Annotated in this window: 58 protein-coding genes and 1 pseudogene (1 of these 59 cut by a window edge); 25 read left to right on the top strand and 34 right to left on the bottom strand. The window is 36.7% G+C overall.

Annotation, left to right across the window (positions count from 1 at the left end; all coding sequences use genetic code 11):
• Nucleotides 1–357: transposase (locus WAK64_RS14475; protein WP_336587699.1), on the bottom strand; the 357-nt coding region annotated here is incomplete at its 3' end.
• Nucleotides 358–746: 389 nt separating this feature from the next.
• Between WAK64_RS14475 and WAK64_RS14470 the strand changes: the two genes are divergently transcribed.
• The gene (locus WAK64_RS14470) at nt 747–2,051 is read left to right on the top strand and encodes a NarK family nitrate/nitrite MFS transporter (protein WP_336587698.1); all 1,305 of its coding nucleotides are present in this window, start codon (nt 747–749) and stop codon (nt 2,049–2,051) included.
• Nucleotides 2,052–2,245: 194 nt separating this feature from the next.
• Here WAK64_RS14470 and mobB read toward each other — a convergent pair whose 3' ends face one another.
• Nucleotides 2,246–2,746, bottom strand: coding sequence for a molybdopterin-guanine dinucleotide biosynthesis protein B (gene mobB, locus WAK64_RS14465; protein WP_336587697.1), 501 nt, complete (start codon nt 2,744–2,746; stop codon nt 2,246–2,248).
• 163 nt (nt 2,747–2,909) lie between these two features.
• Between mobB and moaC the strand changes: the two genes are divergently transcribed.
• Entirely contained in the window at nt 2,910–3,395 is a 486-nt protein-coding gene (moaC, locus tag WAK64_RS14460) for a cyclic pyranopterin monophosphate synthase MoaC (protein WP_336587696.1), read from the top strand.
• A 159-nt stretch (nt 3,396–3,554) separates the two neighbouring features.
• On the opposite strand, the gene WAK64_RS14455 is transcribed toward moaC, so the two are convergent.
• The 11 genes from WAK64_RS14455 to WAK64_RS14405 form a co-directional block, all read right to left on the bottom strand.
• Nucleotides 3,555–4,004 (bottom strand): carboxymuconolactone decarboxylase family protein, encoded by a 450-nt coding sequence (locus WAK64_RS14455; protein WP_336587695.1) that lies wholly within the window; start codon nt 4,002–4,004, stop codon nt 3,555–3,557.
• A gap of 661 nt (nt 4,005–4,665) precedes the next feature.
• Nucleotides 4,666–5,169: an Rrf2 family transcriptional regulator gene (locus WAK64_RS14450; RefSeq protein ID WP_336587694.1), complete on the bottom strand. Its 504-nt coding sequence runs from the start codon at nt 5,167–5,169 to the stop codon at nt 4,666–4,668.
• A 160-nt stretch (nt 5,170–5,329) separates the two neighbouring features.
• A complete protein-coding gene (locus tag WAK64_RS14445; protein ID WP_336587693.1) occupies nt 5,330–5,608 on the bottom strand; it encodes a hypothetical protein in 279 nt (92 codons plus the stop codon).
• Between the two features lie 149 nt (nt 5,609–5,757).
• Nucleotides 5,758–6,465: a DUF4176 domain-containing protein gene (locus tag WAK64_RS14440; RefSeq protein ID WP_336587692.1), complete on the bottom strand. Its 708-nt coding sequence runs from the start codon at nt 6,463–6,465 to the stop codon at nt 5,758–5,760.
• 395 nt (nt 6,466–6,860) lie between these two features.
• Entirely contained in the window at nt 6,861–7,523 is a 663-nt protein-coding gene (gene modB, locus WAK64_RS14435; RefSeq protein ID WP_336587691.1) for a molybdate ABC transporter permease subunit, read from the bottom strand.
• 8 nt (nt 7,524–7,531) lie between these two features.
• A complete protein-coding gene (gene modA / locus WAK64_RS14430) occupies nt 7,532–8,299 on the bottom strand; it encodes a molybdate ABC transporter substrate-binding protein (protein ID WP_336587690.1) in 768 nt (255 codons plus the stop codon).
• Nucleotides 8,296–8,817, bottom strand: a complete 522-nt coding sequence (locus WAK64_RS14425) for a MogA/MoaB family molybdenum cofactor biosynthesis protein (RefSeq protein ID WP_336587689.1) — start codon at nt 8,815–8,817, stop codon at nt 8,296–8,298. Before WAK64_RS14425 ends, modA begins: the two co-directional genes overlap by 4 nt.
• A gap of 282 nt (nt 8,818–9,099) precedes the next feature.
• Nucleotides 9,100–9,333 carry a MoaD/ThiS family protein gene (locus WAK64_RS14420; protein WP_336587688.1) on the bottom strand — a complete coding sequence of 78 codons (234 nt, stop codon included), beginning with the start codon at nt 9,331–9,333 and terminating at the stop codon, nt 9,100–9,102.
• A complete protein-coding gene (locus WAK64_RS14415; protein ID WP_336587687.1) occupies nt 9,330–9,797 on the bottom strand; it encodes a molybdenum cofactor biosynthesis protein MoaE in 468 nt (155 codons plus the stop codon). Before WAK64_RS14415 ends, WAK64_RS14420 begins: the two co-directional genes overlap by 4 nt.
• Before the next feature lie 5 nt (nt 9,798–9,802).
• Entirely contained in the window at nt 9,803–11,077 is a 1,275-nt protein-coding gene (locus WAK64_RS14410; RefSeq protein WP_336587686.1) for a molybdopterin molybdotransferase MoeA, read from the bottom strand.
• 19 nt (nt 11,078–11,096) lie between these two features.
• Nucleotides 11,097–12,110, bottom strand: coding sequence for a MoeB/ThiF family adenylyltransferase (locus tag WAK64_RS14405; RefSeq protein WP_336587685.1), 1,014 nt, complete (start codon nt 12,108–12,110; stop codon nt 11,097–11,099).
• Nucleotides 12,111–12,246: 136 nt separating this feature from the next.
• On the opposite strand from WAK64_RS14405, the gene WAK64_RS14400 reads away from it, so the two are divergent.
• Nucleotides 12,247–12,786: a hypothetical protein gene (locus WAK64_RS14400; protein WP_336587684.1), complete on the top strand. Its 540-nt coding sequence runs from the start codon at nt 12,247–12,249 to the stop codon at nt 12,784–12,786.
• A gap of 250 nt (nt 12,787–13,036) precedes the next feature.
• On the opposite strand, the gene WAK64_RS14395 is transcribed toward WAK64_RS14400, so the two are convergent.
• Together WAK64_RS14395 and WAK64_RS14390 are read right to left on the bottom strand one after the other, a co-directional pair.
• Nucleotides 13,037–13,420, bottom strand: a complete 384-nt coding sequence (locus WAK64_RS14395) for a hypothetical protein (protein WP_336587683.1) — start codon at nt 13,418–13,420, stop codon at nt 13,037–13,039.
• Between the two features lie 226 nt (nt 13,421–13,646).
• Entirely contained in the window at nt 13,647–14,624 is a 978-nt protein-coding gene (locus tag WAK64_RS14390) for a vanadium-dependent haloperoxidase (protein WP_336587682.1), read from the bottom strand.
• A 368-nt stretch (nt 14,625–14,992) separates the two neighbouring features.
• On the opposite strand from WAK64_RS14390, the gene WAK64_RS14385 reads away from it, so the two are divergent.
• Nucleotides 14,993–15,715 carry an endonuclease/exonuclease/phosphatase family protein gene (locus tag WAK64_RS14385; RefSeq protein WP_336587681.1) on the top strand — a complete coding sequence of 241 codons (723 nt, stop codon included), beginning with the start codon at nt 14,993–14,995 and terminating at the stop codon, nt 15,713–15,715.
• A 549-nt stretch (nt 15,716–16,264) separates the two neighbouring features.
• Here the strand turns inward: WAK64_RS14385 and WAK64_RS14380 are convergent.
• The 6 genes from WAK64_RS14380 to WAK64_RS14355 form a co-directional block, all read right to left on the bottom strand.
• On the bottom strand, nt 16,265–17,374 hold the full coding sequence (locus tag WAK64_RS14380) for an acyltransferase family protein (RefSeq protein ID WP_336587680.1): 1,110 nt from the start codon (nt 17,372–17,374) through the stop codon (nt 16,265–16,267).
• A 370-nt stretch (nt 17,375–17,744) separates the two neighbouring features.
• Nucleotides 17,745–17,936: a hypothetical protein gene (locus WAK64_RS14375; protein ID WP_336587679.1), complete on the bottom strand. Its 192-nt coding sequence runs from the start codon at nt 17,934–17,936 to the stop codon at nt 17,745–17,747.
• The gene (locus tag WAK64_RS14370; RefSeq protein WP_336587678.1) at nt 17,929–18,459 is read right to left on the bottom strand and encodes a QcrA and Rieske domain-containing protein; all 531 of its coding nucleotides are present in this window, start codon (nt 18,457–18,459) and stop codon (nt 17,929–17,931) included. Before WAK64_RS14370 ends, WAK64_RS14375 begins: the two co-directional genes overlap by 8 nt.
• Nucleotides 18,460–18,478: 19 nt before the next feature.
• Complete coding sequence (locus tag WAK64_RS14365) at nt 18,479–19,021, bottom strand: 4Fe-4S dicluster domain-containing protein (RefSeq protein WP_336587677.1); 543 nt, start codon at nt 19,019–19,021, stop codon at nt 18,479–18,481.
• A 32-nt stretch (nt 19,022–19,053) separates the two neighbouring features.
• Entirely contained in the window at nt 19,054–21,177 is a 2,124-nt protein-coding gene (fdhF, locus tag WAK64_RS14360) for a formate dehydrogenase subunit alpha (RefSeq protein WP_336587676.1), read from the bottom strand.
• Nucleotides 21,174–22,358, bottom strand: coding sequence for an MFS transporter (locus WAK64_RS14355; RefSeq protein WP_336587675.1), 1,185 nt, complete (start codon nt 22,356–22,358; stop codon nt 21,174–21,176). The genes fdhF and WAK64_RS14355 overlap by 4 nt, the downstream gene beginning before the upstream one ends.
• 177 nt (nt 22,359–22,535) lie before the next feature.
• Here WAK64_RS14355 and WAK64_RS14350 point away from each other — a divergent pair, with 177 nt between their 5' ends.
• The 4 genes from WAK64_RS14350 to WAK64_RS14335 all read left to right on the top strand — a co-directional run bounded on the left by WAK64_RS14350 (nt 22,536) and on the right by WAK64_RS14335 (nt 25,115).
• Nucleotides 22,536–23,288 carry an Mrp/NBP35 family ATP-binding protein gene (locus WAK64_RS14350; protein ID WP_336587674.1) on the top strand — a complete coding sequence of 251 codons (753 nt, stop codon included), beginning with the start codon at nt 22,536–22,538 and terminating at the stop codon, nt 23,286–23,288.
• Nucleotides 23,289–23,768: 480 nt separating this feature from the next.
• Nucleotides 23,769–24,113, top strand: a complete 345-nt coding sequence (locus tag WAK64_RS14345) for a PadR family transcriptional regulator (protein WP_336587673.1) — start codon at nt 23,769–23,771, stop codon at nt 24,111–24,113.
• Nucleotides 24,106–24,588, top strand: a complete 483-nt coding sequence (locus tag WAK64_RS14340) for a hypothetical protein (protein WP_336587672.1) — start codon at nt 24,106–24,108, stop codon at nt 24,586–24,588. Before WAK64_RS14345 ends, WAK64_RS14340 begins: the two co-directional genes overlap by 8 nt.
• Nucleotides 24,585–25,115, top strand: a complete 531-nt coding sequence (locus WAK64_RS14335; RefSeq protein ID WP_336587671.1) for a permease — start codon at nt 24,585–24,587, stop codon at nt 25,113–25,115. The genes WAK64_RS14340 and WAK64_RS14335 overlap by 4 nt, the downstream gene beginning before the upstream one ends.
• 402 nt (nt 25,116–25,517) lie before the next feature.
• Here the strand turns inward: WAK64_RS14335 and WAK64_RS14330 are convergent, their stop codons facing one another.
• On the bottom strand, nt 25,518–25,937 hold the full coding sequence (locus WAK64_RS14330; protein WP_336587670.1) for a hypothetical protein: 420 nt from the start codon (nt 25,935–25,937) through the stop codon (nt 25,518–25,520).
• A gap of 812 nt (nt 25,938–26,749) precedes the next feature.
• On the opposite strand from WAK64_RS14330, the gene WAK64_RS14325 reads away from it, so the two are divergent.
• The 5 genes from WAK64_RS14325 to WAK64_RS14305 all read left to right on the top strand — a co-directional run bounded on the left by WAK64_RS14325 (nt 26,750) and on the right by WAK64_RS14305 (nt 29,812).
• Nucleotides 26,750–27,520, top strand: coding sequence for a GNAT family N-acetyltransferase (locus WAK64_RS14325; protein ID WP_336587669.1), 771 nt, complete (start codon nt 26,750–26,752; stop codon nt 27,518–27,520).
• A 97-nt stretch (nt 27,521–27,617) separates the two neighbouring features.
• Nucleotides 27,618–28,217, top strand: a complete 600-nt coding sequence (locus WAK64_RS14320; protein WP_336587668.1) for a GNAT family N-acetyltransferase — start codon at nt 27,618–27,620, stop codon at nt 28,215–28,217.
• Between the two features lie 16 nt (nt 28,218–28,233).
• Nucleotides 28,234–28,785 carry a 5' nucleotidase, NT5C type gene (locus WAK64_RS14315; RefSeq protein ID WP_336587667.1) on the top strand — a complete coding sequence of 184 codons (552 nt, stop codon included), beginning with the start codon at nt 28,234–28,236 and terminating at the stop codon, nt 28,783–28,785.
• Between the two features lie 61 nt (nt 28,786–28,846).
• Nucleotides 28,847–29,188 (top strand): YunG family protein, encoded by a 342-nt coding sequence (locus WAK64_RS14310; RefSeq protein WP_336587666.1) that lies wholly within the window; start codon nt 28,847–28,849, stop codon nt 29,186–29,188.
• Nucleotides 29,189–29,299: 111 nt separating this feature from the next.
• Complete coding sequence (locus WAK64_RS14305; RefSeq protein WP_336587665.1) at nt 29,300–29,812, top strand: nucleoside deaminase; 513 nt, start codon at nt 29,300–29,302, stop codon at nt 29,810–29,812.
• 157 nt (nt 29,813–29,969) lie between these two features.
• Here the strand turns inward: WAK64_RS14305 and WAK64_RS14300 are convergent, their stop codons facing one another.
• Nucleotides 29,970–30,356 carry a DoxX family protein gene (locus tag WAK64_RS14300; RefSeq protein ID WP_336587664.1) on the bottom strand — a complete coding sequence of 129 codons (387 nt, stop codon included), beginning with the start codon at nt 30,354–30,356 and terminating at the stop codon, nt 29,970–29,972.
• A 381-nt stretch (nt 30,357–30,737) separates the two neighbouring features.
• Between WAK64_RS14300 and WAK64_RS14295 the strand changes: the two genes are divergently transcribed.
• The 3 genes from WAK64_RS14295 (at nt 30,738) to ric (ending at nt 34,273) form a co-directional block, all read left to right on the top strand.
• Entirely contained in the window at nt 30,738–31,586 is an 849-nt protein-coding gene (locus tag WAK64_RS14295; protein ID WP_336587663.1) for an enoyl-CoA hydratase/isomerase family protein, read from the top strand.
• Nucleotides 31,587–32,198: 612 nt separating this feature from the next.
• The gene (gene dnaN / locus WAK64_RS14290) at nt 32,199–33,335 is read left to right on the top strand and encodes a DNA polymerase III subunit beta (protein WP_336587662.1); all 1,137 of its coding nucleotides are present in this window, start codon (nt 32,199–32,201) and stop codon (nt 33,333–33,335) included.
• A gap of 236 nt (nt 33,336–33,571) precedes the next feature.
• On the top strand, nt 33,572–34,273 hold the full coding sequence (ric, locus tag WAK64_RS14285) for an iron-sulfur cluster repair di-iron protein (RefSeq protein WP_336587661.1): 702 nt from the start codon (nt 33,572–33,574) through the stop codon (nt 34,271–34,273).
• A gap of 28 nt (nt 34,274–34,301) precedes the next feature.
• Here the strand turns inward: ric and WAK64_RS14280 are convergent, their stop codons facing one another.
• On the bottom strand, nt 34,302–34,652 hold the full coding sequence (locus tag WAK64_RS14280) for a YolD-like family protein (protein WP_336587660.1): 351 nt from the start codon (nt 34,650–34,652) through the stop codon (nt 34,302–34,304).
• A gap of 14 nt (nt 34,653–34,666) precedes the next feature.
• Entirely contained in the window at nt 34,667–35,929 is a 1,263-nt protein-coding gene (locus WAK64_RS14275) for a Y-family DNA polymerase (RefSeq protein ID WP_336587659.1), read from the bottom strand.
• A gap of 147 nt (nt 35,930–36,076) precedes the next feature.
• Here WAK64_RS14275 and WAK64_RS14270 point away from each other — a divergent pair, with 147 nt between their 5' ends.
• The 3 genes from WAK64_RS14270 (at nt 36,077) to WAK64_RS14260 (ending at nt 37,664) form a co-directional block, all read left to right on the top strand.
• Nucleotides 36,077–36,268, top strand: a complete 192-nt coding sequence (locus WAK64_RS14270; RefSeq protein WP_336587658.1) for a YqzH family protein — start codon at nt 36,077–36,079, stop codon at nt 36,266–36,268.
• A 347-nt stretch (nt 36,269–36,615) separates the two neighbouring features.
• The gene (locus WAK64_RS14265) at nt 36,616–36,882 is read left to right on the top strand and encodes a CD3324 family protein (RefSeq protein ID WP_336587657.1); all 267 of its coding nucleotides are present in this window, start codon (nt 36,616–36,618) and stop codon (nt 36,880–36,882) included.
• A 140-nt stretch (nt 36,883–37,022) separates the two neighbouring features.
• Nucleotides 37,023–37,664: a FusB/FusC family EF-G-binding protein gene (locus WAK64_RS14260; RefSeq protein ID WP_336587656.1), complete on the top strand. Its 642-nt coding sequence runs from the start codon at nt 37,023–37,025 to the stop codon at nt 37,662–37,664.
• A gap of 46 nt (nt 37,665–37,710) precedes the next feature.
• Here the strand turns inward: WAK64_RS14260 and nagA are convergent, their stop codons facing one another.
• From nagA to WAK64_RS14235, 5 genes and pseudogenes are all read right to left on the bottom strand, one after another.
• A complete protein-coding gene (gene nagA, locus WAK64_RS14255; RefSeq protein ID WP_336587655.1) occupies nt 37,711–38,904 on the bottom strand; it encodes an N-acetylglucosamine-6-phosphate deacetylase in 1,194 nt (397 codons plus the stop codon).
• Nucleotides 38,905–39,269: 365 nt separating this feature from the next.
• Nucleotides 39,270–39,650, bottom strand: a complete 381-nt coding sequence (locus tag WAK64_RS14250) for an SH3 domain-containing protein (protein WP_336587654.1) — start codon at nt 39,648–39,650, stop codon at nt 39,270–39,272.
• A 111-nt stretch (nt 39,651–39,761) separates the two neighbouring features.
• A pseudogene (locus WAK64_RS14245) lies at nt 39,762–39,907 on the bottom strand (IS1595 family transposase); the annotation flags it as partial.
• Nucleotides 39,897–40,664: a 2-phosphosulfolactate phosphatase gene (locus WAK64_RS14240; RefSeq protein ID WP_336587653.1), complete on the bottom strand. Its 768-nt coding sequence runs from the start codon at nt 40,662–40,664 to the stop codon at nt 39,897–39,899. The pseudogene WAK64_RS14245 and the gene WAK64_RS14240, both read right to left, overlap by 11 nt.
• Nucleotides 40,665–40,787: 123 nt before the next feature.
• On the bottom strand, nt 40,788–40,961 hold the full coding sequence (locus WAK64_RS14235) for a hypothetical protein (protein ID WP_336587652.1): 174 nt from the start codon (nt 40,959–40,961) through the stop codon (nt 40,788–40,790).
• A 579-nt stretch (nt 40,962–41,540) separates the two neighbouring features.
• Between WAK64_RS14235 and WAK64_RS14230 the strand changes: the two genes are divergently transcribed.
• Together WAK64_RS14230 and WAK64_RS14225 are read left to right on the top strand one after the other, a co-directional pair.
• On the top strand, nt 41,541–42,212 hold the full coding sequence (locus WAK64_RS14230; RefSeq protein WP_336587651.1) for a M12 family metallopeptidase: 672 nt from the start codon (nt 41,541–41,543) through the stop codon (nt 42,210–42,212).
• A gap of 60 nt (nt 42,213–42,272) precedes the next feature.
• Nucleotides 42,273–44,072 (top strand): DNA/RNA non-specific endonuclease, encoded by a 1,800-nt coding sequence (locus tag WAK64_RS14225; RefSeq protein WP_336587650.1) that lies wholly within the window; start codon nt 42,273–42,275, stop codon nt 44,070–44,072.
• Between the two features lie 219 nt (nt 44,073–44,291).
• Here the strand turns inward: WAK64_RS14225 and WAK64_RS14220 are convergent, their stop codons facing one another.
• Together WAK64_RS14220 and WAK64_RS14215 are read right to left on the bottom strand one after the other, a co-directional pair.
• Nucleotides 44,292–44,381: a putative holin-like toxin gene (locus tag WAK64_RS14220; RefSeq protein ID WP_336587649.1), complete on the bottom strand. Its 90-nt coding sequence runs from the start codon at nt 44,379–44,381 to the stop codon at nt 44,292–44,294.
• 1,369 nt (nt 44,382–45,750) lie between these two features.
• The gene (locus WAK64_RS14215; protein WP_336587648.1) at nt 45,751–47,073 is read right to left on the bottom strand and encodes an FAD-binding oxidoreductase; all 1,323 of its coding nucleotides are present in this window, start codon (nt 47,071–47,073) and stop codon (nt 45,751–45,753) included.
• A 510-nt stretch (nt 47,074–47,583) separates the two neighbouring features.
• Here WAK64_RS14215 and WAK64_RS14210 point away from each other — a divergent pair.
• Nucleotides 47,584–47,904 carry a 2Fe-2S iron-sulfur cluster-binding protein gene (locus WAK64_RS14210; protein ID WP_336587647.1) on the top strand — a complete coding sequence of 107 codons (321 nt, stop codon included), beginning with the start codon at nt 47,584–47,586 and terminating at the stop codon, nt 47,902–47,904.
• A 343-nt stretch (nt 47,905–48,247) separates the two neighbouring features.
• Nucleotides 48,248–50,566 carry a glycoside hydrolase domain-containing protein gene (locus tag WAK64_RS14205; protein ID WP_336587646.1) on the top strand — a complete coding sequence of 773 codons (2,319 nt, stop codon included), beginning with the start codon at nt 48,248–48,250 and terminating at the stop codon, nt 50,564–50,566.
• A 1,311-nt stretch (nt 50,567–51,877) separates the two neighbouring features.
• Here WAK64_RS14205 and WAK64_RS14200 read toward each other — a convergent pair.
• Both WAK64_RS14200 and WAK64_RS14195 read right to left on the bottom strand, forming a co-directional pair.
• Nucleotides 51,878–52,660 (bottom strand): SDR family NAD(P)-dependent oxidoreductase, encoded by a 783-nt coding sequence (locus tag WAK64_RS14200; RefSeq protein WP_336587645.1) that lies wholly within the window; start codon nt 52,658–52,660, stop codon nt 51,878–51,880.
• A 13-nt stretch (nt 52,661–52,673) separates the two neighbouring features.
• Nucleotides 52,674–53,642, bottom strand: a complete 969-nt coding sequence (locus tag WAK64_RS14195) for an MBL fold metallo-hydrolase (RefSeq protein WP_336587644.1) — start codon at nt 53,640–53,642, stop codon at nt 52,674–52,676.
• 186 nt (nt 53,643–53,828) lie between these two features.
• Between WAK64_RS14195 and proC the strand changes: the two genes are divergently transcribed.
• Together proC and namA are read left to right on the top strand one after the other, a co-directional pair.
• Entirely contained in the window at nt 53,829–54,671 is an 843-nt protein-coding gene (gene proC / locus WAK64_RS14190; protein WP_336587643.1) for a pyrroline-5-carboxylate reductase, read from the top strand.
• A 153-nt stretch (nt 54,672–54,824) separates the two neighbouring features.
• Nucleotides 54,825–55,142, top strand: the start of a protein-coding gene (gene namA, locus WAK64_RS14185; RefSeq protein ID WP_336587642.1) for an NADPH dehydrogenase NamA. The gene runs 699 nt beyond the window's last position; only the first 318 of its 1,017 coding nucleotides appear in the window; the start codon lies at nt 54,825–54,827; its stop codon lies off the right edge, out of view.

Raw genomic sequence — 55,142 nt, 5'->3', positions numbered from 1 at the left:
TTGGACAAAACATTCCCGAATTAATTCTTTCACTTCTGGTTGAACACGGAATCGATTGATTGTGCGGTAGCTTGGTTCATGTCCTTGAGCTAACCACATCATACGAATACTGTCTTTTAATAGAGCTTCAATTTTACGTCCAGAAAAGACCGATTGTGTGTAGGCACATAAGATAATTTTAAGCATCATGCGTGGATGATAGGCAGGACAACCCTCATTTCGGAGAAATGATTCGAATGCTTTATGAGGAATACTTTCAACTAAATGATGGACATGGAAGGCAATATCATTGTTTTGTAATTTTACTTCTAAATCTAAAGGCAAAACTAGTTGATTCATGATATAATTTTTAAACATAAGGACCCTTCTTTCGATGAGATTTTGTGTGGTAACTTTATTTTATCAGAAGTGGTCCTTATTTTAATTCAAAAATAAACAAAGCCGGTGAAATTTTACTTATTGTAAAATTTCACCGGCTTTTTCATCTCAGAGGTGGGTTTTGTCCCAGCCTCCTTTTTAATTTGGTTCAGCAATTATTTGGTGAGGCCTGCACCCCTTATCGACGTGGAACACTTAAATTTTCGAATTAATCCTTCTTCTATATAGTTGACAAAACAAGAAAATCCGCCCTGTTAATTGCATGCCTGTGATGTACTTCACAACCTATCGAGTTTCCCTTTGATACGATACAGCTATGAACGATCTCATTTTACTTTTGTTATTAAAACCGATTAGGAGGAAGTATTATGGCAAGAATCACTACTTGGAATCCTGAAAACAGTCATTTTTGGAACACAGAAGGAAAAAAACATGCAAACAGAAATTTGTGGATTTCCGTGTTCGCTCTTATGTTAAGTTTTATTGTTTGGCAAATTTGGTCTGTGACTGCGGTAAGATTAAATGATGTAGGATTTAATTTAACTGAAAGTCAGCTTTTCACATTGGCAGCACTTCCAGGGTTAGTTGGTGCGACCCTACGAATTTTCTTTACTTTTATGCCTGGAATTGTCGGTGGTCGTAATTGGACCGTCATTAGTACATCCGTTTTACTCATTCCAACAATTGGAATTGGTATAGCTGTACAAAACCCTGATACATCATTTGTTACGCTTGCAATTTTAGCAGCGCTCTGTGGCCTTGGTGGCGGAAACTTCTCTTCATCAATGGCTAATATTAGCCCCTTCTTCCCTAAAAAAGAAAAAGGGACAGCAAATGGAATTAATGCTGGCCTTGGAAACCTAGGGGTAAGTGTTGTTCAATTTGTTACTCCTATAATCATCTTTGTACCTTGGTTAGGCATGCTCGTTGGTGGTGCACAAACTTTACCAGATGGCAGTGAAATCTTCATTCAAAACGCCGCCTTCATTTGGGTTATTCCGATTATTATTATGGTTATACTAGCTTTCTTTGGAATGGATAACCTGCCTGGGACAAAGCAATCCTTTAAAGAGCAAGCCGACATCTTTAAAGAAAAGCATATGTGGATTATGGCGTGGCTATATACAATGTGCTTTGGATCCTTTATTGGCTATGCTGCAGCCTTTCCTTTATTAATCAAGTCGGAGTTTCCAGAAGCAGGAGCTGCTGGACTTGCGTTCTTAGGACCTTTAATTGGAGCAGCCATTAGACCTTTGGGTGGATGGATATCTGATAAGCTTGGCAGCGGAGCTCTTGTGACATTTTGGGATACGATTCTTATGATGGTATCGACAATCAGTGTCATCTATTTCTTAAATGCCGAAAACTTTATTGGATTTTTAATCTCTTTCCTTGTATTATTTTTCGCAACTGGAATTGCTAACGGTTCTACATTTAGAATGGTCCCTTTTATCTTTACAGATGCAAAAGCACGATTAGCTGCACCGGTTTTAGGCTTTATCGCTGCGATTGCCGCTTACGGAGCATTCTTAATCCCGAAAATATTTGGTTGGTCTATTAATGCTACGGGATCAGCAAACTTAGCGCTTTACTTATTTTTAGGGTACTATTTGATAAGCTTAGTCATTTGCTGGTACTTCTATTCTAGAAAAAATGCTGAAGTCAAATGTTAGATCGACATACAACATAATTTAAATAAACTAACTACTAACCATTTATAATTCAATGGCACAACAAAAACACGCTTGGAACTCTACAAGCGTGTTTTTCCATGAATTCTACCTTTTTCCTGTGAGTAACTAATTATATGGACGCGATTGAGTGATGCTCTTTTCCCCTCTTTATGTTGCAAAGTTTATGAATAAAATTATGCTCTCAATACGGATTCCTTGAACCATTGCTTTATTTCATCTACATTCTCTTTCTCAATATACGTTATGCCTGCTTTATGATCAATTTCACAATTTTTAGGGTATAGCACCCCTATAACATTTTCTACCTGTTCTAGTAAAGGGAGGTCTTGTTCTCCTCTCAATAAAACAACCTTTTGGTATGATTCTGTTTTGAACCCTTCTGCAATAATGAGGTCTAATTGCAATAGCTCATAATAGGATAAGATTTTCTTCAAGCTCCACACAGTACCTTTTATTGAAAGGTTAAGCATTCCTCCCCCCTCTACCCCTGCAATGATTGCTCCAGCTGCTTGATGCTTATAACTATCTGTCTGTTGGACTACATCAGGTGCCCCGTGAGCATGTCGTTTACAAGACCCTACCATATAGCCTAATTCATTGGCATATTCAATGAACAAAGACGTCATCGTTGTTTTCCCACTATTTTTATACCCTACTACTTGTAAGACCTTCAATGATTTTCAGCTCCTTTTAAGCTTAGAGGTGTAAGATTTATATGCTATGCTATTTTTAGTTTATAGTATATGAGGGCAAAAAGGTTTGTATATGACCTTTGTCACTACACTCTTTTTTCATCTTATTTATACTGAGAATAAATCTTTTATGGAGTTGAATAGAATGTCAAAGTTTACTCATTTTAACGAGCAAGGCCATGCCAAGATGGTCGACATATCGAATAAAGAAGAAACGACTAGAATCGCAAAAGCCCGCTCGAGCATTCGTGTGAATAAAGAAATTTATCAAAAAATAATCGACCATGATTTTCAAAAAGGAGACGTTCTTTCAGTAGCACAAATTGCTGGAATTATGGGGGCAAAACAAACTTCTTCCATCATTCCAATGTGCCATCCCCTCCCTTTGAGCGGCGTTAATATAATCTTTGATTGGAAGGATAAAAACGCTGCTGACTTTGAGCTGATCATTGAAGCTGAAGTCAAGACGAAAGGAAGCACTGGGGTTGAAATGGAAGCATTAACTGCCGCCTCCATCACAGCATTAACCGTTTATGATATGTGCAAAGCGGTTGATAAAGGAATGGTGATAGGGGAAACGTATTTATTAGAGAAGTCAGGCGGGAAAAGTGGCGATTATAAACGAATTTAATCAAAGCCTCAGTGTTTATACTCACTGAGGCTTTTGTTCCTTTTCACTCTATTTAAGCATTTTTTGTTGTTCCTGTTTGAAGCCTTTTACATACTACAAAAGATCAACGTTTCACCTCGATGGCCTTTTTGCTCACTATCGTGTAATTGCCACCTCGTATTATTCTTCGCTTTCTGCTGGCATCATACGTGTTGTAATGGCAATTCGATTCCATGCATTTATGGTCACAATGGCCATAATTAGCTCCGCTATTTCTTTTTCAGAAAAAGAACGATTTACTTCGTCATACACTTCATCTGAGACATGCTCACTTGACACTAGCGTGACAGCTTCTGTTAAGGCCAACACAGCTCTTTCTTTTTCCGAAAAGAAGTTCGTTTCTCTCCAAGCATTAAGTGCATATATTCGTTGCTCTGTTTCACCTAATTTCCGAGCATCTTTCGTATGCATGTCAATACAAAATGCACATCCGTTTATTTGTGATGCGCGGATTTTAATTAACTCTAACATTTTTTTGTCCATTGACGCATTAGCTAAATACCCCTCAAGACTATACATTGCCTTATACGCATTTGGATCAACTTCATTCATTAAAATTCTTGGTTTCATCCTAAACACCCTCCTATAAGATAATATAGATATATGTTATCTGTAATAAGGATAAAAAAAGATTTACTTTTTATATAACGAAAGTAAATATTCTAACGATTCACGTTTGTTCACCAAGACCGTTTAAGCCAGCACAATTAAATGAGCACCCTATATTATAGATAACATCTATCTGTATTATATTTATTTATGTAATTATTGTCAACCGAACTTTTTATTTGCCTTTTTCATAATTGCTGAATCTCAACATAAAGAGCCTTGTTTAAAAGGAAACAAGGAAAATATAAGTTTAAAACATATAGTTTTGATTCAGAATACTGGGAATTTAGAACGAGCAACTATTCTTAAGGGGGAAGCAGAGCTATAGTTAGTTATTCGGGAGGTTACTAGACGATGCGTAATGCTATATGTTTAACCTATGTAATGGGGAAATTATATTTATTAAGCCTGATATCAATATATTTCAGTTGGACATTCCTACTAAACGTGGTAAATGGGATAAGGAAAGCGGCTTTTTTCTTTTAGAAAGAATGTTTCCGTATATACACCATTGGTTTCGATAAAACGACTTAGATGGGCTTTAACGTACTAAGTCGTCTTAATTTAACAGCTTGTATTTATTATAAACATTGATGCTAGGAAGGATAACTATGAAGCTTATTTACTGTTTTTTTCTTTGATCAAACCATTCATTGGTTTTTTCAATTGTGCTAGTCGGCAATTCCTTGTCTAATGTTTGCTTTAACCATAATAGGCTTTTACTTTTCAAATAATCTCTCATTTTATTTTCAGCTTCTAACATCGTAATATTTATACGACAAGGGACAGCAGAACAGCATTCTTCTTGGTCCCCTTCTTGATTGAACAAGTTTTTGTCAACAATTCTTCGACATTGAAAGATTGGTTTCTCCCCTTCAACAGCTCGAACAACGTCCCAAAAGGAAATATTTTCAGGTAGTTGAGTTAACTCATATCCCCCTTTTACACCAGTAGTCGAAGTAATAATATCCGCTTTAACTAATTTGGTGAAAATTTTAGACAAATAAGTTTCCGATAATCCTTGTATCTTGGCTAAATCTTTTATTCCTATTGGTCCAACTTTTGAAGTGGAACATAAATACACTAAACTATGTAGGGCATATTCTACGCCTATACTGTACTGCATCAACACTTCTCCTTTATAGATAACATTTATCTATATTTAAATACTCTTTTCTCTAAAAGTCAAACAGAGTTGTATGAAGGTGGGGCATCTCTTTATTCCTTGTAATCACACTACTAAACCCTTCATTTCATTTTGACAATTGAAGAGTTTACTATATTCCTTAGTACAAGTCCGTTTGAGCTGAAATCCAGTTACCTAAAAAGACAACGATTGACTTCATTTTAAAGTCATACAGTCTCCATAGCGCTCCCTTTCTGTCCGTCAAATACCTTTCAGCGCTCTCTATTTCTTGGCCAATGTGCTGTAAGCTTCGATTGATTACTCCCGTTTCGTTCCATTTGATTAGACGTAGGTTCCTCAGAGAACGTAAAAGAATGGGGTTTCTAGTTGGGGCTGGGATTTTAGGATAATTCTCAAAATTCCTTGTGCGATTTAACATAATTTTACCCAAATGTCATGTCGGTCGACTCTTATGGTCGCTTGCCTTCCCAGTGTGGAAATATAAGCATTTGTATTAGCGACAGATTGTTCTAATAAGGATAGGAGATTCTCGATAAATGCATCGTATCTAGTTAGTGTCTATTCGCATTACCTCTCACCTGCTTTTTCTTCAGGTTCCCTTTCCATTTGGAGCTGACTCACGTCCGAGGTAGAAAATTCAATCGATTTCATTCCTTTATCCAGAATCATTTCATTTTTTATTAGCACTTCAAATGCCTCTTCCAGCTCGTCTTTATACCCCACGTGAACAACGCTTTCAATCAATGGATGCGTAAAATAGATGGTGCTATCTTTCTTAACTTCCCCTAATGGGTACACGACACCAACATAAGGAAAAAATGATTTATAGTTTTCTGGAAGAATAAATCTCCCTGTAATGACCACTTTAACTGGCTTTAAGGTTACTTGGTCTGGGTTAAAAAAATGAGGATCTAATTCCACGACAGAACCGAGTGGCAATACCTCACGCATCATTTCAATTGAATAAGACAAAAAATCTACATAGGATGCTTCTTCCAAGGAGAACTTCTTGTCTAAAAAAGCAATGGTATGTAAACCTTGTTCATTTCTATACGTTATATCGATTGTTTGACTATATAGATCAATAGAAGGTAGGTTTTGTCTGTACGCTTCATGTAAGTTCTTCATAACGGCCTCATCCTCCAAAAATAAGTCCGCAAACTCCAGAATCGCATCCGAGCATTCCACCGTCTCTCCGTTGTCTGGTAAATAAAAAAGTTGATGTAGTTTTTCCATCGCCAAACCTTTTAACTTCTCTTTAAACTCGGTGTTCATCAACGGCCTTCCCCGCTTTCATGGTTTAACTTCTGATTAAAATATTACTTACATAATTACGCAATTAAAATATACCTATTTACCTATTTTAATAAAACCATACTAATTGCGTATTTACTAAACAATAGTAAATTGTAAAGTCTACTAATCAGATGTAAGTCAAATGAACTAATTTAGTTATTTTGGGCTTCTTGAATAGACTCCTCAAAACTAGAGGGATTTCCCAATCAATATACGTCCAAATTCCGCAACATTTGCTTAAAAATCTGTAGATTACTTTTCCTTCATAAGATTTCCTTTTCCACAGGTTTTCCCGCTCCCGATTTATTCAAAAAAAACAAAAAAGAGCCACTGGCTCTAAAATATAAACACAATATTAAAACAAGTATCTTCTATTAGGATGCTCTATCCATCACTTTGATTAATACTAACAATATAAACGATAAACTAATACTGATTAAGGCATACTGCCATGCCAAGTCATTTTCACCTGATTCTATTGCCACATAAATAGCGGTTGAGATCGTTTGTGTTTTTCCAGGAATATTACCTGCAAACATTAACGTCGCTCCGAACTCGCCTAGTGCACGTGTAAAGCTTAAAATCACTCCCATTAAGAGCGCCTTTATAGCAAGAGGGATTGATATATGAAGAAATACCTTCCATTCGCCAGCACCATCTACCCTTGCCGCCTCTTCAATGTCAACATTTACACTACTAAAACCTGCTTTTGCAGCCTGATACATGAGTGGAAAGGTCACAATGATGGCGGCGATAATGGCAGCGAGCTTTGTAAAAAGAAGCGTCTCACCAATCAAAAACTGGATTCCTTTTCCTACCGGGCTGTTTATACCGAATATATATAATAATAAAAACCCTAATACTGACGGAGGTAATACTAAAGGTAATAAGAAAAGCGCCTCTAACACACTTTTCCCTCTCATTGATGAAGATTTAAGTCGATACGCTACCAAGACGGCAATAAGAAAAGCAACGGTAGTCGATATCGTAGCAATCATGATTGATAACTGGACTGGAAACCAAAAGTCTGTTGTCATATGAACACCTACTGATGTATATCAATTGTAAATCCGTACTTTTGAAACACGTTTAACGATTTTTCTGTTAACAAATATTGTTGAAATAGGAGAGCACCTTCCTCATTATCACTTGTTTTTACAACCGATGAATAGTACTCAATTTCCTGATGGTCCCCCTCACCAAATTCGTGGATAACCCTATACTCATCGTCTACTATCTCGCTTGCATAAACGATTGCAACCTGAGCAACACCCTGCTCGAGCAGGGTGAGAACATGAGTAACATCCTTCCCGTAAACGAAGCGACCCTGAAGGGTATTCCATGCTCCAAAAGAGGTTAACGCTTGCTTTGCATATTCGCCAGCCGGGACGATGGCTGGGTTCCCTATCGCAATCGACTCTTCGGATTGCAGCACTTCCTGAATCGTCCTTACTTTACTTCCCTTCGTTACCATAACAAGTTCATTCGTAAATAAAACCTTTCCGTTATGAACTATCGCTGAATTCTTTAATTCTTCATAATCATGACTAGATGCGGATAAAAACACATCAATTGGAGCGCCTTGTTCAATCTGTTTTCGTAAAGCACCTGTTGATCCAAAGTTGAATGTTACCGCTTGATTTGGATAGTCTTGCATATAATTTTGGTTAATTTCTTGCAAGCTTGTTTTTAAGCTTGCTGCGGCTGATATTGTAATAACTTCTTTCTCTTGCCCCTCACTGCAACTAGCCAAAACGGCGAGAAGCATGAATAACAACGCTACCCCTTTTAACCCTTTACTATTTTGTTTCATTTTTGATCCTTTGTTAGCTCCCAAATAATATGCACCAATTCAGGTAAAATGAGCTTATCCATCGCTAATTTAACTGCTCCTGTAGAGCCCGGTACTGAGAATACGACTTTCTTCTTTGAAATTCCTGCAATCGCACGAGATAAAATGGCAGCAGACCCAATGTCTTCTGTATAGCTAAGATAACGAAATAGCTCTCCAAACCCGTTCATTTCCTTTTCAAGCATCTTCTTCACTACTTCAATAGTGACGTCCCTTTGAGCAATTCCTGTTCCACCATTCACTAATATAGCCTGTATTTCCTCATTTTGTAGTCCACGTTGAATAGCTGATGAAATTTTCTCTTGATCATCTGGGACAATTTCATAGGTGATCAAGCTATGACCACTATTCTTCAATTTCTCCATCATCAGTTTTCCGCTCGTATCATTCTCTGTTGTTCTCGTATCGCTAACCGTAATCACGCTACATTTAACGACTTTATTTTTATTCAAATGCTCTTCATGATTGTGTGGCATCATTTAACCCCTTATTTCTATTTTTTTCTATTATTTTATCACGTATCATAAATGATGAGTGATAAAACCACCGTAATGAAAAGGAAAATATCTACTCCTATACCCACATGATGCGTAATTAGAAAGGAGTGTATAACAAATAGACTCCAATAAAATTAAAAGTCAATCATGATTATGAATGTGCCAATAAGATATTAAAAAATTAAATCTTAACTAGTAAATATAAAATCTATACTAGGTATACACGTATTCATGTCGATACTGGGGGAGGAAGTCTCCCCCCAATTAACCTCCACTAACTGGCGGGATGAGGGCAACGATATCTCCTGAACATATTTTATCCTGATCTTCGGCGTACTCTTCATTAATAGCTGACATAACTCCCCTTAATTGTATACCTTCATACTGCTCTTGAAGCCAACACTTCAGCTCTATGACGGTAATTTCGTTTTTATCGATTATCAGCTCAGGCTTCCCTACAGCTTCTTGGAGATGGGAAAATAATAATAGTTTTATCATACTTCACAGTCCTTTTCATTTGGCTTTCCTTCTGGATAGGCGTGATTTTCACGTTGGTCTCCTATCCATTTTTCACCGTCTTCCCAATGCTCTTTCTTCCAGATTGGGACGATTTCCTTAATTCTCTCAATCGCATACTCATTCGCCTCATAAGCACTTTTTCGATGAGGGGATGATACAGCAATCACAACAGCCACTTCAGAAATCGTTAAGCTTCCTATTCGATGGGTTATCGCCATCTTGACCCCAGGCCATTTTCTCTCCGCTTCTTCCCCAATTTGAGCAAGCTTTTTTACGGCCATTGGAACATAGGCTTGATACTCTAAATAAATGGTCCGTCGACCTTGTGTCCACTCACGAACCGTACCAATAAAGCTAGTAATTGCCCCAGCCTCCCGCCTTTCTACCTTTTGAATCACTTCCTGCACATCAATGGGAGTCTTTACTACTTCAAATTTTTCCACCGTTTTCACTCCTTCTCTTCTAGCCGTGCACACCCATCTTGGTCTTCTAGTAGATGAATCACAACCTCCATCTCTTTTTCATACCCTCTTGATCCACCTGGAAGTTCAATAAGCGCATTCGCATCAGCCAATGAGGAAACGACACTTGATTTATCTAACCCAGCTGGAATAGCGAAGACCCTTCCATTTTCAAAAGAAACAGTTGCACGAATAAATCGCGTAAATGGATTTGGCTTCTTAAAATCTGTTCCTAAATAACCTGTTATGCGCTTTAAAAACGGCTGTTGATGAGATAAATAGGTGCGAATAACAGGTCTAGTGAATAATTCAAACCCAACATAGCAAGCCGACGGATTACCCGATAATCCGAATAATAGTTTTCCATCTTTTTCAGCCACAGTAGTGACACTTCCTGGCCGCATTCCAATTTTATTAAATAGCACCTGAGCATTCATCTTTTGATAGATGTCAGGCAAATAATCATAATCACCTACCGAAACTCCTCCAGTCGTAATGAGGAAATCTACTTCTGTTAATGCCTTCTTCACTTGTTGATAACAAACCTCAATATCATCAGCAAATTGACCAAAATAAACCCCTTCCGCACCCGCACGCTCTAGCTGTGACAAAATCATAAATGTATTGCTGTTTCTAATCTTTCCAGGTTGTAACGGTTCATCTACATGTAATAGCTCACTTCCTGTAGAAATAACCCCTATCTTAGGTTTTATACTTACTGGGACTTCACTGTACCCAAACGTTGCTAAAAGTGCGACCACACCAGGATTAATATATGTTCCTTTTTTAACGAGGACAGTGCCTTTTGTCGTTTCTTCCCCTTTAAAAGAAATATTATCTCCTTCTTGATAGGCCCGGTTAATATCGACCATCCTTCTATTATGATGCGAATACGTACGAGCTAGCTCAAGCATTACAACCGCATCGCACCCAGCAGGAATTTGTGCTCCTGTCATAATCCGAACCGCTTGTCCACTTGTTACTTCTTCTTGAAACACGCTTCCTGCGCCAATTTCTCCAACTACTTCTAACGTGACAGGAGCAGCGCGTGAAGCCATTTTCGTATCTTCTGATCGAATAGCAAATCCATCGTAAGGAGAACGGTTAAAAGAAGGAATATCATGGTCTGCTTGCAAATCTTCCGCTAAAAAACGACCATGAGCATCGTTTAAAGAAACGTTCTCCATCCCTCCCACTTTTGCGTATTTCATCACGCTAATAATAGCTTCATTTACCCTAATAGGTGTACGTCTTTCAAGCATTCTTACTTCCTCCCATCCATTAACCTAATAGTTGATAATAAATCGTTTTTGCCTTCTTTATATCATTTGTCCCGTGAACTAGCGTACGACCATCTTTAAAAAAAACGAGGCGAAAGTCTTTAAGCTCAACGGATAGTAAATAAGGGTTTCGTTTTACCGTTCCGATGTTTATGAGGCTCTTCTCCAACTCTTCCAAATTTAGTTGATTAGTTGCCGAACGTAATTGGACTGTATTTCTACCGCAAAGTACGGTTGATTTCATCCTCTTTTCCCTCTGCAAAAACGGAGCTGTCGGATCCGTACCACACGAAGGACAATCCTGTTTTTTGGCTCTCTCCACATTCATCGTATAGTACTGATTTTGCCACAAGTCAAACGTAACCAATTCTGTTCGTAAAGACTTATTATCATTTACTAATATTTTCAGAGCTTCTGTCGTTTGATAAGTACTTACCATCTGAACAGTAGGAAAAATGATCCCTGCTGTATCACAAGTAGCACCTTGTAATGGCATGTTTTCTACTAAACAACGAAAACAAGGGGTTTTTCCTGGTATAATCGTATAACTCATTCCAGAACTTCCAACACAGGAACCATAGATCCATGGCATTCCTACTTGCTGGGCTAGATCATTTATGATGAAACGAGTATCAAAATTGTCGGTTGAATCCAACAATAGATCAACATCTTGCAATAACGGTAATAGGGATTGAACAGTAGCGTCCATGACATGTGCTTCTATTTCAACACTTGAATTGATTTCATTCAAGCGGTTCCTTGCCGCAATGGCCTTCGGCAACTGATTCGTTGCATCTTCTTCCGTATAGAGCAGTTGCCGCTGTAAATTGCTCCACTCTACGTAGTCTCTATCAATAATCGTCAATTTTCCAATTCCCGCTCGGACTAACACCTCTGCATTTGAAGCTCCAAGTGCACCTGCTCCTACGATTAAAACGTGCTTATTCGAAATTTCACTTTGTCCATCTATTCCAATCGGTTTAAAAAGAATTTGCCTTGAATAACGATCGTTCAACAAAGCTCTTCCCCTCTTTTCTCATTGATAAGTCAGTAACTTACATCACAGCTAGACTCATTTACTACTTTTATAATAAGGATATCAACGCTTATATGTAGTGATAAAGTTCACACATCCATTGGAGGGAATTACTTTGCTATCTGTCGTCATTGATCTATCAAATTTGGAGTTCGTAGAGGAACTTCTCCGAGCCTATAAATTTACAAAACAAAAAGAAACGTATGTATTAAAAAAGAAAAACAATATTTTTATTAACGCTACCATTAATCATTCTTCATGTAAATTAAAGACAGAATTCTCACCACACTTAACGTTAGAGCAATATGAAGAAATTCATGATATTCATGTACACTTAATCAAGGAATTAAATACGACGAAATATGATGATCGGAACAGTCTACTTGGCTATTTGCAAAACGGTGAAAAAGCCTACATTATAACCAATTGGGAGAAGTGGTATTCCTTTTTGCAAGAAGCAAAGTATAAAAGCCTAGAAGGAAAGAAAGTAATGATTCAAGATGAAAGCAAGCAAGAGCTTGCAAGTGGATTATTCCTCTCGTATGATTCAGACCCAAACACGGCTAAAATAACCCGTTGCACGGTTATTACCTTATTTGGCGAAAGAACGTTTAAAGGGGATGGGTTAACAATCGAACCAACAAATGAGTGGTAAAAGTTCAGTAGAAGCTTTCGTTAATACAATTTTATTAGCCTTTTCAGAATAATTGTAGCATTTTGTCTTAGTTTTGAGATACCTTTCCGTTTTTACACGATTGCCATTTTCACTTTATACAATATTCAACAAATTGCAACATACAATTTACATTTAATTTACATTTATATGATATAGTAGATTTGTAATTGATTCATACGATTCTCCTCTTCTTCCAGTCCTAGATAACTCTAGGACTTTTTCTTTTGCACTAACAAAAGCCAAGCTCCTTCATGGAACTCGGCTTAAATATCTTATTTACCTTTTCTGTGATAACAAATAAACACGAATAATGCCTATAATTCCTCCTATCTACCCTATTGTTGGGACCATAATAATCATATTCTGGATGTAAATCTGGGAATGCGAAACAATATTTTATAAGATTGCATACAGAATATAATACTAATAATGCAAATACTGATAAAACAAGATAATCTTTCACCTTCAATAACTGTTCCCCTAAGTGTTCAGCTAAGTGTTCAGCTAAGTGTTCAGCTAAGTGTTCAGCTAAGTGTTCAGCTAAGTGTTCAGCTAAGTGTTCAGCTAAGTGTTCAGCTAAGTGTTCAGCTAAGTGTTCAGCTAATATAATCACTACGAGTTTTATATAAAAAGTTTACTCCATATATGCAACCATTCCTATAGGGAGGTTACTATCAAATAACTAAAGTAAAGGAAGTTTTTTACTCCCCCATACTTACTCCTTTTCAATCATCCCTTCATTATCATTGATTTTATAAAACCCTTCCAAGTAAGAAGAATGATAGTAAATCAGTCAGTCTATACTTGAATTAACCGTTTAACCATATATTATTTTACAATCATTTTTTTCTTTTCTTACTACAATTGTCTGGAAGAACTAATGATGTACAAGTCGTATCAAAATCATATGGGATTGTTTGTCCATCTGGATACGGTGCTGGAGGGATTTCAGCCATCAAATTCTCTTCAAAAGGAACGTCTATTGGGTTCCCTTGAGAGTTTACTTCTTGACGAAGTTTATTTATTGCGACTTGTCCAATTTGTCTCCCTAAATTTAACCCCTCACTATTATCAATTGGGAAATGAACTAGAGCATACAAACGTGAAAGCGCTGCTTGTTCAGCTAATTCATCTAAACGAGCTGATTCTCCAGGGAAGAAATATTTCAACACTTCTGCGGCACAACCAGCAACAGCTGCGTGTCCTGACGGATAGGTAGGATGTCTAGGTGTGCATAAAACAGTTGCTAACTCCTGATCATACTGATCTGGTCTTGCAACAAGCCAAAGAAATTTATAATACCAAGTCACAACAAATGCATCATTAATTGCACTTTGAACAGCGCCTAAAATTCTTGCTGCCCTCGGTGCTGTTACCCCATAAGTGTCAATAAGACGATCAATTGTAGGTGTCCATTGTTTTGTTGCCACACCTGTCCCCCAATAACGGGCAATTGTTTTTTCTGATGGAGTTAAGTGATCTCTAGTTTCTAATACAACCTTAAGCTGTTGTTCAAAATCAATGTAATTTGGATTAAGAATAGTAAAGTATGTTGGCTCTCCCTCAGGTTTAGTAAAAAACAGATCGCGGCATCGTTCTAAATTATACATGGTCCATGAACCTGATAATGGGTCTTCAGGATTGGTAGGAGGTCCCGTTTCCCCGGCATAGGGAATTTCATTCCACTTTAAATAATTATACTCACAAATACACGGTGTTTGCTTACAATAACAATCTAGCAACTTCTTTTTTTGGTGGTCACACCCACAATCCAAAGATTCTCTCCCAAAAGCACTTGTTTTCAGTTTTTCATCCAATAATAACACCCCTTTTACATATTATGTTAATATACTATTCGACAACGAGTCTTTTTGATCATTCAAATTACTACTTGTTAGGAAAATAGTCATTATCCCTAAAAAGAATAGATAAGATTACATCTCATTTCCTTCGTTTTTTATTATTTCACCATATCAACAAAAGTGTTTTTTTGGCACAGTGTATGACCATCTATTTCTTTTTGTAGAAGAACATAGTCCTTTCCATCTACTTTTCTTTCCTCATAAAATTACTAAGATTTAAACTTGTATCAAAACAATTATTTATTATAAGAAAATAGTACAAACATAGATAGAACCTTTACATATAATGCTATTAAAATAATTGAGAGGAGGGAAAATACTAAATGAAAACGATGAGTTTCAATATTTTAGCAGATAGAAGAACTTGGAGAAACCGAAGGGAAGGGATTATTAATAAAATTTTTGAAGTAAACCCTGATATAGCTGGACTTCAAGAAGCTTTTAGCGTTCAAAGGAATGATTTATCTTTCGGTCTTTCCAGCACCTATGATTTAATTGAATTCAACATTCCAGTAAATTATGATAACCCTATTCTAGTTAGGAAAGATTATTTTACAATTTTAGACTCAGGTTTTGTAGAGGCAGCTGAATGCAATTTTACTCGCTATATTACTTGGTTAAGATTAAGGGAAAATAATTCTATAAAAGAATTCTACTTTTATAATAATCACTTCTGTTTTCAGCCAATGACTGTTAAAGAAGAACAGGCAATTATTCAAGCTCAGACTATATATGAACACCAAACTCAACTATGTGGTAATGAGCAAATGGCAATCTCTGTTGGTGATTTTAATTCGAATCGAAGTAGTTCTGTAATGGAATATTTATTAGAACAAGTTCCAATTGACGGTACTCCTAATCCCGTTAATTTAGTGGATACTTGGGATATAGCAAATCCAACTACTCCAAAACCACCTACAACGCAACAGGGAGCGGCTATTGATTGGATCATTACCCTTTCCGGTACAACAGTTACTGAAGCAACAATTGTTAATTCAGATGGATTTTCAGATCATTTTCCTGTAACAGCAACCATAATATTATGAAAACAAGATGAGGCTGGGACATAAGTATCCCACCCATAGGAAAAACCGAATTATAATGAAAACTCGAATATAGAGTTCCGTTATAGTTCGGTTTTTTAAATTTTAACTCTTAGTTTTATAAGAGATTATTCGGTTTTGAGTATGGTACATTTAGTTTTGTCCCAGCCTCACCTGTACCAGTTATTTTTGAATAGTTATCTTTTTACTCTTTCCTATTTAATAGAACAAACATACATATTATTGGCATGTGAAACGCAACTTCTTTTAATTCTCTTTTTCCAGAATCTATCCTTTTCCGTAATAAATATATAGTAAATAAACTCTCGCTAGCTTTTATACTATATAGACCCTGCCTTAATTCCCTACTTAACAAAACTTTGTGGTTTTTTCTTTTTTCATGTCGAAGTAGCCTTTGATAGTAAACGTTCTCTATGTATAAAAGATTCCCTTCATAATAACGCCCTAGCCAAAGCAATGTTTAAACTGAGTGAAGAAAAGTTAGAGCATAGTTTATCCAACCTAAAAAAGAGAGCATGCTCTCCTAAAAATTTATACGCTATTTTCTTTATAATGATGAACCGGATGGGGATTTGTAGGTGAAGAAGGCTTAATTCCAATCCCAACTTTTCCAACAATGTATGACCCGAATTTAAATTGATTTAATAAATAGATACAGGCCATTGAACCTAGTAGAGCTAGAGAAGTTGCAAACACAAAATAAAGAATTAAATTTCCTATTGAAAAAGTGTTCGTAAATAAGCTTTGACTTAATAAAAAAAAGAACGGATGTAATAAATAGATTCCAAATGAATATTGGCTAATTTTCACAAGAGGTCGTGGGATAGATTTCATTTTCATACCTAAATAAAACAAGAAGAAGGCCATTGCCATAGTATGGATGATCATATCCACTCTTTTTGATTGAATATAGGTTAATAAACTACTGTAGCACAATAATAGGACGATGAAACTAGTTACAAATGGAGCAATAATCACAATTTTTTTGTATTTTTGCAGTGTAGCTTTAAACTTGTCAAAATACTTTCCAGAATAATAGGCTACCGTGAAATAGCCAACCCATGCGATAAATAATAAATGAAATGGGAAGGTCGGGTTAGGTTCAATAAAATTAAAATAGCCCAAGTATAAAATATTTATAATTAAAGATACAATTATTACATATTTCATATTAAATTTCTTATCTATATATTTAGTGAATAAAAAATGCAATAAGTAAAACTGAAAAATGATTAACACAAAGTATCCATGAAAATAGCCAAGTACAAATTGCTCATAAAGCTTTGAAAAAAATAATTGAGACGAGACATCGTTATGTTGAAAGGTTACAATTAGTGTATTAAATAGGCCTATGACAATAAAGGGAACAAAAATAAACTTAAGTCGTTTACGAAAAAAACCTTTAGGAACTTTGCCTTTGTAGGCGTTAGCCAATATAAACTCTGAAATAAACACAAACATAGGTGTTCCAAACATCAATAGAATTTGAAAGACGAATAATACATAATTGATTTCCATATAGTCTGGAGCTTTACGAATTCCAAAGTTGACGAACACTGAATAGATGGCATGAATGATCACCACAGCTAAACAAGCTACTGATCGTAATAGAAATAGTTCTTTTACAATAAATTTTGACATAGTCCCTCCCATTAAAGTTGTTTGTTCACCATTAAGAATATTCTGTTCTTTAAAGAGGTTATCTCATTATCCTAAAATTTGTCCAGCAAGATAATATACTTTTTTTTCCATAATTAAACGTAATGGAGATGGAAAGAGATAGACTGTATTGACTAAGAAATGACTATAGTAGATAACGACATCCGTCTCGATAAACTCGTACAATCGTTTGGGAACAAAATGACCTATTTCGTCAAAACAAAACATTAATTCCAGACTACTGTTCCTCCTTTTTCATGGAAAAAACCATCGGCTTAGTGTAGCTGAAAATCACAACATGAAATCAAATGAAAAACCACATGATGTTCTCTCATCATGTGGTTTATTCCTTTTACTTATACTCTATCCTTCTCCAAAAGACATACGTAATGAAACAACTAACGGTTGCAATAAAACTGATTCCACTAAAAAGCCAAACCCTGTTATATTCTTCACCATAGTACGATTCAATGGTCCACTGCAGCATGACGACATTAACGATTAAGGTAAGAAAGATCATTGCCCAATAGCCTTTTTTACCCATGGCGCACCTGCCTTCCGACTGCATAAATAGAGTCATCTTTTACTTCTAGCTGAATCATCGGTAATTCCCTTTGAGGTGGACCTGCTTTCGGGTGTCCATTTTCTACACTAAAGAATCCACGATGACAAGGACAAAGCAGGACTGATTCTTCTTTTTCATAGAAAACCGGGCATTGTAAGTGGGTACATTTACTGTTATAAGCTTTTAATTCACCATCCTTTGTATGAACTAAAATGGCTGGCTCTTCATCAGATGGATAGTTAAACGTTATGGAACTATCTTTTGGAATGTCTCCTAGTCTTCCAATATATTTCCGGTTTACCTTCTCCTCCTTCGCTTTTAAGGTCAGAAAAGGGAAAGGAAGAGTGGCAAGTCCGATGGTAATCGAAGCTCCGACCGCTGATTTCAAAAATGCTCTTCGGTTAAATTTAAGGTCCTCGTCTCGGTTAAGGTTATCAATTAGGTTAATCATATCGTCCTTCGTCTGTCTTTCATTTCGTTTAACCTTCTGGTTTTTTGACATGATAACATACTTCCTTTCCTTAATCTGTATAAACGCCAAAGAATTCAGGTACGTAATCCCATTTGTTTCCTTCCTGAGGTTTTTTCCCTTCAACTAAGTTCATTTGAGTTCGTCTTCTTCTCAATTGTTGCATTTCTTCAAAGTCAATAAAGCGAATGGCCTCACTCGGACAAACGGATGCACACATTGGCGCAATATCATGTTTGGACCTGTCATAACACATGTCACATTTATACATTTTATTTTCTTCAAAATCGAACTTCGGAATTCCGAATGGACAGCCAAACGTACAGTTACGACAGCCGATACATTTCTCTTCCATAGCTGATAAGACGACGCCTTCCTCTGTAATTTGAATCGCATTTGCCGGACAAACTCTTGCGCAGGCTGGGTCTTTACATTGCATACATAGCATTGGATACGTTTGACGGCTTTCAGTAAAATCGACGTATTCTACGTAATTGCGCTCTTTAGCATCATGATCGCCACATTCACGACAAGCTGCTTGACATGCACGACAACCAATACATCGTTCAAACTCTAAATACATTATTTTATTCATCACTCTTAAGCTCCCTTCAGTAAAATCTCCACTTACACTTTATCTATTTTCAACGAACAAACCTTAAATTCTGGCATTCTAGAAGTTGGATCAAGATGATCGCTTGTCAATTTATTCACAGCTAATTCTTTCCCCCAGTGATACGGTACAAACACCGTGTCTTTTCGAATCGCTTTTGTTATACGGGCTTTTGCAACCATATGAGACCTCGGTGTTGATAACTTGACTAAATCTCCTTCTTGCACATGGTATTTGCTTGCTAATGCCGGATGCATTTCCGCAAAGGGTTCGGGACATTGCTGCATGAGAAAGTCGATTCTCCTTGTTTGATTTCCTGATAAATAGTGGAACACTACTCTACCCGTCGTTAAAAATAACGGAAACTCATTGGATGGTGTTTCGCCAGCTTCCTGCCAATCAATAACCGCAAGATTGGCTTTTCCATCCGGTGTTCCAAAGGATTGTTCAAACATTGTCGGTGTCCCGGGGTGCTCTTCCGATGGGCAAGGCCAAAATACCCCATCCTCTCGATCGATTCTATCCCATGTAATGCCATAATAATCCGCTTTTCCCCCTTTTGTTGCCAGGCGAAACTCTTCAAATATTTCTTTTGGTTCTTCATAGGGGAAATACTTCCCTCTCCCCATCCTCTTTGCTATTAAACTCATAATTTCCCAATCTGGCTTCGATTCACCTATCGGCTCACTTACTTTTCGTATTCGTATCACACGACCTTCTATATTGGTCGTAGTACCTTCATCTTCTGCCCAGCTCGTTGCCGGAAGTACCACATCTGCAAACTGAGCCGTTTCAGATAAAAAGAAATCACTAACGACTAAGAAATCTAGTTTCTGAAATCCATTCCATATATGATCTAGGTTTGGTGCAGAAACAGCTGGGTTACTACAAATCACGTGCATCCCGCGAATATTTCCTGCCTGAATTTCATCGAACATCTCATAAGCTGAAACACCCGGTTTCGGCATTTCACTTGGATCAATTCCCCAAACACTTGAAATATAATCAACCGCTGCTGGATCGGTTATTTTTCGGTACCCTGGTAGCAAATCCGACTTTTGACCGTGTTCTCTTCCTCCTTGACCATTCCCTTGTCCTGTTAGTGTTGCAACACCAGAAGCAAATTTACCTACTTGGCCTCTTAGAAGTGCCATCGATGTATACAATGAAACATTATCTACCCCTTTGGATTGCTGTTCAGCTCCTCTAGCGAACATGACGACAGACCGAGGTGACATTCCGTATATATGAGCAGCCTTAATAATTTTTTCAATGGATACTCCCGTAATTTTTGACGTATATTCTGGAGTGAATTTCGCGACATTTTGCTTTAACTCTTCATAATTGTGACAACGCTCGGCTACGTATGCTTCATCAACATATCCTCCTTGAATGATAAGATGAAGCATTCCATTCGCAAGTGCTGAATCCGTACCTGGTTTAATATCAAGATGAACATCCGCCACTCTTGCCGTTGGTGTTTCACGTGGGTCGACAACGATGAGCTTTGCCCCTTTATCCTTGGCTTTCCAAAGCCATTGAATACTAGTTGGATGACATTCCGCTGTATTAGATCCTGCCATAAAAAAGCAATCTGTATGCTCAAGTTCTGGCCATGGTAAGGTTGAACCCCTATCCATCCCTAATGTTTTTAGAAAACCTCCAGCAGCTGAACTCATGCAGAAGCGACCGTTATAATCAATAAACCTAGTTCCAAGGCCTACTCTAGCGTACTTCCCTACTAAATAGCATTTTTCATTCGTCATGGACACTCCACCAAAAACTGAGATGGCATCCTTCCCACTTTCCTGTTGAAGCTTCTTGAAATTCCGTTCAATAAGATCTAGCGCTTCTTCCCAAGATGCTTCCACAAATTCACCATTTTTCTTAATTAAGGGATGTAAAATTCGATCTTTATGGTCTATCGTTTGGTAGGCTGTTACCCCTTTTGGACACATCTTTCCATTTGTAACGGGCCAATCATAACGAGGCTCAACCCCCATTACCTTCCCTGTTGCTTCATTTACTCGAATATGCATGCCACACTGCATTCCGCAATAACAGCAATGTGTCGTGATGAGTTTTTCACCTGGTTTATGAAGATTTTTGACCCCTTCTTTAGCTAAAAACTGGCTCATTTCTTTGTACCTCCAGTATTTTTATACTTTTCTAGTTCTTTTTCAACATGTTCAGGGAATTGATAATAGTCGTCTGTTCTTTCTTTACTAAACCCTGATAAATGCATACCATTAATCGTGGAAATGGGCTTTTCTTTCTCCTGTAAGGACGTTTCCATATTTAATTGCTTCATTACGCGCATTCTTCTACGACAGGCTGGGCAGTAGTCCGACAAAAAACTTCCATCTGCAAGCTGTAAATCAAAGCTTTGTACTTGAAGAATTGCCTGTACATCACTAATTTGATCTGTTGAACTATAGACCGTCCCGCAGGAGTGGCATGGTTTCGTATCAACCTTCCATTCTTCTTGATAGTTCATTGGGACAGCTGTTGCAAGTGGCCTAATTGGTAAATGAAATAATTTACCGAACGGAAAATACACTAGGAACACAACGACCGTTACTTGGTGAATCAGCGTTAAATAATGATGCATCCAGCCCTCTAATAACACATAGGACACCGTTAACGATAACCCTGAAACGGTTACGGCTAGTAATAAATACAATGGGAATAAATCAAATTCCGCTCTTTGCGTTACATTAACGTCTTGATTAACGATTCGCCTAACGAGCGCCATTGTGACACCTATCAACACCATCGTTGCCGTAATATTTAATCCATTGTAGACCAGCTCTGCAAACAACCCATGTGCAGCCATCGTAATTGTTTCCATTCCCATTACGACAATGACGTAGGTTTCTGGATCAACTAGTTCGAAATGCATCCAGCCGAAGGTTAACCCAAAGGTAATCGCTAATGACCCCATACACCCCCAAGCAATAAGAAAGTGTTGAACCCCACGATAGATTCCTCTTTTAAAAATAAATTTTTGGAGAAAAATATTTTCAAAGGCTGTTTTGGCGATTGATCGAATGTTTCTTCGTTGACGGTCTTTTTGTTTTAAATTTTGAAAGCTTCGTTTTACGACTTGCCTTGTCGCTGGTCTTAGTAGCCAGGCACTCATTCTAATCGTTATTCCGATGGCAAAAATGAACGAAGACAATAAATACCCCATCAACGCCATATCAAAATGGACAAACCTTTCCGTTCCAATCCAGATTGTAAATAACAAAAATAAAACAATAAAAAAGGCATATTGACTCGTTTTAGAATAAAATGATCGCTCCATTGTTTTCATCATTCTCTAACACCCCCGTGTGACTTTTTATACACCATGAACCCTTCAAATTTGCTAAATTCATAATAGTTGCTGATGTATCAACTGTTCTCATTGTAATGAATCTCACGTATTTACGTTGTGAAGTACATCACATGAGTGCTTACCTTCAAGTAAAACTTTTAAAAAGAGGTGTAATGAATGTTATCAAATCACGTTATTGCTATTACAAGTGGAAAAGGTGGGGTTGGAAAATCAACGGTGTCCGTTAACCTCGCTATTGCCCTTGCTCGATTAGGAAAAAATGTCGCACTAATCGATCTTGATATATATGGATTTAGTATTCCAACCATTATGAATTTGTCTGATCGCCCCAAAACGGTTAATGGTAAAATCATTCCTGTCGAATCTCACGGGGTAAAGGTCATGTCGATGGGGTTTCTTATAAAAAACAATGAGCCTATCGTCTGGAGAGGGCCCATGCTTGGAAAAATGGTTGAACACTTTAGTAAAGATGTCATGTGGGGGCAATTAGACTATTGCATTTTAGATATGCCTCCTGGAACAGGTGATATCGCTCTCGACATGCACCACTTTATTCCAGAAAGCAAGGAAATTCTTGTTACTACCCCTCATCCTACTGCTTCTTTCGTTGCAGAAAGAGCAGGAACAATGGCGATGAAGGCAAAGCATGAAATCCTTGGCGTTGTTGAAAACATGTCATACTTCCAACCGACCGACAGCAACAAGAAATACTCTATATTTGGACAAGGGGGAGGGAAAATGTTAGCAGAAGCACTTCATTCAAATGTGTTGGCCCAGCTTCCGATTGTCGAGCCTCAAGAATCATCTATAACACCGAATGTATATGCTGACAATACGGATATACGTGAGCATTTTCATCAATTAGCCGCTACGATAAGTAAAAGGTTGGAGCAACCTTCCCCTCTTTAATAGTTCATAAAAAAATGGAACTACTTATCTGTTAAAGTAGTTCCATTTTTTCTCGCTTTTAAATTACAACTCCTTGAATGATTGTTGACTGCTTTATTCCAAATCTATTGCTTTAAAATAACCGCTTGATTTATAAACATCTAACAAACCAGCACTTTACGATAAATAGAAAGAATATTTGTGTTTTGGTTTTATAACATATATTTGATTATTTTTTAAATCTTTATATTAGGTAAGCAGCCTTTTGCTGACATTACTTAACTAAAGGGTAATTTATCAGATACAAGGGCTGCTATTTGTGCAGAAAATCAAGATTATATTTAAGTGAAAATAAGGAAAAAACTTAAAGTTACACATTGACGTAAGTGTAATTGTGTCATAAACTGTTAATAACACATTACTGTTAATGACAGTAATGTGTTATTAACAGTAATCTATGTATTTTGAGTTCGATTTTTAACTAAGGAGGTTTGATGGTAAATGAAACATACAGGCAGACACACTGGTGCATTTCTTTTATTGTTTTTAACAGAGGGAGATAGCTATGGTGGAAAATTACTACAAAAGTGTGAAGACGAGCTTCCCTACAATCCCATTGATAGCGCAATTTTATATCGCACACTAAAAAAATTAGAGTCGGAAAAGGCTGTGGAGTCTTATTTAGGAACATCTGAACAAGATAAGCCGATAAAGATGTACAAGATAACACCAAGTGGAAAAAGAAAATTGGAAGACCTTCACGTAGATGTTGAAGCGAAAATTAAAAATTTATCTTTTTTCTTGGACAAATTTACAGAATGGAAAAAGGAGTCTAACCATGATTAATGGTGCTATTTTGTATCTGATAGCAACCATTCTTGTTAGTATTTCCTTTATGAAAGATAAAAATAAAACAAAAGACGCTTTGTTACAATCATGGAAAATGTTTAGAAATATTTTACCTGACGTGTTGGCAATTATGTTATTTGTTGGGTTATCACTATCTATCTTAACGCCATCCTTAATTTCTTCAATCATTGGAGAAGAATCCGGATTCTTAGGTATTGTTTACGCAACAATTATTGGCTCGATTGCATTAATTCCAGGCTTTGTTGTCTTTCCTCTTGGAGCTACATTAGTCCATAATGGTGCAGGCCTTCCTCAAGTAGCGACATTAATGTCGGCATTAATGTCAGTTGGAATCGTCACATTACCTATTGAGCGAAAAATATTCGGGCCCGGTTTTGCCTATTCTCGAAATGCTGCTGCAGTGTTAATGTCGATCCTATTTTCTTTTATCATTTGGGTGGTGATGACGTGAATCAAGTAAAAAAATATCGCTTCTTTATCGTTTTATTAATCGGGCTCATCGTACTTACGTTTATAAATCAATCCATAGGATGGAAAGCACTTCAAATAACGGGAATAAGCATCTTAGATATGCTGTTTCTACTCCCTCCTGTGTTACTATTCGTAAGTTTGCTAGACAAATGGGTGAAGAAAGAAACATTGATTCGAATGATGGGTAAAAAATCAGGATTCTATGGCACTCTGTTCACTCTATTATTAGGTGTAGTTGCCGCTGGTCCGCTCTATGTTGCTTTTCCCATTGCAGTACTTTTTCTAAAAAAAGGAGCAAGCATACGGTATGTTGTCTTTTTTCTAGGCGTTTGGTCAACAGCAAAACTAACCGTTGTTGTATATGAATTGGCTTCATTTGGCGTGAAATTTACGCTCATTCATATTAGTTTTGGACTACTATTTTTCTATTTTCTAGGTGTGATTTATGAAAAAATGTATGACCAACGCCAGTTAGTGAAATATGATATCACAGAAGATGTAAATTGAAGACAATAATTTAGGAGCTATAGTTTAACGGACTTGATATCTTAGTCATCATTAAGTTAGGGTGGTTTTTGCACGAAAACAGCAAAAAAATTTTTCTTTTCTGTTTTAGAAGATTTTCATTCTCCTAAAATCAGGTATACGCTCAAGGTTCCTACAGACCTTGTGCTTTTTTTTTTATATCACTAAAATTGTCTAATGGTAATCACCCTCGATTACAGTGTTTTCATTCTAAAAAGTCAAAATGTTAATGAAACAATTATCTTCTCCTTATTGCTTTTTCCTTGGATTTATAAGAATATAATAAATTTTATTGCTCCACGATTGCGTCGGATAACCGAAAAGTCCGAGATAAATTGTTATATACTCTTCAACACCTCTGTTAATTTAATTAGTAATTAACTTTTAGCCTAAACTTTTGAGCCATTCATCATAAAAATGATTTTGTTCATAGATGCTTACAAATGTGAAAGCTTCGTCAAAGTCAAAAATATCAACTAAATCTTCTGTTTTTGCTTGCTTTCCCCTCGTTAATTTATAAGCTAATCGCCCTACTCCCATTGAGAGTCCCATTGTAGAAGGGTAAACATTTAATGCTGCACCATTACAAAGAATTTGAATTTGCTTTTCTTCAAGGGTTTCTCTAAGCTGTTTCAATGCATCAAAGCAGTTTTCATCTTTGTAGCTTAGACACCTCCCACTTAGTTCCATCTCTATCAAAACAAAGTTCTCATCATCTGGGGCTTCTTCGTATATTTTCAATAATTCATTAGATTGTCTTCCACCTTCTCGTAGGAGTCTAACTAATTTCTCTTCATAATTCATTACAGCACCTCATTTCCTAAAACCACCTCTTCAAGCAATCTGTTTAATTATTAAGTAACAGAGAGCAATCCACCCTTTTAAATTTCAATTTTGCGTTCAATAGCTAAGACTATAATCTTAATAGAGAATAATCCATCTCCAAGGAAAACCTCCTTCCATCATCAAGAAGCATTAGTCTTTACTAATTTTGATATACAGGTTATTCCGTCCCCAGAATTTAGCACAAACTTAGTGATTATTAGAGGATTTACTGGTTTAACAAAAATAGAATGTATATAAAAACCACTTCCCCAAGGCTCATTTATGGGTATATGACAGTTAGATACCTTATAAAAGATAAACTCGATTTGTTTTTGTGGTAAGTAAGTTAACCTTAACCTCTTTGTTGGAATAGTCAACTCTAACCTCTTTTAACTCACTATCTTGTATATCTAGTTTTTCAATTTCTTTATAATTGTTAATTGAAAAATTAAGCATTTTTCACCATCCATTGATTGATTTTTTCTTTCTCAAGCTAATGTTTAGGTACATTCCGTCAAACTCTTCCCCTAATTTTAGCATATTGAACAATATTAATTTTTTTATTAAATCGAATGCCTATCTTCAACAATCTGGCCCGGTAGAAATAAGAAAAAGTTTTCTAACCTGTAAGCAGATAGCGGGGAAAGTAACCAAAAACGCATATAAGTTCACGTTTTCATCACATGTAACATATATACGTGTTAAAATATTTATTGGAAATTCCACCTTATCTTAACAAAATAGATTAAGACCGCATGAAATGAATTAATGCAAGATGGGAGAAAGAAAATATGAATCGATTTACTCATGCACGTAATTTAGTTGAAGAAAGATCTGACGATACGTATCCTACATTTACATACTCCGTACTTGAACAAATTATTGCTGGTCAAGTGTATATGGATGATTCAAATCGTTCCGTATTAATCGGAACTGATTCTGGTATTTTCGTTGTGGCTGGCGCACGGACAAACAGTGCTTTTCACCACATAATTTCGGAGGTTTATAATACTAGAATAAAAGAAAATAAACGATTTACTTTATTTTCGCCCTCTAATGAATGGACTAACGTCATTCATAACTTATTTGGTGATCAATTAAGGCAATTAGACAGGTATCAATTTGATTTTAATGCGGACAAATTTTTAACCCTGAATCGTGAAGAACTTTCTAATGACTATTCCATACAAAAAATAAATCAAACATTAATGACGAAAAGTGAAGAATTTAATGAACCGTATTTTCAAGAATATTGGGGTTCTGTTGCGAACTTTATGAAGAGTGGGGTTGGCTTTGGCTTAAAGTACCATGATGCTATTGTTAGTGAATGCGTCTCTATTTTTGCCTCTACACAATATGCAGAAATTGATATAGCCACTCAAAGTAAATTTAGAGGACGGGGGCTTGCTCAAAAAATTGCCGGAAAATTCATAGAACATTGTCTTGAAAAGAAAATTCACCCAAGATGGGATTGTGACGTGAGCAATGGTGCTTCTATAAAACTAGCAGACCGACTAGGATTCGAAAATCCAACAACCTATGCAGTGTTTGTTAGAAAATAAAAAGGAAAAGACCAATCACCCTCTGGATAAAAGATTTGCTAAAGCAAAGAAAATATAAAAAATAGTTTTATTTAATAATAGTTTAACGAGGTGCCTAATGAGTACATATTTTGGAACACCACCTATTGAAACAGACAGGTTAATTTTAAGAAAATTTGAGCTCTCTGATGCACAAACCGTTTTTGATCACTGGTTGTCTGACGAAAGAGTATCAGACAACCGAATAAGTCCAGCCCATCAAACAGTCTCAGAAACTATAGAGAGAGTAACCAAAATTGTTTCTGAATATAAAAGTGAAGAATTTTGCTATTGGGCCATAACACTAAAGGAAAGTGGAGAATTAATAGGCGAAATTGATTTATATGATTTTGATCAAGCAACCGATAATTGTCAGGTGGGGTATTCATTAGGGTTCCAGTGGTGGAACCAGGGCTATGGTACTGAAGCATTGAGAGCCGTTCTAGAAATTGGCTTTAGGCATATGAACCTTCATAAGATTTCTGCTTCACACAACACGGGTAATCCAGCCTCTGGAAGAATAATGAGTAAGGCCGGGATGTTGCAAGAGGGAATCATAAGAGACATGATACGCAATGCCAAAAATCAGTATAAGGACTGTGCTATTTATGGCATCCTCCAAGAAGATTATCTCAAAAAAAATGCCAACGCCCAAACCTATATTCTTAATTTTATTTAATCGGAGAGGAGTTACTATGCAGAATTATAGGAAACAAATGAAAACGATAGCGATTGATATGGATGAAGTAATAGCTGATTTTCAGAAGAAACATTTGGATCTTTACAACCAAGAATACAATGAAGCTTTAACATTGGAGGATTTACAAGGTACAAGACTTTGGAATGTAAGACCACATTTGAAAAGTGAAATCCTTGCATATGTTGATAATCCAGGTTTCTTTAGAGATTTAGAGGTAATGGAAGGCAGCCAAGAAGTAATAAAAGAACTAAGTAATTATTACGAGATTTTCATTACCACTGCAGCTATGGAACACCCTTCTTCTTTTTCCGCAAAATACGAATGGCTAAAGGAACACTTTCCTTTTCTCTCGGACCTTAATTTTGTTTTTTGTGGTAAAAAAAGTATTATTAATGCTGACTATTTAATCGATGATAGCCCTAGACACTTTGAACATTTCAAAGGACAAGGAATATTATTTTCAGCTCCTCATAACTTGAAGAGTACATCCTATATTAGAGTGAATAATTGGCAGGAAGTAAAAGAGTTTTTCTTAAATAAGAAATAAGTAGGAAGGTTCACTTCATCCCGTTGGTTTGCGTTAATCTACTTCAGAAAAGAGGATCTTTATGGAGAAAAAAATAGACGAAATAATGAAGGTGTTGTTAGAATCCTGGTCTATAGAATCAAGTTCAAAATGGAGTAAGGACAACCCTGCTAAAGGACAATGTGGTGTAACCGCTTTAGTAATAAATGATATTTTCAGCGGAGAAATAAGGAAAACCAAACTGCCCGGTGGATGGCATTTTTATAACTTCATTAATAAAGAACGGTACGATCTAACAGCTTCTCAATTTATGGAGAACATCACTTATAAGGATTTACTTTCTAACCGAGAAGAAGCATTTGCCGATACAAATGCCAAGCAATATAACTACTTAAAACAAAAAGTATCATCTGCCTTCAACTAAATTGAACAAATAATGTGCTTTGTTATGTTATAAACTAGATTCGTGACATTGAAATAATTATATTAAAATGAGTTTAATGACAGATTCGAAGATATGTCTGAGGAGGAAATATTGAATACAAATAAAGATAGATTTTATTTAGAGTTAGCTCTTGAAGAAGCAGAGAAAGCCTTGGAAGAGAATACTTATCCGGTTGGTGCTGTAATAGTGGATGAAAATCAAAATATCATTGCAAAAGGGCGTAATAGAGTACACCCTCAACAAGATGCAACTGCTCACGCAGAAATTGACGCTATCCGTAATGCTGGTAAATCAATCTTCAAAGCTAAAATTAATCGTGAAAAGTTTACCCTATACACTACCTTGGAACCTTGTCCAATGTGCACGGGTGGAATACTTTTTGCCAATATTAAAAAAGTAGTTTGGTTATTAAACGACGACATAGGTTTCGGCGGTTATAAAAAAATAAAAGATACAAAAATATATGATAAAAAATTTCATGAAATTGACGCTATAGAAGAGCCTTATGAAGATTTAAAACAGAAACAAATGGAACTAATGAACAAATGGTCAACAAACCCTAATAATGTTATTAACTTACGAAAAGCTGTTATTCCAGAATAGGGTGAAGAGAATCGGCATTTTACCGTTATACAAATACTTCCATAGAAAATCCATAGAAGAACTGCCCCTTTCCTAAAAGGGGCAGTTGATTTTATCTATATTCTTTTATTTATAATGTTATTAATGCTTTTGTAAGCTTTTTATTCTTTTTCACTCATTAAGATGACGGGGAATTTTTAATACTTTCCATCATACTTTTTCCCCTTCCAATCAATAGAACTAACCCTAACAATAGCAGAATTAACGAAGGCATCGCTGCTCCTATACCCTGTTCTGCACTTAAGTGTGAGAACACTGCACCAGCCATTAGAATGACTAATCCTCCCGAAGCAATTATACTTAAGTTCGGCTTCCAAAAAGCGACAATTAAACCTAGTCCCCCTAAAATTTCACAAACCGCAATGAAATACATAAATTCTACCGAATAACCAAATCCCTCTGCCATTGGCTGAAGTTGTTCTGCCCCACCAATTAATTTCATCCCCCCAGAAAGAATAAATGCCACTGAAAGTAATCCTTGAATAATATAATTAACCCTTTTCATACGTACACTCTCCTTATTTACATAATGTAGAGAATCAAAAACGATCCTTTTTATTTGTTTAAAAAATAATTTATCGTCTATACACTTTTTGTACTCAATGTCTGCATTCCATATTACGCTTAATGTTTACCCTCCCTTTAAACTCTAAATATATCCTACATTTATATATCCTAACATTAGGATATATTTACGTCAATACCTTTCTTTTAATCTCACTTTTCATGAAGTTCACTCTATCTTTCGTCTGCCTTTAGTTAAACTCACATTGATTTAGGAAAAAGCAAAGAATCTTCGTTCTACATGTACTCTCAGAATAGAATATAAATTTTCATAAATGGTTAAAGTATAAACGCTTTATAAAATAGTCGTGGAGGGTTTTTTTTGAATACAAATAGTGTAAACGTACAAAAAGAAGCTGCAGTAGCTACTGTTAACATCAATCATGGTGAAGTGAACCTTTTAACAAATGAGCTGATTACTGAACTACAACAAGTCCTTGCAGAATTAAATAAAGACAATCAACTTAGAGTCATCATTTTCCGCTCTTCTAATCAACACTTCTTTAGTGCGCACTTAGACGTTACCGTTATTAATCGTAAAGAAGAAGGAATAACAGGAACAAAAAACTTCATGCAGCTAATTGAAGATGTAAGAAATACACATGCCATTACATTTGCCATAGTTGACGGAGCTGCTCGTGGTGGAGGAAATGAATTTGTTATGGCATGCGACATTGCGTATGGAACTGAAAACGCAGTGTTCGGACAGCCTGAAATAAGCACAAACATTCCTCCAGGTGGACAAGGGACTGTTCAAGCTGCTCGCCGATTAGGACGAACAAGAGCGTTGGAGTACCTCCTAACGAGTGCTGATATGGATGCTCGCACTGCAGAACAATTCGGCTATATTACGCGATTTATCCCATCAGATTCTATTGAACAAACGTTGGAGAAAGTCGTAACCCCACTAACCTTCCTTGAGCAACGTGACATTGAAATGATTAAAGAAATCGTTGATTTGGCCATCAAAGATGAGAAGGCTGCGATTGAGCTTGAAAAAGAGAGGTTCATCGAACGTGCAGGGGAAGAAAAAACTCAATACTTAATTGGAAAAGTGTTAAAACACGGGGCACAAACTTCCCGGGAAATTCATATTTCAGAATTATTAGCAGACGTTGCTGCCGATGTTATGCAGGATATGGCTAACATGAATCAGGACTCTACTAACTAGAACATACAAAAAAACCTGAATCCGTTTCAGGTTTTTTTCTGTATCTCTTTCGAAATTAAGTTGAGTTGAAAGTACATTCATGGAGAACGTTAGGAAGTACTTTAAGATGCTGCAAATATTCTTATTGATTCATTTTCTATGTTTTGTACTATTTTTTTCACATTTTTTAACAAAAACATTGTTGTATTTTACCATTAATGTTTGCTATTATATGTAAGGCTATAATAGTCGGTTCTATGATGAGCAACATGTATGCCGTTATAGGACTGACAATAGCCACAAACTTCCCCTTATTTCTATAGACATGACCAACTACTTCTGAACATTCTGAGAAGAACCTCTTTCCCTATACTATTTATTCTTTCCTATCTCACTGTCCAAACGTTTTCACAACAGAAATGACGTGTCGCTCTGTCAATGGATAGCTTCCTCTCTCTATTCCGATTTAAGAGACAGCACCTTACTATTTAACCCTCTTCCCTAAACTCACCTTTTAAACTATGAATGAAATGGTCTACCATTTCTATTTTTATCATGCTACAATAAGAATGTATGTTCTTGTTTTTTATACCTTATACTTACATTTTTCTTTATAACAAAAGGAGGTACTGCATGATGGAATTTATAGTTAACAATGATTTTTTCAAAAAAGCCATTTTAGAGATGAGCAAAGTCGTTTCACCCAAAGCACCTCTTCCGATATTAACTGGAATTAAAATTGTGGCGATGAAGGATTGTGTCACTCTTATAGGCAGCAATTCTGACATTGTGATAGAAAAGGTACTCCGTAACACAATAAGTCGTGTAAAAGTAGTAGATGTGTATAAAACAGGTAGCACCGTCGTTTCTGCTAAGTTGCTTCACGATATTGTTAAGAAGTTCCCACGTAACATCCGACTTACCGCTAACGATGATCATTTAGTGACGATGGAGTCAGACGAAATCATCACCACTTTGAACGGGTTTAACCCAGACGAATATCCACCATTACCGAAAGTGGCTCATGACCATTATGTGAGCGTTCCAAGCAAAGACTTATTAGACATAGCGAAACAAACAGTGTTTGCTGTTTCTAAAAACGAGGCGAAACCAATATTAACGGGGGTTCATCTTGCTTTTCAAAAAAACTACCTTTCTTGTGTTGCAACAGATTCCCATAGATTATCATTCAGAAAGCTTAAAATAACGTCTAACTTACAGCGTTCTTGCATTGTGCCAAGTAAAGCCTTTCGTGAGTTAATTACCATTATAGGGAGCGATTCAACAACACCTATCGACATTGTTATAACAGATCATAATGTAGTATTTAAATCCCTGTTTACTACCTTGTATTCAAGATTAATTGAAGGAAACTATCCTAGCGTATCCGGTTTATTACAACAAGAACATAAAACAATCATGACATTAAATACAACAAAATTATTAAATGGTGTGGACAGGGCCTGTATATTTGCTAGTGAAAGGAGAAATCATACGATTCATTTCGAGGTGAAGGGGAACTCAAATTTCATCATCTCATCCAATTCAACTGAGGTAGGAAAAATAGAAGAAACACAAAAGTTAAACAGTATTTCCGGTGAAACTGAGCTAAACATCTCACTTGATGGAAGTTTCTTAATAGATACTCTAAAAGTGATTAAAGAAGAAGAGGTTCGCTTAAGCTTTAGCGGTTCAATGCGTCCTGTTCTTATTGAACCGGTTGGTAACGACCTTCATACCTATCTCATTTCACCTGTACGCTCCTATTAATAAAGAGGCACTTTTTTATTATGACAACCTAGAAGAAGAGTGAAATCCATTTTGATGAAAATGGATTTTTTTATTTTTGTAATACTTCATTACAGCTTTATGAACAATTTTTCATCTATACAGCCAGCCAACAGAAAGAAGGTCCAACTTTCATTCTAACTTGTGATTCATATCACAACTACCTATTCAATCTCCTGTTATTCTATAAATAGATTTTGATGAATGGAGGAATAATCATGGAACAAGTATTTACTGAAACGCTAACAGTGGCTGAGATCGTAAAGAGATTCCCTCGAGCTAGTGACCTATTCAAATCGTATCAAATTAACTTTTGTTGTGGGGGGAATAAGTCTTTAATTGAAGCAACAGAAGAGAAAAATATATCTTTAGATGTAGTGCTTAGCAATTTAAATAAATTGTACCATGAAACAAATGCATTAAAGGAATCAACCATTGATTGGGAGCATGCCTCTTCTTCTACTATTATTAACCATATTATTGCGAAGCACCATCATTATTTAAACGAGGAGCTGCCACTTTTGACGCCTTATGTCACGAAGGTTTCTCGAGTACATGGAGAAACGAACCCTCATTTAATGACGGTTAATAAGCTTTTTCAAGAGTTAAAAATTATGCTAGAACAACATATAGCAAAAGAAGAACAGGACGATTTCCCAGCTCTATTAGCTTTTGAAAAACAGCCTACGCTCGAACATCGTGAAAAAATAATGAAGGTCATTCAAGAACTTGAAAATGAACATATTTCAACAGTAAATCTGTTAAAAGAAATGCGTACCATCACAAATGATTTCACACCGCCAGAAGGTGCTTGTGGAACCTATCGCCTTGTTTATCAACGTCTTGAAGCTCTTGAAACAGATATATATCAGCATATTCATTTAGAAAACAACATTCTCTTTCCACGTGTTGCTGCCTAATAATATTGACTGGCTCTAAACGATAGAGTCAGTCTTTTATATTTGATTCATTCGTCATACGAAGATCTACAATGTGCTTCAGCCAGATGTAATGCTTGTTGCCAGACTGATCCTCAAAATGAAGCTTTTCTCCGTTCACATCCCAATAATGAATCGTTCCAACCAGGCTTTCATAGCGGTGATGAGCATAATGTGTGATGGTGATACAGCTTCCATATTCCATAGCCTCAGCAGCGATGGTATTCATCTCTTCTAGCTGCTGTTCGTCCATTTCTTTTTCCTTTTCAAACGCATCCTCTTTCGACCAATCACGGAGCTGCTTCACATGCTCTGGAAGCATCATTGACGTCCACTTCATTTTTCCACGATCGCGAATCATATCCATCTTCCTTTCTATGCTTTATGCCCACCAACTAAACGGGCTCGATGTCTTGAAGTTCCTGCATCCGTATAAGAAACCGCTCGAAGAATGGCACCTGATCCGTAGCGGTTTCGTAATCGGTCCATTACATAACCAAGCTCTCGCTTCTTTGATAAATTCGGACGAAATAAATCGAGTTGAATTGATTCATCCTCTATAATATTTGAAAGAGTAATGGAAATTTTACGCACTGTTTTTTTCTCATAATGCATATAAAACAGCTTCAAGCATACTCGATAAATCTCCATCGTAATATTCGTGGGATGTTCAATGGAGCGAGAGCGATGAAAGCCGCCACCAAACTCTTCCTGACTATATCCAATTCCCAAACTAATTGTGCGCCCTGCTTTTTTATGCTGCCGTGCCCGCCGTGCCACCTCCTCACACATTTCTAGCATGACATGCTTAATTTCCCCTACCTCTTTATAATCTCGAAGAAGAATTTGGCTTTTTCCAAAGCTAATTTGCCCTTCCATAATAGGGGCACCTATTTCGGATAGATCGACTCCCCATGCGTGATAGTAAAGTTGATTCCCCATAATACCAAACTTCGCTTCAAGCTTCTCAAGGTCGAAGCGGGCTAGTTGACCAACAGAAAAAATCCCCATCCGATTTAATGTACGTTCTACACGCTTGCCAATTCCCCACATTTCACTTAAGGGAGAGATAGTCCATAGTTTTGTCTGTACATCCTCATAGCCCCATTCGGCTATCCCCTTCTTTTTTGCCTCCAAGTCTAGACAGAGCTTAGCCATCAGCATATTAGGTCCAATTCCAATTGCACACGGGAGTTGGAATTCTTTTTCTATTTCAAATTTAATTTTGTTGGCAATCGTATGAGCATCTCCCCATAAATTGAACGCTCCATCAATAGCAAGAAAGCTTTCATCGACACTGTACGTATGAATGGCCTCTTTTGGGACATATCGGTGAAATAGTCGAGTAATTTCAGTCGAAATTCGGATATAGGTTTCCATCTTTGGTTCCGCCAAAACAATGCGAGAATCGTTCGGAATTTCAAACATACGTGAACCTGTTTTAATGCCAAACTCCTTTTTCAATTTTGGAGAAGCAGCTAAAACGATACTACCTTGACGACTTTTATCTCCCACAACGGCTAAATAGCATTCAAGTGGATTTAACCCCATCATAACGGCCGAACAGCTGGCATAAAAGCTCTTCATATCAATGCACAAAATTTTACGTAGTGGTAGCCTACTGTAATCAACGACCATCTTTCTCCCTCCAAAAGAACATTTGTTCTGTTTTATTATATTCAAAGTTTATACGAATATACGTTCGTTTTCAATAAGAACCAATTAGTAAACATGGAAAATATAGGACTTTGTGAATACGTGTATAATAGAATAGAGGTGAAGAGAATGGACAAAGAGTTTCTAAAGAAAAAAGTGATTCAATGCTTTTATCAATACGGGTACCAAGAGACCTCTCTTCCTCTAACGAAAGAGGAATGGAAACGCCTCCTTCAAAGCATAGAGATCCGACTACAGGAAGAAGAGGAAGGCCTGGATGAAGTGATTCAAGATTTGGTTTATGAGTATTTGGCTCATTAAATAAACTTTAATAAGATAAACTTAAATTGGAATATTTATTAAAAATGAAATAAAATGAATAAGAAAGAATTTTTAGAACTTTTTCCCAACAATAAAAGCTACAGTAAGTACATTTAATGTAGGATAGAAATCTTTTTTCCTTAATTAACAATGTCGAATAATTCCTTTTAAAGGTGGTGATGAACATGGTAAATGCAGCAGCGAAATTATATTTGCCTAATATTGTAACAGCTCATGCAAAGCCTATGGTAAAATGGGCGAGCCTTTGCATGAGATAAAAATGTAATAATCGCCTAACAAGTAGGTTTTGCCCCTTATTTGAAAAAATAAATAAGGAGCTGACTGAAATGAAGTATGTTAATGCAGCAACCGTTTTACCTGAAAAGCTTATTAAGGAACTTCAACAATACGTTCAAGGTGAAGCGATTTATATTCCAAAGCTTAAAAAAAATTATCAACAATGGGGAACGCTCTCAGGAGGAAGACAAGCAATTGACGATCGAAACCGCTCGATTAAAAAAGCCTATAAAGAAGACGGCGCATCGATAAGTGAACTTTCCGAAGAGTATTTCCTTTCAATTGAAACGATTAAAAAAATTATTTACTCCAAATAAGCACACTCGTAAGCACTGATCAACTTGGTCAGTGCTTCATTTTGGTAGATTTATTTCTAAGCTAAACTCGACATATAATAACAGTGAAAAAACCTTTACACTAAAAGAAGAACAATTTTAGTGATATAGGAGGAAGTAAAATGGATGCGTTTTTGACGAGTGATGAATACCAGTTTATAAAGGCGCAAACGAAAATTCTTGTACATGGAAATAGTACCGTTAACGATAAAAGCGTCCTTGACGCACTACATTCCATTGCCTACGATAAAGGAATGAATTTATTTGAGAATATTACAAATGAACAAAAAGCATTGTTGAGCCCCTTATTAACAATAACAGAATCATTGGAAGCAGAAGCTTTTCTAGCAAAGTTAAAAGCATACGTCATTCCCTTTCAGCACATAAACGAAAAGACATTGAAAAGATTATTCCCGAAAGTAAAAAAATTGAAAATGCCTAATTTAACGGAACTCGACTTTAAAGAAATCTCCTACTTAGGATGGAATGATGCAGGTACTGAGAGAAAATACATTGTCGCGCAACATCAGGGGAAGTTAATCGGCATAAAAGGAAGCTTTAAAAACAGTCATAAAAAAGGAATTTGTACAATCTGTAATCATCATAGCAAGATCGGCATGTTTATAGTAGAAACAAAAACATCCGTAAAAGGTACTTTTACTAAAAAAGGGAATTATATTTGTCAAGATAGCCATGAATGCAATCAAAATGTAACCAATTTGGATAAACTACATCGTTTTATTGAAGAAATGAATAATGACTAACCCCTCCTTCTTTCTGTTTTGAAAGATCATATATGGATGGCCGCTTTCACTCGTCACTTCTATTGAAAGCAACCTTGCCACGACAAATGGTCATATAAACATTTAGCTCTTGGTCAAGAAGAACTAAATCAGCGTCTTTTCCAGGAGCTACACTTCCTTTTCGGTGAAAAAGATTTAACTGTTTAGCCGGGTTTTCAGATGTCATCTTAATGGCTTGTACAATGTCACACTGAGCAAAACGTTGAATATTTTTAAAAGCGTCAATCATTTTTAACACACTTCCAGCTAACGTATTTTCGTCTAAAAGTGCTTTTCCATCTTTCACGGTAATCTGTTGCCCCCCTAAATCATAATCACCATTCTTCATCCCCTTCGCTCTCATTGAATCCGTGATTAAGATCATCCGCTCTTCTGTCACTTGCCTAAAAGCAATATCAACCACTTCCGGTCGAACATGAATCCCATCCGCAATTAATTCCACCATCACTTCTTTTCGGGTGAATGCTGCCCCAACCAACCCAGGATCACGGTGGTGAAATCCCGACATTTGATTAAAAAGATGTGTTATATGGTTAATACCTTCATCAATTGCCTCATATGCTCTCTCAAAAGAAACATTCGAATGACCGGCAGAAGCTACGATGCCGTTTTTACTTAAATAGTGAACAAGTTGAAAATCTTTATCGACTTCAGGGGCTAACGTAACTACTTTTATTGTATTTTTTGAGTACTCTAACCACCTTTTGAATAAATTCACATCCGGCATTAATATATACTCAATCGGTTGCGCTCCTGCTTTTTCCTTATTAATGAAAGGCCCTTCTAAATGAACCCCTATTAATTCTGCTCTTCCTACCCTTTGACCTTGGTTTATATAATCACCAATGTTACCCAATGCTTGTTCAATTATTGGTATTCTTTCTGTCATGGTAGTCGCTAAAAAGCTAGTAGTCCCCTCCTTCGGTAAAGCCATAGTCATTCTATCCAAGCTTTCAAAAGTACTATCCATTGCATCTGCACTATTTACTCCATGGATATGAAGATCTATCATTCCTGGTACGATACACATACCATTTGGTACAGGTAGTTTATAGTAACCGTCCATTGAAGTGAGTTCATCCATACTGCCAATTTCCCTTATCATTCCTTTATCTATTTTTATAAATCCGCTATCAAAAATAGATGACTCACCATAAATTTTCACGTTTTCTATCGCCAGCTTATCTGGAAATATGTTCATTTATCCCTTTCCCCTTCTATTACCGTATCATCGTGACTACACATTTTCTTGTGGCCCTTTGTATATTCCTCTATATACTAGCCTCTTCATCATCTTAGTGTCTACCACCTTCTGTAAAATCCACATACCACCTGTAATTTTTAAGTGCTCTCCACTCAACTGTTTAAGAAAAACAGAAAGAATGGCTATTCACTACAGACTGACAATAAAGAGAAAAAAGGAGGATAGGAAAAAAAATGTGAAACTTTCTTTTCCTATCCTCTCTACATAGACAACGTTACTTTGAACAAAAAGCAGTAATGACCAGAAGAACAACTACTGCAACTCTGCAATTGAGCTAAAGAACTCGAAAACAGTCCTTTTGATTAGTAGTCGATTACTTCTTTTACATTTTCTTTAGGTACCCAACCTTCTTCAGAATTCGTTATCTTTTTAACCCATAACCACCCATTAAGTTCCTTAAACTTTATAAGCTGTTCATCAACATTAACCTCTAATTCTTTCGCAATATAATTCTCTAAAATCAATCCGTGTTCACCTTGCATATGAATTATTTGTTCTGGTACCCAACCTTCTAGTTGTCGATCTTTAGTGTAACAATATATCCAATTATCCCAATTTTCGTAACTTTCATACTTTTTCCCCACAATAACAATCTGACCTTTAAAAAGTCTAATTGGATTGGGATAGTTACTCGTATGTTCTTTGGTTACTATATAAACATTTTTACATCTTTTATCTTTCATAATTGTCAGCCTCTTCCCTTAACAGAACTACCTATTTAGTTGAATAAGAAATAAAATTTACAGTGTGAACTTGGATATTCTAAGCGTATCACATGTTTCGACACATAGAATTTAATTCCCTTTTATCATCATATCGTTCATCGTGAATTTATTTCATTATGATGAACCCTCTCTAACACTTGAAACCAAGCGAGATAATTGTTTAAATACTTGGCCGCCACGCCGTTACATCGTTTTATCCACCCTTCAAGTCTTCGACGACGAAGCTGCGTTTACAAAATAATGATTGTGCAATAATGGAACAACTTGATATTTATTTAACTGACTACAGTGCTCAACATCCACTGCAAACCCTCGTTCACGTAATTCTCGACCGCTTCCACAATCCCAAATTAATTGAGCTATTCGTTCTTTTACTTGGGGAAATGCTGCCATACACACCTCTGCTTCAGGTGATTTTTCACCGTCTAAAGAAGTAAGAATCGCACCAGCGCCTAAATAATCTTCGATGGATGGCCGAAGAGTATCCTCTTCCTTTCGAACATCCCCCCACTGCTCCCCACAAGGAACAACTGTAATGTTTGCTTTCGTGTTTGTGCTATATTGATTGGCAACCAAGGCGACAGATGAAGCGTTTAATAAAGACCCGATGAAAAGAGCAGGAACCTTAGCAGCAACCCACGTACAAAAGGATCCATTGAGTGATGTTAAGACATACTTTTCATTAAAATGGGTTGGATTGAAAGAACTAGGAGATAAAGTTGGATTTCCACCCTTAGCTGCCTCAGACCTTCCTAAAATAAATTCAGCACCTATTTTTTTAGCAAACTCTTTTCCGTCCAAACTAGGAGGATATGGATAAATAGTAGCACCATACTTTACAGCTGATACAACAGTAGATGAAAAACTCAGTACATCGACGATAATGACAATATCGCCTCTTTCAGCTGCCTCTCTTGCCCCACGTTTTCCCCATTCAACACGAATACGATAAGGAGATTGATCAAACACCACCTATAAAGCCACCTACCTTTTTATTTCTAAGTACCCTATAATCGATTATAAAAGATACTGACAGAATAAATAGACTTATTATTCTAAAAAATATATAATGATATTAGAATTGTGTGCGGATAGCTAAGACTTGAAAAATGAAAAGCGAGGGTTTCTACATATCGTAGAACCCTCGCTTCCTTTCATACATTGAATGAAAGCCTTTTTATACGCTTTTTCAAATGTCCAGCATCTTGCACGACCCTTCATCCCCATATAACCTTCATCTGCACCGCCCATCCCATTATTTAATTTCAACGCTACATCTACTTTACTGGAACTTATAAATCCCCGTAAATGAGTAGCATTGGCCTCTGTACAGCATTTCTACCTCCTGAATTTCCCTTTTTAAAATCAATTTACTAGCGTGAACTGGTCAAAGCCGAAAAATACCTTCATTTGTTATGATTGATCCTTTTTCACCATTTCTTTCATAAATCTCTCAAAAAGCAACTACAAAAACAATAAAAATGTTATAATATTCTATATTTACATGATATTCATCAAGAATTTTGTATTATTTCCTTCATTTTATTCACTATGCTCCTATCGTCATTTCAGAAAATCTAAGCCTGTACAAATAACGCAAGCTAACGACCGTTAATTTTTCAATCAACTCCATTAAAATTATGCAAGGACCTACATCCCTAACGACATGAACATTTCAGTCATCATTCCATTATTTTATAGAACTCCTCATTATCACCAAGTCGGTAACTACTTCGTCAACTTGAACAATCCTTTTTTCAAAAAGAATGCATTACAGCCTACAGCTCTGGGGTTCAATGTCATTTCTAAACGATATAAAATACACGAATTATGAAGGGGGAAAACAAGATGGTCGAAAAGATTAAAGCTTGTATCGACAAACTACCACCTCAATCGCAAAATGAAATAGCCATCCTCAATCAATATAGGTGGGAGCCTGGACAAACCATTCATGTTCGCTTCTTAGAAGGAGATCCTACCGTTCAAGAAAAAGTAATTAAATATGCGAAAAAATGGGAGGAGCATGCTAACATCCGGTTTGAATTTGGCAATGAACAGAATGCTGAAATACGCATTTCATTTGATGAAAATGATGGTAGTTGGTCATACCTGGGAACTTACTGCAAAAATATTCCTTTAAACGAAGCAACTATGAATTATGGCTGGCTAACCCCAAGCACACCGGAAGTAGAATATTCTAGAGTAGTGTTGCATGAGTTTGGACATGCCCTTGGTTGTATCCATGAACACCAAAATCCCACCACCAATATACCTTGGAATAAAGAAGCCGTTTACCGATATTATATGGGGCCTCCTAATTATTGGTCAAAAGAAGCCGTAGATCACAATATTTTTGCTCGATATAGCAAAACCATAACTAGTTTCACAACCTTTGACCCTACTTCTATCATGCTTTACTCCATTCAAAATGAACTTACAATTGAAGATTATGAAGTCGTTGGAGGTGTTACCCTCTCCGATAAAGATAAAGAATTTATCCAAAGAATATATCCTTTTTAAACATCCTCTTAGGTTTTTCTATATTCATATACTAAATAAAGTACTTGAAGGAGGATTAATATGTCTATTATTCATGTTAACAATTCTCAACGTTTAAACAAGGAGCTCGTTGCGATGCAGCAACAACAAGCACTCAATCGATATATGGAACGATCTAAAGAACGGGAGCAAACTGTGAAAGATCTACAAACTAAAAACCCATTCGAAGTAGGGAAGCCTGAACGGGTCATTTTTCGCAAATCAAGAATTAACCCTCGAAATGGGTTGGCACTAGAAAGAATTATAAGAAAAAATGATTTGTTTCCAATCTCTTACCTTGAAGCAGGGCTTAAGGCAGCAAAACCTATTTGTAGGATTGAAGTTCGTGATAGTATCGGTAGAGTTCTTGGGTACGGTACAGGCTTTTTAGTATCCCCTTCCTTATTGCTGACAAATAATCATGTTTTAGAAAATGAGGAAGCTGCACTTTTTAGCCTTGCTCAGTTTAACTATGAACTTGACCTTAATTATAAAGAGCGAGAAAGTAAAAATTTCCGCTTTGCACCTCAGCGTTTTTTCATGACAAACCAAAAACTTGATTTCACTTTAGTCGCTGTCGACGAAGTATCCGGAAGTGGAACACATTTGAGTGATTTTGGTTATCTTCCTCTTAAGCCGCAAAAAGGGAAAGCATTAGAAGGTGAGCACGTTTCCATTGTTCAGCACCCTTCTGGTGCACCGAAAGCAATAGCGATTAGGGAAAACAAAATAACCGATATATTTGAAGATTTTGTTCACTACGAAACAGACACCCTTGAAGGTTCATCTGGTTCAGCTGTTTTTAATGACGAATGGGAGGTAATAGCCCTTCATCATGCTGGTGTTCGAAATCCAAACGACCCTTCAACATTCATAGCTAACGAAGGAATTCGAATTAGTAGTATTTTACAATATATTATGGAGCACTATGCTGACTTAAGTGATGAGCAGAGAAAGTTCCTTGACTACCTCTCCCGTGGTTGGGAATTTACAGATAAAAAACGTGAAGATATACTAGTTGAAGATTTAGGACTGGACTGGTATAAGGGGACGACCGGCTATGACCCTAAATTTCTAGGTTCTGAATATGAAGTGCCACACCCAACTTTGCGACCAGATCTTGAGCAGGACATAGCCTTGCTGAAAAACGGCAGTAAGGAACTAGATTATACACACTTTTCCATCGTTATGAGTAAATCTCGTCGTTTAGCTTTCTATACAGTCGTAAACATCGATGGCGCAAAACTAATACGCCTAAAACGCGAAAAAAAATGGCATTTCGACCCTCGTATTGATGAAAAATATCAATGTGGACCCGAACTGTATAAGAACAATCCTCTTGACAGAGGTCATCTTGTTCGCCGACTTGACCCGGTCTGGGGGGAAACAGCGGCGAAAGCCAATAAGGATACCTTTCATTTCACAAATTGCTCTCCACAACATAAACATTTTAATCAGAAGACATGGCTCGATTTAGAGGATTACCTATTACATCATGCTGAAAACTTCAATCTTACCGGTACCGTGTTTACTGGTCCGATATTTAGAAGTGATGATATGATTTATCGAGGAGTACAAATTCCCGCAGATTTTTGGAAGATAGCAGTGATTGTAAAAAAAGGAAGCGGCCTATCAGTCACAGGCTATTTGCAGTCTCAAAAAAATCTTATAAACAATTTAGAGTTTGCATATGGAAAATATAAAACATTTCAAGTACCAATTGTAAGAATTGAAGCATTAACTGGTTTAGACTTTGGTAATTTACGAAACCACGACCCAATCGGTCAGTTAGAATCGACAATTGGCCTTGTCATTGATACATTTGAAGATATAATCCTTTAGATTAATCCGACATCAAAATGTTGCTCTTTTCCAGAAACAACCTGCTTACTCATTGTACTTTTTGTAACATTTATGCTAACCTAAACATAGACAAGCAGTAACTGCATACAATAAGAAAGACCGCAAGTGCTACCACACTAAACGGTCTTTACAATAAACGATTCTTAGAGAGTCGGCAATTACTCGAATAGATCGCCCCCCTACGCGAATAAGGGCGGTCTATTTTTTGTCATTCTTGTCGAAGGACAGTATCGACATAACGAGCCCAGCAAATGCTACAGCAAGCATTAATGATTCGAATACCGTCATCGCCTTCCCCCCTTTCCAGGGTATGAAGCCGACTTTCCAAAGAAAAGTTATTGTCCTTTAATTATAGCATAATTACAGAATTTTCCGAAAAAAAGAAGAGACATTCGAGTCATATATAAAAAAAGCACCGAAAGTCCCTATTTTTGTGTCTAATATATTATGAGTATTTTACTAGACCATACACTCATTCTACCTAAAAATAGACTAGAAATCCTTATCGACCAAATAATAATCCTTACCGATAAGAATAGCAAGAAAAGAAGGATATAGTTAACAGCTTACACGCTAAACCCTTTCACTCATTCAGTAGTGGCGTTCTTTTCCTCTCCTTGCTTCATAGATATTGACCGTTCCCAAATTCAATCTCCGCCATCATTGAACAACCCTCATTAGCTTCTCCCACGTTTTAAAAAAGAGGTTGCATACTCACTTCAAATCAACGTCTAAAAGAAACTAAATCAAAAACCGCTTCTCGTATTATTCAGGGCAGTAGTGGTCCATTTCCCTCTCGTTAGCTTAAAAAAGAGACGAAAAGAAGCACCTCACTATCAGCGATAATAAGGTGCTTAAAAGGAGTAGTACTTAATTTTGAGACCTGAAAAGCCTGTACACTATATCGTATGAATGAAATGCATAGATGTGCAGGCTAGTCCGAATAATTTATCAAAATATTTTATTCTATATAACAAATCGGTCAAAACCAAAAAGGTCAACACATCCTCTATGTGCATGACACTTCACATCATTCTCCGTATGTATCTTAGGGTATTTCGCTTTTCCTAGCACTAAGTTCATTACCTACAGCGAAATTGAAATGACGAATCTACACTCCTTTTCCCTAATTGCCATGCTCTTTATTCTCTATATAAATAAACGATTTATTACTTAGGTAGTTTTAAAGTGTTCCTTATTTTCGTATTTGGGGTGGTCTCTGTGTTAAAAAAGAATTTACAGAAACATTTAGGTGATTTGGCTCGTCTAATAGAAAGGTAGCAATAGGTCAAACTTTCGAAGGTGTTATAGTTTGAGAAGCGGCATTAATTATAGCTTTATCCTCAATTTTTGGATCTTCATTTCTAAAAAAGCAGCTCTTCTACCATTCAAAAACGATAGGTGTTGTGAACATTCCTTCTTATTGGTCATATATCGATGTCCTTCAAAGCATATTTTCAAGTGCTGTAAAAGAGTTTAGCATAGTAATACGGCTGACCCCAAGTTTAATTTATAAATTTTTTACACCAAAGATTGAATTTATTGATAGGTGAAAAAGGACAAAGAAGCACATTTATAGAATTAAAAGATACGCACACAATCTATACAGTTTCAAAAGAGGAGACTATTCAATTAATTAATCGTTATCATCAATTTTTTATTTTGGAATGCTTTGTTCAAAGTGAAATAGATTCTCGGGATCGTACATTTGTTTCACTTTCTTTAGTCGAGCTAAGTTTTCTCCGAAGTAAGCAGTGGGCCAATCAGCAATCATAGCGTCGCTGTAGTTGCGAACCGATCCCCGAGTATATGGGAGCATGGATTCGCGGAATTTCTCAATCCATTGGATATTTTTAGTTGCTTCCGCATCCTTCGACCAAAAAGATTGGAATTGGATAACGAACAAGGCATTCCGATGTACGAATGCCGTTTCATTAGGAGGAATTTGTTTAATTGCACCACCATAAGGATCCAACGTGATTACATTGGCTGGACCTGGAGCGGTTTGCAAATGATGAATTAATACATCAAGTGCCACATCTGACAAAGGTTCGTAAACATAGGCTGAAGAGTTTTTAAATTTGTCTTGCTTTACGGGTCGTCCTGCAAACCTGCGAGCAGCTTCAATCCAAGTAATCGACTGAAACTCAACATTCTTGGGGTGAGTCGCATCTTGTAGCGGACGCATAATTTGCCTGAGCTCCTGTTCCGAACCGACAAATACGCCACTGGAGCGGAGATCGCCCTGCTTTTGTGCAGGAGCTAATAGTATCGATGTCAGACGGGTATCAGCATGGGGCGCCCATGTTTGCCAATAACGCAAAACTTTTTTGAGATCTGCAGAGTCCCATGTTAATTTGAAACGAGTAACATTCTCAATCGGGTCCACACGAAAAGTAAAGGAGGTAATCACACCAAAGCTGCCATTCCCTCCCCCGCGACAAGCCCAAAACAGGCTTTTATGCTGACGATCATTGACCCGAATAATTTTCCCTTTTGCTGTAACCATGTCCAATTCTAGTACACTATCACAGGTCATTCCCAATTTCCTGGACAACAACCCGTATCCTCCTCCTAGCGTTATACCCGATACACCAATGCTTGAACAAGTACCGGATGGGATGGTCACCCTTTGGTTCCAAAGCGCTTCATATAAAGGTAGCATACGGAACCCCGCGCCGACCTGTGCTGTGCCTCTCTCTTTATTTATTTGAAGCTTTTGCAACCCGCTGACATCAATGATGAGTCCATCTTCGACGAGGGAAAACGCTTCGTAGCTATGCCCACCGCTGCGTACGCGAAAAGGAATCAAATGCCTACGTGCCCATAGGATTGCGTTGACTACATCCTGTGTGACCTCACAGTAAACAATCAATTTGGGGAATTTATCAAAGCGTCCATTATAGTTAAGTCTTGCTTCATCATAGCCGGGTGAGCCTTGCAGGATCACACGCCCAGTAAGTCCTTCCATGCTTACCATTGACAATACCTCCTTAGAAACGTATGACGTAGAGAGCTTTATACAATCAATATGTAAAAGTAGAAGAAACCTGATGAGTATTCTTACTGATTTCGTACTTTTTTAATCGTATGTATCACTTCACCACCGAATTCATATTAACTGTTAAGAGTGCCACCTTATTTCTTCTTGTAGATAATCTTTTAATGTAATCAAACCTCCCTCTTCAGATGTGTGGTTATTTAAAAACACCAAAATAAATAGTGCTTGGTACATTCCCTTCAAGTGAAGAAGGTGTTATATAAACCATCTATTTCTAAATCTTAGGAGGAAATACAACCTCAAACATCTGATAACAAACCGTTATAAGTCCATGGTTTCAACTGGAGTGAAGCTCATTTAGGAAATGGAATATCATGAATTCGGAAAGTCCACAATATAATTATCTGTTAAGATCAGTAAAACTTAGGAATAGTTTAATATGAAATCGTATTTTCAGATTAGCTAAATTTCATTAAAGGAGAGAATAAAATGCCAAAGGTAACTGTTTTGGGACAAAAAACTTTTGAAGTAGAAAAAGGGAAAAAGTTAGTATTAGCACTTGAAGATAACGGAGTAAATATTCTCCACCGTTGCGGAGGAAATGCAAAATGTACGACATGTAGAGTAGAAGTATTGGAAGGTGAATTTTGTGATTTAACGAATGTAGAAAAGAATGCTATTTCAGAGAAAGGAATAGAAGATCACTTACGTTTATCCTGTCAAATTCGTGTAAATGCTGATGTAACCATTCGCCCAATCATGACAGTAGAAAACTCTGGTTTAGATACCGGCCCTAGACCAGTCGAATAAAACCTTTATGTTATCACTAATAAAAAGAAGTCATTTTACAATAAAAATAATCAAAATGGCTTCTTTTTACTAGCAGTTTCCATCATGCAAGGCAGGGTATTTACAAGGTGAAAATACTTAGATAATAAATTTTATTTTAGAGCTACCAATTTACATAAAGATGCTAGCTTTTGCAATAAGTTGAAAGTCATATCCACACCATTTCCTGTGGATTGTAAAGTTGAAAGAATAGCGAGAATTGTTCAATAAAGTTATAACTTCTCTTGTTCTCACAAAACCTCAAAATACATCATAATAAGTAAAGATACTATTTCTTACCAATAGATAAAGGGGAAAGATAATCATGAACCCTTCGATATTAGCAGTACAAATATGGGTTAATGAAACATATAGGGGAAGAGAAGGCTTTAACCCATCACCAGAAACTGGGAAAGCAGGATTATCTAGTATTTATGCTCTTATAAGAGCTTTACAGCTTGAATTAGGGATTTCAACACCGACTGATAACTTTGGTCCTGGAGCATCCACATTGTATAAGGCTTGGGGAGAAATGGAACTTGGTAAAGTACCTACAGATGAGATTGGAAAAAGGATTGTTACCATTCTTCAAGGGGCTATGTATTGTAAGGGGTATAATCCAGGTGGTTTTACAGGTCGCTTCGAAGAAGGAACACAAGCTGCAGTCTTAAAATTACAGACAGACGCTGGCCTACCGATTCGTGATGGAAAAGTATATGATTATGTATTCAAGGCTTTTCTATCCATGGATGTATATGTCCTCACCATCGGTGGTGATACACGTGTTAGAGAAATACAAAAAGACCTTAACTACAATTATTTTACTACTTCTGGCGTTCAACCGACTGATGGTCATTATCAAAGCGGGACTAATAAAGCCTTAATATATGGAATCCAGACAGAAAAAGGAATACCTACAGGAATACAGACTGGAACAGTAGGACCACTAACAACAAATTCTCTTCCAACATTAAGGATTGGAAGTAGTGGACAGTTTGTAAAACTCTTTCAATATGCTTTATATGTTAATCATTTTGACCCTGGGCCATTTGATGGTTATTATGGGGAAAATGTTAAAGTAGCTGTTACTGCCTTTCAAGCGTTTGTAGGGTTACCTCCTGATGGAATTGGAAATATACAAACTTGGCTTTCTGTTTTAGTTAGTACAGGAGACCCCAATCGTAAAGGAACCGCATGTGATAGCATCACAGAAGTTACGCCAGCTAGAGCTCAATCTCTTATTGACTTTGGTTATCAAGTGATTGGGCGATATTTAACCAATGCTGAAGGGGGAATAAATAAAAAAATCCAGACAGGAGAAATAGAAACTATTTTTGAGAGTGGATTGAATCTGTTCCCTATTTTTCAAACGCATGGAGGAGAAGCTTCTTATTTTAATGAAGAACAAGGGAAAAAAGATGCTCGAGATGCCTATAATGCCGCCAGAAGATATGGATTTAAAAGAGGGACTACTATATACTTTTCTGTTGATTTTGACGCATTAGAATATCAAGTTTCAGACAATATCATTCCACATTTCAGAGGAATAAATGACTATTTGGAGAATAAAGGTAGTTATTATAAAATTGGGATATATGGGTCTCGAAATGTATGTTCAAGCGTCTCAGATGAAGGGTTTGCAACTACTAGTTTCATTAGTGATATGTCCACTGGATTTAGCGGAAACGTAGGATACCCCCTCCCTAAAAATTGGGTATTTGATCAAATATCTACTATTAGAGTTGGAACAGGGAACGGTTATATTGAAATTGATAATAACATTGCATCAGGGAGGGATTGGGGCGTTAGTTCTGCTGTCCCTTTAGATCCTTCTGTACGAAATGACATTTTTTTCTCACAGTTAGAAGCTATATATCAACTTGCATTAGAGAATGGTTATTCTGTCTCTCAAGCAAATATCGTAACATTACATGTACTTCGTGAGAGTGTATATAATAGTACATTATGGAATAATTTAGCAGGATCCATAGAGTCTGATTTTGTACACTTAGTAAAGAGTAGCATCGACATGCCTGTAGAAGAAATTTATGACCCTGCGAGTGGTATTTCTATAGGAGTGGAGCATTTTGCGGCCTCATTAAATAGTCTCTTGTTTTTAGACGGTGCTGTACAATCTGATTTTGCAGGATGGGCAGGGGATTTACTAACCGTAATGGAAGATGCTCTGGACTTAGTTAAAAAAGGACTTGGCCAGCACGACATTTTAAGTGCGGGCCTATATTTAATAAACAATCCTGATATTGGTACTTTCCCGCCAAAGGATTTGATTGCTGATGTTGATGCTTTCAATGTAGGGCACATTCTTCTAAATAATCGCTCTTTACGTTTGCCTGTTGTTCTAAAAAATTATTACGCAAACTTATATCAAAAGAGGTTTTCTTTGTTCCTTCAAAATAGGTTTCACAATAGCATCGAAGTCCTATACGAACAGTCAATTAAGATATTTAATAGTCCAAATCCTGTTCTAACAGCACAAAGAGTGGCTATCGTCGCGGCAGTTGGACCATTTGTTTATAATTTTCAACAAGGAGAAGATATGGCAACTGCTTTTACCAATATTATATATAGAAAAATTAGAAAGGAAACAAAAGAAAATTCAAATATAGGAAGAGAGCAGCGATAATCCCTCTACTTATATATACTATGATTTTAATAAATCCAATTCCATAGTATTTTCTATGTAACCTTCAACCCATTCCATCCTCCTTTATTACTTTAACTTGTTCATTAATTATTGTCAGAAATAATCTTATAAGGGTGTACTCTATACAATCAACAAGATGACTTCCCTTATTACTGTAAAATATTATACAACTGAATATAGTGTAAGATCTTTAGATTTATCTTTTATCGACAATTATTAATCAAGTGACATTAAAACAACCCCACCGTCATAGGTGGGGTCATTCTTTTACGGAGTAGTATGTGAAGTGCATGTACAATACTTATAGTATTAAGCCATCTCTTTTTTTGTGTGGGCTAGTCTTGACCATTTCTTTTTTAAGAAGATTGAATCGCTTTTTTTGTCTATCCGAACACATTAAGAACGACCTCACCACCATTAATGAGATCGTTCTTTGGACGGAATAGTATGTGAAGTGCATGTACAATACTTATAGTATTAAGCCATCCCTTTTTTCGTGTGGGCTAGTCTTGACCATTTCTTTTTTAAAAGATTGAATCGCTTTTTTTGTCTATCCAAACACATAAAGAACGACCTCACCACCATTAATGAGATCGTTCTTTGGACGGAATAGTATGTGAAGTGCATGTACAATACTTATAGTATTAGGCCATCCCTTTTTTGTGTGGGCTGGTCCTGTCTTTTTTTACAAATCATAGACCTAGTTCAATTCCCCTTTCGATACAACTCTAATAAGGAAGGAAGCAATGCTTGAAAAATGAAGTAAAGGGTAAATTTAAACGATATAAATGAGATTGGTTACTCTAATTATTTATACATATTTTTAATGCAAGCGTAAACATCTATATTTTTTCAGAATAATCAGTTAATGTGATATAATAATATACAGAAGCGAATTTCTAAAGAAAGTCGGCCTTATTCCCTAGAAAGGGGGTAAAGCGTATGACGGTATTCGAATCATTGATGCTTACTGTAACATTTGCTGGGCTAATTATGTCGGTGCTGTCCTTCAACAAAAGCGATAAAAAATAGATCGCCCTTATTTGCGTAGGGGGGCGATCTATTCGAGTAATAGCCGGCTCTATAAAGAAATCCGTTTGTGCAAGGCCGATAAGTGTGGTAGCACTTGCGGTCTTTTTTATTGTATGCTGTTACAGCTTGTATATGTTTAGAATAGCATAATTAAAACCTATTGTACAACGTATCAGCAATCGGTTAATAAGAGTTCGCACTTAACACGGTTTACAAGAATCAACAAACTGAAAGAAAAATGTTATCTAAAATGAGTAATTACTTTTGATAAAAAGCTTTGCCTCCAAGTTTTTCAATTAGTCGCGGCATTAATGAATAGAGTACACTTACACTATTCATATACCAGGGAAGATTAATTTCTCTTCTCCTTGTATATAAATGATCAGCAATTTTTGTGGCAACAACCTCAGGTTTAAGCATCCATTTCCCTATATTTTTTTGATATTCACCACTACGGTCCGCAACATCAAAGAAATTAGTTGAAATCGGCCCTGGATTAACTGCCATAACCAATACATCGAATGGCTTAAGCTCCATTCGTAAAGAGTTTGTATAACCTAAAACAGCATGCTTAGTGGCGGCATAAGCGCTTGACTTTGGTGTCGCTAGCTTTCCAGCTTGTGAAGCAATATTAATAATCTTACCTCTTTTGTTTTGTTTCATATGTGTTAACACTTGTTGAGTACAGGAAATCAGACCATATACATTTACGTCAAACATCCCTTTTACATCCTCTATTCTCGCATCATCTGCCTCAGTAAAAATGCCATACCCTGCATTGTTTACTAATACATCTATAGAAGTCACTTCCTCAAAAATCTGCCCAAACACATGTTCAACTGCTTTATGATTCGTTACATCCAGGGAATAAACAAAAACCTTCGTATGATATTTTCCTTGAATGTCACGTTGAATAGTTTGTAACTTATCGATGTTACGAGCTAGTAAAATAACGTTTTCCCCACGTTTGGCACATTCATAAGCGAGACAAGCACCGAGACCACTTGATGCTCCTGTAATCACAATATTTCTTCCACTCATCTCTCCCCCACCTTTAGTTAGCTTTATACAATGCCACACCCTTCTCATTATATGTGACAGACACGTCCCCCATATGAACTAAATAATCAAGTTGACCAAGAGTTTCTGACATCGTTAAGCCAAGTTCTTTTTTAAATATTTCCGGAAAGAGTTGTTGACAAACTTCAAAACAGCTTCTTGGTGTGCCCTTAAGCATTTCCTTCACTTTCATTGCTCGGTCATGTTGACGATTTAATCGTCGACCAATTAGCTCATGTACCTTTGTTATTTCTTTTCCATGACCACTAAATGCGGTAGATATATCATAATCTAGCATTTTGTTCAAAGACGTATTATACTGAATTTGAGGCTTCGGACGAGGACCTTCCATTATTTCAGCTGGTTCAATAAGCGGATTAGAGGAAATATGGGCGATGATATGATCCCCTGCTAGTAATACACCATCTTTCTCACGATAAAAGGATAAATGACTTTGTGCATGACCTAGAGTTTCTATTACTTTCCATTCAGGTAACCCCGGTATAAAATCATTTTCTGCTAACACACCTGTTAACGAACGTTGACACATCCACTTTAATGGCGCTTTTAATCGCTCCAAAAACATTAAGAACTGTTCTGGTAAACCAAGTTCATAAAATAGGGAAGCATAAAAATCATCATGCTTTTGAATAAATTCATCGGTTCTGAGTAACCAATCTTTGTTATAAGAATGTCCATAAATTGGGACATCTTCTGAAAAATAATCTAACAGACCAACATGATCTGGATGGTGATGGGTTAAAATAACTTGTTCAATATCTTGAGGATTAAACCCTAGATTTTTTAAACCAGTTTGCATTGCATCCCATGCCTCGTCCGTTTTAGGACCAGCATCAATTAATGTTAAAACATCTCCTTTTATTAAATAAGCATTCACATTCCCAACAGCAAAAGGAGTAGGGACCACGATTTTTCCTATATTACCATACCATTCTGAATTCATATTTGTATCCCCTTACTTTTTCAATCGTATATTCTTTAGTTTATCGTTTTTTTAGTAAAATGTCATTGAATTCCTTTTAACCCCCTAACTTTCTCTCATATCTATGTCGTAAGTAAATATAATGAATTATTACTTAGCAAAAAGAACGAGTAAACTACTACCTTACTAAATTAGGAGGGATTTTTCATGAAAACGGGATTTATTGGAGCGGGAGCTATGACACAGGCAATGCTAGTAGGTGCACTAAAAAAACAAGCACTAAAGTGTGATGACGTGTGGGTAACAAATAAACATAACAAAACAAAACTTGCTGCTCTCTCCACCAAACACCATATTCACACAACGTATGACCTCTCTAAATTCATGGAAAATATTGACTTGTTAATTTTTTCAGTTAAACCAAAAGATGCCTTTGATTCCATTCAGGCGATTAAACCATATTTATGTAAAGATGTACTCATTATTAGTTTAATGGCGGGCATATCGACAAGGCTGATGGAAGAAATGATAGGAATGGAAATAGCCATTTCTAGAGCAATGCCTAATACATCTGCCGCCATATGCAAATCTGCGACTGCGTTTACGTTTAATCCTTACACGAATGAAAAGCAAAAACAGATTGCGTATTCTCTTTTTCAATCCATTGGAACCGTCACAGAAATTCCAGAGGAGCAGCTTGATCTTGTCACCGCATTATCAGGAAGTGGACCTGCATACTTTTATTATTTAATAGAACAAATGCAGCTTGCAGCAGGCAAGCTTGGTATGGACCAAAGGACTGCTAAGCTTTTGATTCAACAAACCCTGATTGGAGCTGGAGAGATGCTGATAACTTCCCCCAAAGGAGCATCAGCACTTAGAGAAGATGTAACAAGTTCAGGCGGAACAACAGAAGCAGGACTGCAGGTACTTCAACAATGTCACGTTGATAAGGCATTATACCAATGCATCGAAACGGCCACGCTAAAGGCAGCCTCACTACGCAAAAACGTTCAACAAACGATAACTACTCAAATAAAGAACGCGTAATGACTAAATATAATCAAAGAATGCTTGTTATTCATTCGACGTTCATGCTGTAGGGTACGAGGAACGTGAGCACATTTTTTCCTTCCCACTTTTCACCTTGTTATAATGGAATCGTCTAAACGATTAAAACAAGTAACCGTTGGAGGGATAAGATTGACGACAAAACTTTTTGAAACAATTCAGTTAGAAGGGTTAGCATTAAAAAACAGAATCGTCATGGCACCGATGTGCATGTACTCTTCTCACGATGAAAATGGGAAAGTAGAAAATTGGCACAAAACGCATTATACGAGTCGCGCAGTAGGTGGTGTAGGGCTGATAATACAAGAAGCAACTGCTGTGACTCCACAAGGGAGAATATCCTCACGAGATTTAGGGATATGGTCTGATGAACATATAGAGGGCTTAACTGAGCTTGTTACTCTTGTGAAGGAGCAAGGAAGTAAAATAGGAATTCAGCTTGCGCACGCT

Origin of the sequence: Bacillus spongiae, from assembly GCF_037120725.1 — a bacterium.
Lineage (GTDB): Bacteria > Bacillota > Bacilli > Bacillales > Bacillaceae_K > Bacillus_CI > Bacillus_CI spongiae.
The sequence above is the reverse complement of the archived record's forward strand: the minus strand, read 5'-3'. Positions and strand labels throughout refer to the sequence as shown.

Coding starts and splice junctions, on each gene's coding strand:
- WAK64_RS14225 (WP_336587650.1), top strand. CDS start 42,273: ATGTCTATTATTCATGTTAACAATTCTCAACGTTTAAACAAGGAGCTC.
- WAK64_RS14270 (WP_336587658.1), top strand. CDS start 36,077: ATGGACAAAGAGTTTCTAAAGAAAAAAGTGATTCAATGCTTTTATCAA.
- moaC (WP_336587696.1), top strand. CDS start 2,910: ATGTCAAAGTTTACTCATTTTAACGAGCAAGGCCATGCCAAGATGGTC.
- WAK64_RS14385 (WP_336587681.1), top strand. CDS start 14,993: ATGAAAACGATGAGTTTCAATATTTTAGCAGATAGAAGAACTTGGAGA.
- WAK64_RS14470 (WP_336587698.1), top strand. CDS start 747: ATGGCAAGAATCACTACTTGGAATCCTGAAAACAGTCATTTTTGGAAC.
- WAK64_RS14310 (WP_336587666.1), top strand. CDS start 28,847: ATGGAGAAAAAAATAGACGAAATAATGAAGGTGTTGTTAGAATCCTGG.
- WAK64_RS14230 (WP_336587651.1), top strand. CDS start 41,541: ATGGTCGAAAAGATTAAAGCTTGTATCGACAAACTACCACCTCAATCG.
- WAK64_RS14355 (WP_336587675.1), bottom strand. CDS start 22,358: ATGATGAAAACAATGGAGCGATCATTTTATTCTAAAACGAGTCAATAT.
- proC (WP_336587643.1), top strand. CDS start 53,829: ATGAAAACGGGATTTATTGGAGCGGGAGCTATGACACAGGCAATGCTA.
- WAK64_RS14265 (WP_336587657.1), top strand. CDS start 36,616: ATGAAGTATGTTAATGCAGCAACCGTTTTACCTGAAAAGCTTATTAAG.
- WAK64_RS14445 (WP_336587693.1), bottom strand. CDS start 5,608: ATGTTAAATCGCACAAGGAATTTTGAGAATTATCCTAAAATCCCAGCC.
- WAK64_RS14330 (WP_336587670.1), bottom strand. CDS start 25,937: ATGAATTATGAAGAGAAATTAGTTAGACTCCTACGAGAAGGTGGAAGA.
- WAK64_RS14315 (WP_336587667.1), top strand. CDS start 28,234: ATGCAGAATTATAGGAAACAAATGAAAACGATAGCGATTGATATGGAT.
- WAK64_RS14410 (WP_336587686.1), bottom strand. CDS start 11,077: ATGCTTGAAAGACGTACACCTATTAGGGTAAATGAAGCTATTATTAGC.
- WAK64_RS14450 (WP_336587694.1), bottom strand. CDS start 5,169: ATGCAGTACAGTATAGGCGTAGAATATGCCCTACATAGTTTAGTGTAT.
- WAK64_RS14260 (WP_336587656.1), top strand. CDS start 37,023: ATGGATGCGTTTTTGACGAGTGATGAATACCAGTTTATAAAGGCGCAA.
- WAK64_RS14210 (WP_336587647.1), top strand. CDS start 47,584: ATGCCAAAGGTAACTGTTTTGGGACAAAAAACTTTTGAAGTAGAAAAA.
- WAK64_RS14350 (WP_336587674.1), top strand. CDS start 22,536: ATGTTATCAAATCACGTTATTGCTATTACAAGTGGAAAAGGTGGGGTT.
- WAK64_RS14325 (WP_336587669.1), top strand. CDS start 26,750: ATGAATCGATTTACTCATGCACGTAATTTAGTTGAAGAAAGATCTGAC.
- WAK64_RS14200 (WP_336587645.1), bottom strand. CDS start 52,660: ATGAGTGGAAGAAATATTGTGATTACAGGAGCATCAAGTGGTCTCGGT.
- WAK64_RS14370 (WP_336587678.1), bottom strand. CDS start 18,459: ATGTCAAAAAACCAGAAGGTTAAACGAAATGAAAGACAGACGAAGGAC.
- WAK64_RS14380 (WP_336587680.1), bottom strand. CDS start 17,374: ATGTCAAAATTTATTGTAAAAGAACTATTTCTATTACGATCAGTAGCT.
- WAK64_RS14320 (WP_336587668.1), top strand. CDS start 27,618: ATGAGTACATATTTTGGAACACCACCTATTGAAACAGACAGGTTAATT.
- WAK64_RS14340 (WP_336587672.1), top strand. CDS start 24,106: ATGATTAATGGTGCTATTTTGTATCTGATAGCAACCATTCTTGTTAGT.
- WAK64_RS14345 (WP_336587673.1), top strand. CDS start 23,769: ATGAAACATACAGGCAGACACACTGGTGCATTTCTTTTATTGTTTTTA.
- dnaN (WP_336587662.1), top strand. CDS start 32,199: ATGATGGAATTTATAGTTAACAATGATTTTTTCAAAAAAGCCATTTTA.
- WAK64_RS14425 (WP_336587689.1), bottom strand. CDS start 8,817: ATGATGCCACACAATCATGAAGAGCATTTGAATAAAAATAAAGTCGTT.
- WAK64_RS14440 (WP_336587692.1), bottom strand. CDS start 6,465: ATGAACACCGAGTTTAAAGAGAAGTTAAAAGGTTTGGCGATGGAAAAA.
- WAK64_RS14300 (WP_336587664.1), bottom strand. CDS start 30,356: ATGAAAAGGGTTAATTATATTATTCAAGGATTACTTTCAGTGGCATTT.
- fdhF (WP_336587676.1), bottom strand. CDS start 21,177: ATGAGCCAGTTTTTAGCTAAAGAAGGGGTCAAAAATCTTCATAAACCA.
- WAK64_RS14375 (WP_336587679.1), bottom strand. CDS start 17,936: ATGGGTAAAAAAGGCTATTGGGCAATGATCTTTCTTACCTTAATCGTT.
- WAK64_RS14220 (WP_336587649.1), bottom strand. CDS start 44,381: ATGACGGTATTCGAATCATTAATGCTTGCTGTAGCATTTGCTGGGCTC.
- WAK64_RS14215 (WP_336587648.1), bottom strand. CDS start 47,073: ATGGTAAGCATGGAAGGACTTACTGGGCGTGTGATCCTGCAAGGCTCA.
- WAK64_RS14455 (WP_336587695.1), bottom strand. CDS start 4,004: ATGAAACCAAGAATTTTAATGAATGAAGTTGATCCAAATGCGTATAAG.
- WAK64_RS14250 (WP_336587654.1), bottom strand. CDS start 39,650: ATGAAAGATAAAAGATGTAAAAATGTTTATATAGTAACCAAAGAACAT.
- modA (WP_336587690.1), bottom strand. CDS start 8,299: ATGAAACAAAATAGTAAAGGGTTAAAAGGGGTAGCGTTGTTATTCATG.
- WAK64_RS14275 (WP_336587659.1), bottom strand. CDS start 35,929: ATGGTCGTTGATTACAGTAGGCTACCACTACGTAAAATTTTGTGCATT.
- WAK64_RS14420 (WP_336587688.1), bottom strand. CDS start 9,333: ATGATAAAACTATTATTATTTTCCCATCTCCAAGAAGCTGTAGGGAAG.
- nagA (WP_336587655.1), bottom strand. CDS start 38,904: ATGAACATATTTCCAGATAAGCTGGCGATAGAAAACGTGAAAATTTAT.
- ric (WP_336587661.1), top strand. CDS start 33,572: ATGGAACAAGTATTTACTGAAACGCTAACAGTGGCTGAGATCGTAAAG.
- WAK64_RS14280 (WP_336587660.1), bottom strand. CDS start 34,652: ATGATTCGCGATCGTGGAAAAATGAAGTGGACGTCAATGATGCTTCCA.
- WAK64_RS14365 (WP_336587677.1), bottom strand. CDS start 19,021: ATGAATAAAATAATGTATTTAGAGTTTGAACGATGTATTGGTTGTCGT.
- modB (WP_336587691.1), bottom strand. CDS start 7,523: ATGACAACAGACTTTTGGTTTCCAGTCCAGTTATCAATCATGATTGCT.
- WAK64_RS14205 (WP_336587646.1), top strand. CDS start 48,248: ATGAACCCTTCGATATTAGCAGTACAAATATGGGTTAATGAAACATAT.
- WAK64_RS14195 (WP_336587644.1), bottom strand. CDS start 53,642: ATGAATTCAGAATGGTATGGTAATATAGGAAAAATCGTGGTCCCTACT.